The 56,138-nt window shown below is 70.5% G+C and carries 52 protein-coding genes, 1 pseudogene and 1 riboswitch (1 of these 54 running past the window's edge); of the genes and pseudogenes, 15 read left to right on the plus strand and 38 right to left on the minus strand.

What is annotated here, in order from left to right; genetic code table 11:
* Positions 1 to 2,462: ATP/GTP-binding protein (locus ABZS97_RS09695; RefSeq protein ID WP_356135546.1), on the minus strand; the 2,462-nt coding region annotated here is incomplete at its 3' end.
* A gap of 291 nt (positions 2,463 to 2,753) precedes the next feature.
* Between ABZS97_RS09695 and gabT the strand changes: the two genes are divergently transcribed.
* Together gabT and ABZS97_RS09705 are read left to right on the plus strand one after the other, a co-directional pair.
* Positions 2,754 to 4,088, plus strand: a complete 1,335-nt coding sequence (gabT, locus tag ABZS97_RS09700) for a 4-aminobutyrate--2-oxoglutarate transaminase (RefSeq protein ID WP_356135548.1) — start codon at positions 2,754 to 2,756, stop codon at positions 4,086 to 4,088.
* A gap of 169 nt (positions 4,089 to 4,257) precedes the next feature.
* The gene (locus ABZS97_RS09705) at positions 4,258 to 5,142 is read left to right on the plus strand and encodes a phosphatase PAP2 family protein (RefSeq protein WP_356135550.1); all 885 of its coding nucleotides are present in this window, start codon (positions 4,258 to 4,260) and stop codon (positions 5,140 to 5,142) included.
* On the opposite strand, the gene ABZS97_RS09710 is transcribed toward ABZS97_RS09705, so the two are convergent.
* The 8 genes from ABZS97_RS09710 to ABZS97_RS09745 form a co-directional block, all read right to left on the minus strand.
* Positions 5,081 to 6,895: a glycoside hydrolase family 18 protein gene (locus ABZS97_RS09710; protein ID WP_356135552.1), complete on the minus strand. Its 1,815-nt coding sequence runs from the start codon at positions 6,893 to 6,895 to the stop codon at positions 5,081 to 5,083. The genes ABZS97_RS09705 and ABZS97_RS09710 overlap by 62 nt on opposite strands.
* A gap of 86 nt (positions 6,896 to 6,981) precedes the next feature.
* The gene (locus tag ABZS97_RS09715) at positions 6,982 to 7,434 is read right to left on the minus strand and encodes a hypothetical protein (protein ID WP_356135554.1); all 453 of its coding nucleotides are present in this window, start codon (positions 7,432 to 7,434) and stop codon (positions 6,982 to 6,984) included.
* A gap of 181 nt (positions 7,435 to 7,615) precedes the next feature.
* Positions 7,616 to 9,034, minus strand: coding sequence for an FAD-dependent oxidoreductase (locus ABZS97_RS09720; protein WP_356135557.1), 1,419 nt, complete (start codon positions 9,032 to 9,034; stop codon positions 7,616 to 7,618).
* A gap of 21 nt (positions 9,035 to 9,055) precedes the next feature.
* Positions 9,056 to 9,856, minus strand: coding sequence for an ABC transporter permease (locus ABZS97_RS09725; protein ID WP_356135559.1), 801 nt, complete (start codon positions 9,854 to 9,856; stop codon positions 9,056 to 9,058).
* Positions 9,857 to 10,786 (minus strand): ABC transporter permease, encoded by a 930-nt coding sequence (locus ABZS97_RS09730; RefSeq protein ID WP_356135561.1) that lies wholly within the window; start codon positions 10,784 to 10,786, stop codon positions 9,857 to 9,859.
* The gene (locus ABZS97_RS09735; protein ID WP_356135563.1) at positions 10,786 to 11,946 is read right to left on the minus strand and encodes an ABC transporter ATP-binding protein; all 1,161 of its coding nucleotides are present in this window, start codon (positions 11,944 to 11,946) and stop codon (positions 10,786 to 10,788) included. The genes ABZS97_RS09730 and ABZS97_RS09735 overlap by 1 nt, the downstream gene beginning before the upstream one ends.
* Positions 11,943 to 13,190 (minus strand): spermidine/putrescine ABC transporter substrate-binding protein, encoded by a 1,248-nt coding sequence (locus tag ABZS97_RS09740; RefSeq protein WP_356135565.1) that lies wholly within the window; start codon positions 13,188 to 13,190, stop codon positions 11,943 to 11,945. The genes ABZS97_RS09735 and ABZS97_RS09740 overlap by 4 nt, the downstream gene beginning before the upstream one ends.
* A gap of 127 nt (positions 13,191 to 13,317) precedes the next feature.
* Positions 13,318 to 14,844 (minus strand): gamma-aminobutyraldehyde dehydrogenase, encoded by a 1,527-nt coding sequence (locus ABZS97_RS09745; RefSeq protein ID WP_356135566.1) that lies wholly within the window; start codon positions 14,842 to 14,844, stop codon positions 13,318 to 13,320.
* A 227-nt stretch (positions 14,845 to 15,071) separates the two neighbouring features.
* On the opposite strand from ABZS97_RS09745, the gene ABZS97_RS09750 reads away from it, so the two are divergent.
* Positions 15,072 to 15,632, plus strand: coding sequence for an NADAR family protein (locus ABZS97_RS09750; protein ID WP_356135568.1), 561 nt, complete (start codon positions 15,072 to 15,074; stop codon positions 15,630 to 15,632).
* A gap of 28 nt (positions 15,633 to 15,660) precedes the next feature.
* On the opposite strand, the gene ABZS97_RS09755 is transcribed toward ABZS97_RS09750, so the two are convergent.
* Positions 15,661 to 16,677, minus strand: a complete 1,017-nt coding sequence (locus ABZS97_RS09755) for a DUF4190 domain-containing protein (protein WP_356135570.1) — start codon at positions 16,675 to 16,677, stop codon at positions 15,661 to 15,663.
* Between the two features lie 76 nt (positions 16,678 to 16,753).
* Between ABZS97_RS09755 and ABZS97_RS09760 the strand changes: the two are divergent.
* Together ABZS97_RS09760 and ABZS97_RS09765 are read left to right on the plus strand one after the other, a co-directional pair.
* Positions 16,754 to 17,897: pseudogene (locus ABZS97_RS09760) on the plus strand (adenosine deaminase); the annotation flags it as partial.
* 25 nt (positions 17,898 to 17,922) lie between these two features.
* A complete protein-coding gene (locus ABZS97_RS09765; RefSeq protein ID WP_356135572.1) occupies positions 17,923 to 18,612 on the plus strand; it encodes a glycerophosphodiester phosphodiesterase in 690 nt (229 codons plus the stop codon).
* Positions 18,613 to 18,628: 16 nt separating this feature from the next.
* Here the strand turns inward: ABZS97_RS09765 and ABZS97_RS09770 are convergent, their stop codons facing one another.
* Positions 18,629 to 20,314, minus strand: coding sequence for a sigma-70 family RNA polymerase sigma factor (locus tag ABZS97_RS09770; protein WP_356135673.1), 1,686 nt, complete (start codon positions 20,312 to 20,314; stop codon positions 18,629 to 18,631).
* A gap of 374 nt (positions 20,315 to 20,688) precedes the next feature.
* Between ABZS97_RS09770 and ABZS97_RS09775 the strand changes: the two genes are divergently transcribed.
* Positions 20,689 to 21,852 carry a serine hydrolase domain-containing protein gene (locus ABZS97_RS09775; protein WP_356135574.1) on the plus strand — a complete coding sequence of 388 codons (1,164 nt, stop codon included), beginning with the start codon at positions 20,689 to 20,691 and terminating at the stop codon, positions 21,850 to 21,852.
* Here the strand turns inward: ABZS97_RS09775 and ABZS97_RS09780 are convergent.
* The 3 genes from ABZS97_RS09780 to ABZS97_RS09790 all read right to left on the minus strand — a co-directional run bounded on the left by ABZS97_RS09780 (position 21,845) and on the right by ABZS97_RS09790 (position 24,609).
* Complete coding sequence (locus ABZS97_RS09780) at positions 21,845 to 22,381, minus strand: hypothetical protein (protein WP_356135576.1); 537 nt, start codon at positions 22,379 to 22,381, stop codon at positions 21,845 to 21,847. The two genes, ABZS97_RS09775 and ABZS97_RS09780, sit on opposite strands and share 8 nt — an antisense overlap.
* A 61-nt stretch (positions 22,382 to 22,442) precedes the next feature.
* Entirely contained in the window at positions 22,443 to 23,630 is a 1,188-nt protein-coding gene (locus ABZS97_RS09785; RefSeq protein WP_356135579.1) for a spermidine/putrescine ABC transporter substrate-binding protein, read from the minus strand.
* An 82-nt stretch (positions 23,631 to 23,712) separates the two neighbouring features.
* Complete coding sequence (locus ABZS97_RS09790; protein ID WP_356135581.1) at positions 23,713 to 24,609, minus strand: helix-turn-helix transcriptional regulator; 897 nt, start codon at positions 24,607 to 24,609, stop codon at positions 23,713 to 23,715.
* A 145-nt stretch (positions 24,610 to 24,754) separates the two neighbouring features.
* On the opposite strand from ABZS97_RS09790, the gene ABZS97_RS09795 reads away from it, so the two are divergent.
* Positions 24,755 to 25,762, plus strand: coding sequence for an aldo/keto reductase (locus tag ABZS97_RS09795; RefSeq protein WP_356135583.1), 1,008 nt, complete (start codon positions 24,755 to 24,757; stop codon positions 25,760 to 25,762).
* A gap of 72 nt (positions 25,763 to 25,834) precedes the next feature.
* Here ABZS97_RS09795 and ABZS97_RS09800 read toward each other — a convergent pair whose 3' ends face one another.
* Positions 25,835 to 27,274, minus strand: a complete 1,440-nt coding sequence (locus tag ABZS97_RS09800) for a gamma-aminobutyraldehyde dehydrogenase (RefSeq protein ID WP_356135585.1) — start codon at positions 27,272 to 27,274, stop codon at positions 25,835 to 25,837.
* Positions 27,275 to 27,456: 182 nt separating this feature from the next.
* Between ABZS97_RS09800 and ABZS97_RS09805 the strand changes: the two genes are divergently transcribed.
* From ABZS97_RS09805 to ABZS97_RS09835, 7 genes are all read left to right on the plus strand, one after another.
* Complete coding sequence (locus ABZS97_RS09805) at positions 27,457 to 27,981, plus strand: Lrp/AsnC family transcriptional regulator (protein ID WP_356135587.1); 525 nt, start codon at positions 27,457 to 27,459, stop codon at positions 27,979 to 27,981.
* A complete protein-coding gene (locus ABZS97_RS09810; RefSeq protein WP_356135589.1) occupies positions 27,966 to 29,348 on the plus strand; it encodes an aspartate aminotransferase family protein in 1,383 nt (460 codons plus the stop codon). The genes ABZS97_RS09805 and ABZS97_RS09810 overlap by 16 nt, the downstream gene beginning before the upstream one ends.
* 208 nt (positions 29,349 to 29,556) lie before the next feature.
* A complete protein-coding gene (locus tag ABZS97_RS09815) occupies positions 29,557 to 30,294 on the plus strand; it encodes an ATP-binding cassette domain-containing protein (protein ID WP_356135591.1) in 738 nt (245 codons plus the stop codon).
* On the plus strand, positions 30,276 to 31,526 hold the full coding sequence (locus ABZS97_RS09820; RefSeq protein WP_356135593.1) for a hypothetical protein: 1,251 nt from the start codon (positions 30,276 to 30,278) through the stop codon (positions 31,524 to 31,526). Before ABZS97_RS09815 ends, ABZS97_RS09820 begins: the two co-directional genes overlap by 19 nt.
* Positions 31,527 to 31,625: 99 nt before the next feature.
* Positions 31,626 to 32,033 (plus strand): VOC family protein, encoded by a 408-nt coding sequence (locus ABZS97_RS09825; RefSeq protein WP_356135595.1) that lies wholly within the window; start codon positions 31,626 to 31,628, stop codon positions 32,031 to 32,033.
* A gap of 23 nt (positions 32,034 to 32,056) precedes the next feature.
* Complete coding sequence (locus ABZS97_RS09830) at positions 32,057 to 33,178, plus strand: Rossmann fold nucleotide-binding protein (protein ID WP_356135597.1); 1,122 nt, start codon at positions 32,057 to 32,059, stop codon at positions 33,176 to 33,178.
* A 176-nt stretch (positions 33,179 to 33,354) separates the two neighbouring features.
* A complete protein-coding gene (locus tag ABZS97_RS09835; protein WP_356135599.1) occupies positions 33,355 to 34,026 on the plus strand; it encodes an LAETG motif-containing sortase-dependent surface protein in 672 nt (223 codons plus the stop codon).
* Between the two features lie 65 nt (positions 34,027 to 34,091).
* On the opposite strand, the gene ABZS97_RS09840 is transcribed toward ABZS97_RS09835, so the two are convergent.
* The 10 genes from ABZS97_RS09840 to rpsB form a co-directional block, all read right to left on the minus strand.
* Positions 34,092 to 34,886 (minus strand): maleylpyruvate isomerase family mycothiol-dependent enzyme, encoded by a 795-nt coding sequence (locus ABZS97_RS09840; RefSeq protein ID WP_356135601.1) that lies wholly within the window; start codon positions 34,884 to 34,886, stop codon positions 34,092 to 34,094.
* 62 nt (positions 34,887 to 34,948) lie between these two features.
* A complete protein-coding gene (locus ABZS97_RS09845; RefSeq protein WP_356135603.1) occupies positions 34,949 to 35,968 on the minus strand; it encodes an ABC transporter ATP-binding protein in 1,020 nt (339 codons plus the stop codon).
* Positions 35,969 to 37,642 (minus strand): iron ABC transporter permease, encoded by a 1,674-nt coding sequence (locus ABZS97_RS09850; RefSeq protein WP_356135604.1) that lies wholly within the window; start codon positions 37,640 to 37,642, stop codon positions 35,969 to 35,971. It lies immediately after the preceding gene.
* Positions 37,618 to 38,715, minus strand: a complete 1,098-nt coding sequence (locus ABZS97_RS09855) for a thiamine ABC transporter substrate-binding protein (protein ID WP_356135605.1) — start codon at positions 38,713 to 38,715, stop codon at positions 37,618 to 37,620. Before ABZS97_RS09855 ends, ABZS97_RS09850 begins: the two co-directional genes overlap by 25 nt.
* A gap of 79 nt (positions 38,716 to 38,794) precedes the next feature.
* Positions 38,795 to 38,900: riboswitch (TPP riboswitch) on the minus strand.
* A 24-nt stretch (positions 38,901 to 38,924) separates the two neighbouring features.
* Complete coding sequence (rlmN, locus tag ABZS97_RS09860) at positions 38,925 to 40,031, minus strand: 23S rRNA (adenine(2503)-C(2))-methyltransferase RlmN (protein WP_356135606.1); 1,107 nt, start codon at positions 40,029 to 40,031, stop codon at positions 38,925 to 38,927.
* A gap of 244 nt (positions 40,032 to 40,275) precedes the next feature.
* Entirely contained in the window at positions 40,276 to 41,421 is a 1,146-nt protein-coding gene (locus ABZS97_RS09865; RefSeq protein ID WP_356135608.1) for a phosphatidate cytidylyltransferase, read from the minus strand.
* Entirely contained in the window at positions 41,421 to 41,978 is a 558-nt protein-coding gene (gene frr, locus ABZS97_RS09870) for a ribosome recycling factor (RefSeq protein ID WP_356135610.1), read from the minus strand. Before frr ends, ABZS97_RS09865 begins: the two co-directional genes overlap by 1 nt.
* A gap of 162 nt (positions 41,979 to 42,140) precedes the next feature.
* Positions 42,141 to 42,911: a UMP kinase gene (gene pyrH, locus ABZS97_RS09875; protein ID WP_356135612.1), complete on the minus strand. Its 771-nt coding sequence runs from the start codon at positions 42,909 to 42,911 to the stop codon at positions 42,141 to 42,143.
* A gap of 196 nt (positions 42,912 to 43,107) precedes the next feature.
* Entirely contained in the window at positions 43,108 to 43,944 is an 837-nt protein-coding gene (gene tsf / locus ABZS97_RS09880; protein WP_356135614.1) for a translation elongation factor Ts, read from the minus strand.
* 96 nt (positions 43,945 to 44,040) lie between these two features.
* The gene (gene rpsB, locus ABZS97_RS09885; RefSeq protein WP_356135617.1) at positions 44,041 to 44,970 is read right to left on the minus strand and encodes a 30S ribosomal protein S2; all 930 of its coding nucleotides are present in this window, start codon (positions 44,968 to 44,970) and stop codon (positions 44,041 to 44,043) included.
* 280 nt (positions 44,971 to 45,250) lie between these two features.
* Here rpsB and ABZS97_RS09890 point away from each other — a divergent pair, with 280 nt between their 5' ends.
* The gene (locus tag ABZS97_RS09890) at positions 45,251 to 45,838 is read left to right on the plus strand and encodes a M23 family metallopeptidase (RefSeq protein WP_356135619.1); all 588 of its coding nucleotides are present in this window, start codon (positions 45,251 to 45,253) and stop codon (positions 45,836 to 45,838) included.
* An 8-nt stretch (positions 45,839 to 45,846) separates the two neighbouring features.
* Here ABZS97_RS09890 and ABZS97_RS09895 read toward each other — a convergent pair whose 3' ends face one another.
* The 13 genes from ABZS97_RS09895 to trmD all read right to left on the minus strand — a co-directional run.
* Positions 45,847 to 46,404, minus strand: coding sequence for a helix-turn-helix domain-containing protein (locus ABZS97_RS09895; RefSeq protein WP_356135675.1), 558 nt, complete (start codon positions 46,402 to 46,404; stop codon positions 45,847 to 45,849).
* A 142-nt stretch (positions 46,405 to 46,546) separates the two neighbouring features.
* Positions 46,547 to 47,389, minus strand: a complete 843-nt coding sequence (whiG, locus tag ABZS97_RS09900) for an RNA polymerase sigma factor WhiG (RefSeq protein ID WP_356135621.1) — start codon at positions 47,387 to 47,389, stop codon at positions 46,547 to 46,549.
* 272 nt (positions 47,390 to 47,661) lie between these two features.
* A complete protein-coding gene (gene dprA / locus ABZS97_RS09905; protein ID WP_356135623.1) occupies positions 47,662 to 48,807 on the minus strand; it encodes a DNA-processing protein DprA in 1,146 nt (381 codons plus the stop codon).
* Complete coding sequence (locus ABZS97_RS09910; protein WP_356135625.1) at positions 48,804 to 50,429, minus strand: YifB family Mg chelatase-like AAA ATPase; 1,626 nt, start codon at positions 50,427 to 50,429, stop codon at positions 48,804 to 48,806. Before ABZS97_RS09910 ends, dprA begins: the two co-directional genes overlap by 4 nt.
* Positions 50,429 to 50,809, minus strand: coding sequence for a YraN family protein (locus ABZS97_RS09915; protein WP_356135627.1), 381 nt, complete (start codon positions 50,807 to 50,809; stop codon positions 50,429 to 50,431). Before ABZS97_RS09915 ends, ABZS97_RS09910 begins: the two co-directional genes overlap by 1 nt.
* A 150-nt stretch (positions 50,810 to 50,959) precedes the next feature.
* Complete coding sequence (locus ABZS97_RS09920) at positions 50,960 to 51,268, minus strand: DUF2469 domain-containing protein (protein ID WP_005311352.1); 309 nt, start codon at positions 51,266 to 51,268, stop codon at positions 50,960 to 50,962.
* A gap of 55 nt (positions 51,269 to 51,323) precedes the next feature.
* Positions 51,324 to 51,857 carry an NUDIX hydrolase gene (locus tag ABZS97_RS09925; RefSeq protein WP_356135629.1) on the minus strand — a complete coding sequence of 178 codons (534 nt, stop codon included), beginning with the start codon at positions 51,855 to 51,857 and terminating at the stop codon, positions 51,324 to 51,326.
* Positions 51,847 to 52,587 (minus strand): signal peptidase I, encoded by a 741-nt coding sequence (gene lepB, locus ABZS97_RS09930; RefSeq protein ID WP_356135631.1) that lies wholly within the window; start codon positions 52,585 to 52,587, stop codon positions 51,847 to 51,849. The genes ABZS97_RS09925 and lepB (ABZS97_RS09930) overlap by 11 nt, the downstream gene beginning before the upstream one ends.
* A 109-nt stretch (positions 52,588 to 52,696) precedes the next feature.
* Positions 52,697 to 53,611, minus strand: a complete 915-nt coding sequence (gene lepB / locus ABZS97_RS09935) for a signal peptidase I (protein ID WP_356135633.1) — start codon at positions 53,609 to 53,611, stop codon at positions 52,697 to 52,699.
* Entirely contained in the window at positions 53,496 to 54,581 is a 1,086-nt protein-coding gene (gene lepB / locus ABZS97_RS09940; RefSeq protein ID WP_356135635.1) for a signal peptidase I, read from the minus strand. The genes lepB (ABZS97_RS09935) and lepB (ABZS97_RS09940) overlap by 116 nt, the downstream gene beginning before the upstream one ends.
* Positions 54,574 to 55,290 (minus strand): signal peptidase I, encoded by a 717-nt coding sequence (lepB, locus tag ABZS97_RS09945; protein WP_356135637.1) that lies wholly within the window; start codon positions 55,288 to 55,290, stop codon positions 54,574 to 54,576. The genes lepB (ABZS97_RS09940) and lepB (ABZS97_RS09945) overlap by 8 nt, the downstream gene beginning before the upstream one ends.
* An 81-nt stretch (positions 55,291 to 55,371) precedes the next feature.
* Positions 55,372 to 55,722, minus strand: a complete 351-nt coding sequence (gene rplS / locus ABZS97_RS09950) for a 50S ribosomal protein L19 (RefSeq protein ID WP_171143238.1) — start codon at positions 55,720 to 55,722, stop codon at positions 55,372 to 55,374.
* Positions 55,723 to 55,857: 135 nt separating this feature from the next.
* On the minus strand, positions 55,858 to 56,138 hold the 3' portion of the coding sequence (trmD, locus tag ABZS97_RS09955) for a tRNA (guanosine(37)-N1)-methyltransferase TrmD (RefSeq protein WP_356135640.1). 553 nt of this gene lie beyond the right edge of the window; 281 of the gene's 834 nt are visible here — the last part of the coding sequence; the start codon falls outside the window, past its right edge; its stop codon occupies positions 55,858 to 55,860.

Here is a 56,138-nt window from a genome sequence, read left to right on the forward strand (position 1 = left end):
GTGCCGCCTTGGTGACGGTGAGCGGGATGTTGCCGGTGTTGCTGATGTCGAACGTCTTGGTGAGGGACTTCCCGCACGCTCGTCAGTGACAGCACCGCGTGCCCCGGCGGCACCCCCTGCGCCAGTTCGGAGGCGGACCAGCGCTCCCGCTCGACCTGTCGCACGGTGACGGCGTCCGTGGTCACGGCCTTCCCGGTCACCAGCTTGCGCAGGGCGTGGATGGCCCGGGTCATCGGCTGGTCGGCGAAGACGGTGTGCTTGGCGACGTCACGGGTCTCCACCCACTCCGTGCCCCACGCATGGGCGAACCGGCTGCCGTCCCAGGTGGTGACGCCGGAGAAGGCCATACGGCAGCCGACGGCCCCGTACAGCGGCCCGTGCAGCGCCTCGGGTACGTCGCCGATCGTGCGCAGCGCGAGCACCACGCCCGCGTTCTGGGACCGCAGCCGCTGAATCCGCCGTACGGAATCCGCGGTCAGCGCACCCGTGGCGTCATCGAGCACCAGACACGCGAAGTGAGACCGTTCGCCGCCGCTCTCACCCCCGCGCACCACCGCCGCGAACTGCGCCAGCACCAGCCTCGTGATCAGCCGCGAGGCCTCCTCGTGCCCGTGCTCGGGCACGTCGATGCGGACCCGCAGCGGATGGTGGGCGACGGCCCGCACGGAGAAGGGCCGCGCGCCGCCCGCACCGAAGAACTCGGCGAAGGCGGGCCGGTCCAGCAGCGCGAGCCGGTCGGCGAGCGCCGGACCGGGGTCCGCCGTGCTTCCGGCCTGCCGGGCCCGCGCTTCGAGCTCGCGGCGCATGGCGGCGTGCGCGTCGCCGGACAGTGCCTCCCGCAGGGAGGCCAGGGCGGAGGGCACGCCCTCCAGGAGTTCGCGCAGCTCGGGAAGGGAAGGGAAGACGCCGTGCACGGCCCGGTAGGGGCCGAGGAGTTGGGCGAGCGCGGTGGCGGCCCGCTGGCTGCCGACACCGTCCAGGTCTCCGACCAGGGCTTCGGCGAGGAAGGCGGCCGCTTCGTCGGGGTTCTCGGAGTCGGCGTACGGGTCGAGGTCGTGGACCGAGGCGGGGTCCCCGATCCGCACCACGACGTCGAACGCCGAGTCGGGCCCGAGGGGCGTACCGGCGGCCGCGACCACCACCACGGCGCACCGCCCGGTGAGCGCCTGCAGACCGAGCGATTCCACGACGGGCCGGACCAGGTGACGCGTCTTGCCGCAGCCGGACGGCCCCACGGCGAGCAGCGAGGTGCCGAGGGCGTCCGTGTCGAGGGCGGCGCCCACACCGCTGTAGGCGAGCGGGGTACGTTCCGCCGCCGTCCACCGGCCGATGCGCACCTGCCCCTCCCACGCGTCGTGCCGCATGGTGCGGGCGGGCAGATCCCGGGCGCCGGACGGGTGGGTCCAGGCCGCGGCGCCGTTGCGCAGCACGGTGTCGGTGAAGAGCGCGAGGCGGCTCGTGTCGCGCGTCGCGAGGTTCCAGGCGTGCCGTACCCGGGCGCAGTCCACGTCGTTCATACGGCCGGTGAGCAGCTCGGCGGTGAGCAGCTCGGCCGCCTGGTGCTGCCCGGCGGCGCGGAGCTCGGGCCACTGGGCGGGCGGCAGGGTCGCGACGGACGGTTCACGCGGGCCGTCGTTCACCCTGCCGCGGGCGGCGAGCCACTCCTTGCCGAGCGCCCACCAACCGCCGATGCGGGCGAAGGGCCACAGGACCAGCAGCGTGATGAGCGTGTACAGCAAGTCCGTCAGCAGCTGCGACTCGAAGATCTCGTAGCCGCCGGTGATCAGGACGAGGAGGGAGAACAGCGGCGCGACGACCGGCAGGGCGTCCCAGCCGACGCCGGGGAAGGCGTTCGGGAAGACGAAGCTCAGCGTGATCAGTGCGCCCGCGACCGCGAGCAGGGCACGGCCGGGCTGTCCCCGGCGGGTGACGAAGTGGCGTACGACGTCGGGCCAGCTGCCGAGGCGCCCCACGCCGTAGACGAGCAGGCCGAAGAACACGCCGTCGTAGACGACCCCCGCCTCCCGCCCCTCCATGCCCTTGGGGGAGGTGGTGCCGGCCCACCACCAGTCGTCCGGCGTGAACAGCTTCAGGACGGCCCACTGGTACGGCAGCCCGCCGTGCCGCCATACGGACCAGAGGAGAAGCGCCACCACCAGCGGCACCACGAGACCGATGATCGTGACCGGGGAGAGCCGCTCCGCCGCCTTGGCCGGGCGCGGTGTGCGGTAGCCGTACCGCCAGATCCCGGGCCCGGCGGCCGGCCGCGGCTCGTTCAGCCACTCCACGACGCTCGGCCGGTGCGCGGACGCCTGCTCGGGAACGGGCGGCGGCCCGGCGGGCACGGACGGCGGTCCGGCCGGCATCGCGGGCATGCCCGGAACCGGCGGCGGGGGCCCCGCGGGCCGCGGCACAGGATTCGCATGCGTACCCCGCGCGTCCTGCGTCCCGTCGCTGTTCATCGCCCTTGCCCCCTGACCAGCTGCTGCGTACACCGTCCGCGAGTCAATCTAACGCCCCCGCAAGGGGAGTTCACCGCTTACGCGGCCGGGTCCGCCTCGCCGGGCCGGCAGGCCTCTATGTCCACGGCGGACAACCCGAATCGCCGACAACGCCCACATGGAGCATGCCGACCCTCCGCTCCCCGCCCTAGCCTGCGAGAAAAGAAGGCAAGCGTCCGAAAACACCCCCGCCCGGAACACCCGCCCGCCGGGAGCCGTCCGGTTCGCAGGATCATCATCAGGGAGCCCCTCATGACCGCACTTCCGCAGGAGCGCCGCGTCGTCACCGCCATCCCCGGCCCGAAGTCGCAGGAACTGCAGGCCCGCCGCCTCGCCGCGGTCGCGGCCGGTGTGGGGTCCGTGCTGCCGGTCTTCACCGCGCGCGCGGGCGGCGGGATCATCGAGGACGTCGACGGCAACCGCCTGATCGACTTCGGCTCCGGCATCGCCGTGACGTCCGTCGGCGCCTCCGCCGAGGCCGTCGTACGCCGCGCCTCGGCGCAGCTCCAGGACTTCACGCACACCTGTTTCATGGTCACGCCGTACGAGGGCTACGTCGCCGTCGCCGAGGCGCTCGCCGAGCTGACGCCGGGCGACCACGCCAAGAAGTCGGCGCTGTTCAACAGCGGCGCCGAGGCCGTCGAGAACGCCGTCAAGATCGCCCGCGCGTACACCAAGCGCCAGGCCGTCGTCGTCTTCGACCACGGCTACCACGGCCGTACGAACCTCACGATGGCGCTGACCGCCAAGAACATGCCGTACAAGAACGGCTTCGGCCCGTTCGCGCCCGAGGTCTACCGCGTGCCGGTGGCGTACGGCTACCGCTGGCTGACCGGCCCCGAGAACGCCGGCGCGGAGGCCTCCGCCCAGGCGATCGACATGATCAACAAGCAGATCGGCGCCGAGAACGTCGCCGCGATCATCATCGAGCCGGTGCTCGGCGAGGGCGGCTTCATCGAGCCCGCGAAGGGCTTCCTGCCGGCGATCAGCAAGTTCGCGTCCGACAACGGCATCGTCTTCGTCGCCGACGAGATCCAGTCCGGGTTCTGCCGCACCGGCCAGTGGTTCGCCTGTGAGGACGAGGGCATCGTCCCGGACCTGATCACCACCGCCAAGGGCATCGCGGGCGGCCTCCCGCTCGCCGCCGTCACCGGCCGCGCCGAGATCATGGACGCCGCGCACGCGGGCGGCCTGGGCGGCACCTACGGCGGCAACCCGGTGGCCTGCGCGGGTGCGCTCGGCTCGATCGAGACGATGAAGGAGCTCGATCTCAACGCCAGGGCGAAGGCGATCGAGGCGACGATGAAGACCCGCCTGACCGCCATGCAGGACAAGTTCGACATCATCGGCGACGTCCGCGGCCGTGGCGCCATGATCGCCATCGAGCTGGTCAAGGACCGCGACACCAAGGAGCCGAACGCCGAGGCGACCGCCGCGCTCGCCAAGGCCTGCCACCAGGAGGGCCTGCTGGTGCTGACCTGTGGCACGTACGGAAACGTCCTCCGCTTCCTGCCGCCGCTGGTCATCGGCGAGGACCTCCTGAACGAAGGCCTCGACATCATCGAGCAGGCCTTCGCCCGCATCTGACGCCCCACCCGCCCCACGGCCGGATTCCGCTTCACTCGTGTGGGTGAACGCGGGCCCTTCCGGCGCCTCGGCGGCAAGGGTCAGAGCGTGTGAAGAAGGTGTGCGAGGTGCATGACGGGACGCGATTCCGCCTGTCGGACCCGCACCCCCTGCCGTAGGTTCTATGCAGATGAGAGATACACCCCGCCCACAGGGGACTGTGGGCGACACCGGGTCGGGGCCTCCCCAGCTTCGCCCTGGTCGTGCCCTCGCGCACACACTCGGAGCCTCTGGCTCCGGATCTCCTCACCGATCGGACAGTCGCCCGCCCCAAACCCCCCGGGGCGTGCGACAACCCGATCCGGACGGCCGCCTCGGAACTACCCCCCCTGTTCCGGGGCGGCCGTCCTCTTTCGGACTCCTCGGGCTTCTCGGATTCTTCGCTCTTCCGGCCGTCCTCTTCGCCCTGATCACCTGGCAGGTCGTCGTGGGCGGCCCTCTTGCGCGCGCGGACGAACGCCTCAGCGCCGCCGTCGTGCAGCCCGAGCGGATCTACGGATTCCTCTCCGACTTCGGCAACAGCACGGTCGCCGTTCCCGTCCTCGCCGCCGTCCTGGTGTACGTCGCATGGCGCGCCCGGGCCGCCCGGCTGCCGCGCTGGTGGCTGGAACCGGCCGCCGGGGCCGTACTCATGGCCGCCGTACCGGCGCTGGTCGTCCCCCTGAAGGAACTGACCGCCCGGCCGGGCCCACCGACCATGGGCCCGGACTCGGGAACCGCCTTCTACCCCTCGGGCCACACGGCGACCGCCGTCATCGCCTACGGCACCGCGACCCTGCTCCTCCTCCCCTGGCTGCACGGCCGCCGCAGCCGCCGCGCCCTGCTCGCCGCCTGCGCCGCCCTCAACCTCGCGGTCCCCTTCGGCCTGATCCGCCGCGGCTACCACTGGCCCCTGGACGTGGCGGGGAGCTGGTGTCTGTGCACGATGCTGCTCGCCGCGCTGTGGCTCTTCCTCAGCCGAAGTAGCCGTCGAAGTTCTTCGAGAACTCCCCGTTCGCGAAGCGGTCCCAGTTGACCGACCAGGTCATCAGGCCGCGCAGGGCGGGCCAGGTGCCGTGGGTGGCGTACGAGCCGCAGTTGGTCTTCCTGGTCAGGCAGTCCAGGGCCTTGTTCACCTCTGCCGGCGACACGTATCCGTTGCCCGCGTTGGTCGTCGCCGGCATGCCGATCGCGATCTGATCGGGGCGCAGCGGCGGGAAGACGTTGTTCGCGTCGCCCGCGACCGGGAAGCCGGTCAGGAGCATGTCGGTCATCGCGATGTGGAAGTCGGCGCCGCCCATGGAGTGGTACTGGTTGTCGAGGCCCATGATCGACCCGGAGTTGTAGTCCTGGACGTGCAGCAGCGTCAGGTCGTCGCGCAGGGCGTAGATCACCGGGAGGTACGCTCCCGCGCGCGGGTCCTGGCCGCCCCACTTGCCGGTGCCGTAGTACTGGTACCCGAGTTGGACGAAGAAGGTCTCCGGCGCCATCGTCAGCACGAACTTCGTGCCGTACTTCGCCTTCAGGGTCTTCAGGGCCGAGATCAGGTTGACGATCACGGGCGTGGTCGGGCTCCTGAAGTTGGTGTCGCTCGCGTCGAGGGAGAGTGAGTGGCCCTCGAAGTCGATGTCCAGGCCGTCGAGGCCGTAGGTGTCGATGATCTTCGAGACCGAGGACACGAAGGTGTCGCGGGCCGCCGTCGTCGTCAGCTGGACCTGGCCGTTCTGGCCGCCGATGGATATCAGGACCTTCTTGCCCGCCGCCTGCTTCGCCTTGATGGCCGCCTTGAAGTCGGCGTCGCTCTCGACGCTCGGGCACTCGGTGACCGGGCAGCGCGTGAAGCGGATGTCGCCGGAGGTGGTGGAGGTGGGTTCGCCGAAGGCGAGGTCGATGACGTCCCAGCTGTCGGGGACGTCGGCCATCCGCGTGTAGCCGGCGCCGTTGGCGAAGCTCGCGTGGAGGTAGCCGACCAGGGCGTGGGCGGGCAGGTCGGTGGAGCCGCTCGATCCGGCCGATGTCGTCGCGGTCACCGCCGCCGATCTGGCCGACTCCCCCGCGGCGTTCACCGCGGCGACCTGGAAGCTGTACGCGGTGGAGGGCGCGAGGCCGCTCACGGTGGCCGAAGTGCCGGTCGCCGTCTGGACTTTCGCCCCGTCGCGGTAGATCGCGTAACCGGTCGCGCCGGAGACCGCGGACCAGGAGAGGGGGACGCTGCTGGACGTGACGGTGCCGGCCTTGAGGCCGGTGGGCGCGGCGGGCGGCTGACCGGCGTCGACGCCGGGGCCGGTCAGGGAGACGTCGTCGGCGTAGTAGGCCCCGGTGCCGTACCAGCCATGGGTGTAGATCGTGACCTTGGTGGTGGACGCTCCGGTGCGGAAGGTGCTGGTGAGGTGCTGCCAGTCGGGGGCGGACTGGGTCCAGGTGGAGACGTCGGTGGTGCCGGTGCCGCTCGCGCCGAGGTAGACGTAGCTGCCGCGGACGTATCCGGCGAGGGTGTACTGCGAGTCGGGTTTGACGGTAACTGTCTGCGCGCACTGGGCGTTGTCGCTGCCGGCCGGGGTCGCCTTCAGCGCGGAACTTCCGCTGCGCACAGGTGAGTTGACGCTCGCACCGCTGCCCGCGGTACAGGTCCAGCCGTCCAGGCCGGACTCGAAGCCGCCGTTTCGGGCGAGGTCCGCGTCGGCCGCACGGGCGGCCGACGAGAGCGCGGTCATGCCGGGTACGGCCAGGAGGACGGCCGTGCCCACAGCGAGAAGTCGGCGACGCGCGAGTGGTCTGGTGCGATCCACAACTGCCTCCAGGCATGGGGGGATTCAGGAGGGTGGAGCGCGCCCAATTTGGTCCAGACCAATTCACTTGTCAAGACCTCTGACGGTCAGCGGTCCTCCTCCATGGCGAGACCCGCGGCCGCCTCGTGCATCGCCAGTTCCAGCAACGCCGGGTCGGTGAGGGTGCCCGAACCGTCCGGCGGGACGAGCCAGCGGACACTGCCGCTCGACCGTCCGGGGTACGGCACCACGATCCACGTGCCGCGCCCCGCCGTGCGCACCCCCGTGCCCAGCCACCGGGCCGCCGTGCCCGCGGGCACGAAGAAGCCCATCCGGGCGTCGCCGAAGTCGACGAGCACCGGGCCGGGTTGGTCGATCACGCGGGTCAATACGTCGAGCGTGGGATAGCCGAGAGCACCCGGCAGGATGAGCACGTCCCAGAGTTTTCCCGCCGGAAGCAGCGCGACCCCGAGGGGGTTGCGCTCCCATTCCCACCGGCAGGCCTCGGGATCCGGAGCCACGGATGCCAGCCACTCGACCGCGGTCTTGGCCCCTGTCATGACGGAACCTCCCTCTTTCTCGTGTGGACGCCAGTCGCGTCACAGGAGAGAGGGAGGTCCCCGGCCGAGCATTACGCGGGTTTCCTCTACCAGTTGGTAGTGAACCGCGTCACTGCGGTTGAGCAGGGCGTACGCCGTTGGATCAAGGGCGCTTCGATGCGCCCCCGTGCCCCGCCGGACGTCAACTGTCGAAGCCCAGCCCCAGCTTGTCCATCGTCTTCAGCCACAGGTTGCGGCGCCCGCCGTGCGCGTCCGCGCGGGCCAGCGACCACTTGGTGAGGGCGATGCCCGTCCAGGCGAAGGGCTCGGGCGGGAAGGGCAGCGGCTTCTTGCGGACCATTTCGAGGGAGGTGCGCTCCGTGGTCTCGCCCGACAGCAGGTCCAGCATCACGTCCGCGCCGAAGCGGGTCGCGCCCACGCCGAGGCCCGTGTACCCGGCCGCGTACGCGACCTTCCCCTGGTGCGCGGTGCCGAAGAAGGCAGAGAAGCGCGAGCAGGTGTCGATGGCGCCGCCCCACGCGTGCGTGAACCGCACGCCCTCCAGCTGCGGGAAGCAGGTGAAGAAGTGCCCGGCGAGCTTCGCGTACGTCTCCGGGCGGTCGTCGTACTCGGCGCGCACCCGGCCGCCGTACGGGTAGATCGCGTCGTACCCGCCCCACAGGATGCGGTTGTCGGCGGAGAGCCGGAAGTAGTGGAACTGGTTGGCGCTGTCGCCGAGTCCCTGGCGGTTCTTCCAGCCGATGGAGGCGAGTTGGTCGGCGGTCAGCGGTTCGGTCATCAGCGCGTAGTCGTAGACCGGCACGGTGTACGACCGCACGCGCTTGACCAGGTTCGGGAAGATGTTGGTGCCGAGCGCGACCTTGCGGGCGCGGACCGAGCCGTACGGCGTGCGGACGGCCATCCCGGCGCCGTACGCCTTCAGGTCGAGCGCGGGCGTGTTCTCGTACACCCGCACCCCCAGCTGCACGCAGGCGCGCTTGAGGCCCCAGGCGAGCTTGGCGGGGTGCAGCATGGCGACGCCGCGACGGTCGTGCAGGCCGGCCAGGAAGGTCGGCGAGTCGACCTGCTCGCGGACCGCGTCGGCGTCCAGGAACTCGACGCCCTCCGCGAGGCCCGCGCGCTCCAGTTCCTCGTACCACTCACGCAGTTCGGCCGCCTGGTGCGGCTCGGTGGCGACGTCGATCTCGCCGGTGCGCTCGAAGTCGCAGTCGATGGAGTAGCGGGCGACCGCCGCCTCGATCTCGTCGAGGTTGCGGGCGCCCAGCTCCTCCAGCTTCCCGATCTCGTCCGGCCAGCGGGTGAGCCCGTTGGCCAGACCATGGGTGAGCGATGCGGCGCAGAAGCCGCCGTTGCGGCCGGAGGCGGCCCAGCCCACCTCGCGGCCCTCCACCAGCACCACGTCCCGCTGCGGGTCGCGCTCCTTGGCGATCAGCGCGGTCCACAGTCCGCTGTAGCCACCGCCGACGACGAGCAGGTCGCAGGTCTCGGCGCCGGTGAGGGCGGGCTCGGGGCGGGGCTTTCCGGGGTCGTCCAGCCAGTACGACACCGGCTGGGCTTCGGAAAGAGACTTCGTCCAACTGCTCATGGCGCCTGGGGCCATGATTTCAACTCCCTACGAGCGTTATGCCTTTTGCCTGTTCCGACGGTTTCCTACGACCATGGCGAACAGGACGAACAGTACGGCGATGAGGAACATGGCCGTACCGATGACATTGATCTGAACGGGTGTTCCGCGCTGCGCCGAACCCCAGACGAACATGGGGAAGGTGACGGTCGAGCCCGCGTTGAAATTGGTGATGATGAAATCGTCGAAGGAGAGCGCGAAGGCGAGCAGTGCGCCCGCGGCGATTCCGGGGGCCGCGATGGGCAGCGTGACGCGCACGAAGGTCTGCACCGGCCCTGCGTACAGGTCCTGCGCCGCCTGCTCAAGACGCGGGTCCATCGACATCACACGTGCCTTCACGGCGGTGACGACGAAGCTGAGGCAGAACATGATGTGGGCGATGAGGATCGTCCAGAAGCCCAGCTGGGCGCCCATGTTGAGGAACAGGGTGAGCAGCGAGGCGGCCATGACGACCTCGGGCATCGCCATCGGCAGGAAGATCAGCGAGTTCACCGCGCCGCGTGCGCGGAAGCGGTAGCGGACCAGCGCGAAGGCGATCATCGTGCCGAGGACCGTGGCGCCGAGCGTCGCCCAGACGGCGATCTGCAGGCTCAGCGAGAGCGAGCCGCACATGTCGGCGACGCCGCACGGGTCGCGCCAGGCGTCCGTGGAGAAGTTCTGCCACTCGTAGTTGAAGCGCCCCTTCGGCTTGTTGAAGGAGAACACCGTGACGACGACATTGGGCAGCAGCAGATATCCGAGCGTCAGCAGTCCCGCGATGACGACGAAATGACGCTTGAGCCAGTTGACGACGGCCATTTAAACCAGATCCTCCGTCCCGGACTTACGGATGTAGAACGTGACCATGAAGAGGATTCCGGCCATGAGGATGAACGAGAGCGCCGCGGCTGTCGGATAGTCGAGAATCCGCAGGAACTGCGTCTGGATGACGTTGCCGACCATGCGGGTGTCCGTGGAGCCGAGCAGGTCGGCGTTCACGTAGTCACCGCTGGCCGGGATGAAGGTCAGCAGTGTTCCGGAGACGACGCCCGGCATCGACAGCGGGAAGGTCACCTTGCGGAAGGTGGTGAACGGCCGCGCGTACAGGTCGCCCGCCGCCTCGTGCAGCCGCCCGTCGATCCGCTCCAGCGAGGTGTAGAGCGGCAGGATCATGAACGGCAGGAAGTTGTACGTCAATCCGCAGACCACCGCGAGGGGTGTCGCGAGGACGCGGTCGCCGGCCGTGATGCCGAGCCAGCTGGTGACGTCCAGGACGTGCAGCGAGTTGAGGGCGCCGACCACCGGGCCGCCGTCCGCGAGGATCGTCTTCCAGGCGAGGGTGCGGATCAGGAAGCTGGTGAAGAACGGCGCGATCACCAGGATCATGATCAGGTTGCGCCAGCGGCCCGCGCGGAAGGCGATCAGATAGGCCAGCGGGTAGCCGAGCAGCAGGCACAGGATCGTCGCCGAGCCCGCGTAGAGGATGGAGCGCAGGAACTGCGGGTAGTAGTCGACCAGCGCGTCCCAGTACGTCTGGAAGTGCCAGGTGACCTTGAAGCCGTCCTCCAGGGAGCCCGTCTGCACGGACGTGGAGGCCTGGTAGACCATCGGCAGCGCGAAGAAGACGATCAGCCACAGCATGCCGGGCAGCAGCAGCCAGTACGGCGTCAGGCGGCCCCGTTTGCGCGGCGGCTTCTTCTCGGGCGCGCTGGGCGCGAGAGGCGGTGGCGCCTCGGTGAGCGTCGACATCAGGCGGCCTCTTCCTCGACCGACTCGACACCCGCGTCTATGTCCTGCGCCGCGTCCAGGCCGAAGGTGTGCGCCGGGTTCCAGTGCAGGACGACGTCGGTGCCGGGCACCAGCCGGGGGTCGCGGTCCACGTTCTGGGCGTAGACCTCGAACTCCGGGCAGACCGCGCTGTCGATGACGTACTGCGTGGAGACGCCGATGAAGCTGGAGTCGGCGATCTTTCCGGTGATGCGGTTGCGGCCCGCCGGGATCTCCCCTGCGTCGTCGGCGTGCGTCAGCGAGATCTTCTCGGGGCGCACGCCGACCAGCACCTTGCCGCCGGTCGCCGTGGGCGCCGAACATCGCGCCTCGGGCAGCATCAGCTTGCCGCCGCCGGCCCTGAGGACGATCTCGTCGCCGCTCTTGGAGTCGACCTCGGCCTCGATGAGGTTGGAGGTGCCGAGGAAGTTGGCGACGAACGTGGTGTTCGGGTTCTCGTAGAGGTCGGCGGGCGAGCCGAGTTGCTCGACGCGGCCTCCGTTCATCACGGCGACCGTGTCGGCCATGGTCATGGCCTCCTCCTGGTCGTGCGTGACATGGATGAAGGTGATGCCGACCTCGGTCTGGATGCGCTTGAGCTCCAGCTGCATCTGGCGGCGCAGCTTGAGGTCGAGGGCGCCGAGGGGTTCGTCGAGCAGGAGCACCTTGGGCGTGTTGATCAGCGCGCGGGCCACGGCGACACGCTGCTGCTGGCCGCCGGAGAGCTGGTGCGGCTTCTTGCGGGCCTGCTCGCCGAGCTGGACGAGCTCCAGCATGTCCTCGACCTGCTTCTTCACCGACTTGATGCCGCGCCGGCGCAGACCGAAGGCGACGTTCTCGAAGATGTCGAGGTGCGGGAAGAGGGCGTACGACTGGAAGACGGTGTTCACCGGCCGCTTGTACGGCGGCAGGTTCGTCACGTCCTGGTCGCCGAGCGAGACGGTGCCCCCGGAGGGCTCCTCCAGGCCGGCGATCATGCGCAGGGTGGTGGTCTTGCCGCAGCCCGAGGCGCCCAGCAGGGCGAAGAAGGAACCCTGCGGCACGGTCAGGTCGAGCGGATGCACGGCGGTGAAGGAGCCGTACGTCTTGCTGATCCCGGAGAGGCGGACGTCGCCGCTGTTGTCATTCGTCATCGTGGTCACGCCCCTGTGAGCTTCGCGAACTTCTCTTCGTAGGCCGTCTCTTCCTTCTGGCTCAGTGAGCGGAAGGCGTGCGACTTGGCGGCCATGGCCTTGTCAGGAATGATCAGCGGGTTGTTCGCCGCGTCCTTGTCGATCCTCGCGAGATAGGGCTTCACCCCGTCGACGGGACAGACGTAGTTGATGTAGGCGGCGAGTTTCGCGGCCGGCTCGGGCTCGTAGTAGTAGTCCATGAGCCGCTCGGCGTTCGTCTTGTGACGTGCCTTGTTGGGGATCAGCATGTTGTCCGTGGACGTCAGGTAGCCGCTGTCCGGGATGATGAAGTCGACGTCCGGGCTGTCCGCCTTGAGCTGGACGACGTCACCGGCCCAGGCGACACAGGCCGCGAGGTCGCCCTTGGTGAGGTCGGACGTGTAGTCGTTGCCGGTGAAGCGGCGGATCTGGCCCTTGTCGACGGCCTTCTGGAGGCGGGCGATCGCCGCGTCGTAGTCGTCGTCGGTGAACTTCGACGGGTCCTTGCCCATGTCCAGCAGCGTCATGCCCATGCTGTCGCGCATCTCCGAGAGGAAGCCGATGCGCCCCTTGAGCTTGGGGTTGTCGAGCATGTCGGAGATCGACTTCACCTCGATGCCGTCGAGCGCCTTCTTGTTGTAGGCGATGACGGTCGAGATGCCCTGCCAGGGGTACGAGTAGGCGCGGCCCGGGTCCCAGTCGGGGTTGCGGAACTGCTGCGAGAGGTTGGTGTAGGCGTGCGGCAGGTTGGCCGCGTCCAGTTTCTGGACCCACCCGAAGCGGATCATCCGCGCCGCCAGCCAGTCGGTGACGACGATGATGTCGCGTCCGGTGTCCTGGCCCGCCGCGAGCTGCGGCTTGATCTTGCCGAAGAACTCGACGTTGTCGTTGATGTCCTCGGTGTACTTGACCTTGATGCCGGTGCGTTCGGTGAACGTGTCGAGCGTGGGGTGGTGCTTCTCGCTGTCGTCCACGTCCATGTACTCGGTCCAGTTGGAGAAGTTGATCGTCTTCTCCTTGGCCGAGTGGTCCTCGGCGGAGACGCCGCCCTGGGTCTTGCCGGCGGCGGGGATCCCGCAGCCGCTCAGCGCCCCGAGACCGCCGACGGCGAGCGCGCCGCCGGCGGAGGCGCGCAGCAGTGAACGGCGGCTGAGAGAGGCCCTGCCGTTCCTGTAACTGCGCCGCATGGCGGCCAGTTGGACCGGGGAGAGTCGGTCGGGCTCGTACTGCTCCATGCTCGTGGTGCCTTTCCGGAGTGTCGCGGCCTGGTCTCGGCCTGGTCTGCCCCCTGCGGTAGCCGGCCGGTCGCCGGCGAACGGTCGGTCGATCCCGGCCGACCGTCGCCCGCGACCGGTCGGCCGGCTACGGCCGGTCCCCGAAGATCGTGCGGTGCCAGCCCTTCCTGACCTCCGCCGTGTTGTCGAACATGACGTGCTTGATCTGGGTGTACTCCTCGAACGAGTACGCCGACATGTCCTTGCCGCTACCGGACGCCTTGTATCCGCCGTGCGGCATCTCGCTGATGATCGGAATGTGGTCGTTGACCCACACGCAGCCCGCCTTGATCTCGCGGGTGGCGCGGCCCGCCCGGTACACGTCGCGGCTCCACGCGGAGGCGGCCAGCCCGTACGGCGTGTCGTTGGCGAGCCGGATGCCCTCGTCGTCGGTGTCGAAGGGGAGCACCACCAGGACGGGACCGAAGATCTCGGACTGCACGATCTCGCTGTCCTGGGCGGCGCCCACGACCAGGGTGGGCCGGTAGTACGCGCCGCTCTTGAGCTCTCCCTGGGGGGCCTCGCCGCCGGTGACGACCTCGGCGTAGGCGCGGGCGCGGTCGACGAATCCGGCGACGCGGTCGCGCTGGGCGTGCGAGATCAGCGGGCCGAGGTCGGTGCCGGGCGCGAAGGGGTCGCCCACGCGGACGCTCGCCATGAGGGCGGCCGTCTTCGCGACGAACTCCTCGTAGAGGGGCCTTTGCACGTACGCGCGCGTGGCGGCCGTGCAGTCCTGGCCGGTGTTGATGAGCGAGCCCGCGACCGCGCCGTGCACGGCGGCGTCCACGTCGGCGTCGTCGAAGACGACGAAGGGGGCCTTGCCGCCCAGCTCCAGGTGGAGCCGCTTGACGGTCGAGGTGGCGAGCTCGGCGACCCGCTTGCCGACGGCGGTGGACCCGGTGAAGGAGGTCATGGCGACGTCGGGGTGGCCGACCAGGTGCTCGCCCGCGTCCTTCCCTGTGCCCGTGATGATGTTGACGACCCCGTCGGGGATCCCGGCCGCGGTAGCCGCCTCGGCGAACAGCAGCGAGGTGAGCGGGGTCAGCTCGGCGGGCTTCAGCACGATCGTGTTGCCCGCGGCGATGGCCGGGAGGATCTTCCAGGCCGCCATCTGGAGGGGGTAGTTCCAGGGCGCGATGGAGCCGACGACTCCGATGGGCTCACGGCGTACGTACGAGGTGTGGTCGCCGGAGTACTCGCCCGCGGACTGCCCCTGGAGGTGCCGGGCCGCGCCCGCGAAGAACGAGGTGTTGTCGATCGTGCCGGGCACGTCGAACTCACGGGTGAGTTTGAGGGGTTTGCCGCACTGCAGGGACTCGGCCTGCGCGAATTCCTCGGCGCGGTCGGCGAGCACGGCGGCGAAGCGGTGCAGCGCGTCGGAGCGCTCGCCGGGGGTGGCACCCGCCCAGCCGGGGAACGCCTGACGAGCCGCGGCGACGGCCGCGTCCACGTCCACGGTGCTCGCCAGTTCGTACGAGTAGACCTCGTCGCCGGTGGCGGGGTCGACCACCGCGTGCGTGCGGCCGGAGGTGCCCTTGGTCAGCCGCCCGGCGATGTACTGGGCGCCGTCCGCGAAACGGTCCTGCGCCTGGAAGCGATGGCCCGCATTGTGCATGTCGCTCTCCTCCGCCACCCTCCCCGTCCAGCGGGGGTCGGCGTAGCTCCAGCTCGATTTGAGTGCCGATCCTGACAGAGCAACGGCACTCCAACAAGTGATTCCGTTGTTGCCTTTTGGTTACGCGACGAATTCTGTCGATCAGTTAAGGAAAGCGTCGACCAGGTGTCGAGTCCACCGGGAAAAGGCAGGACGGAGTGTCAGTGGTGCGTGCCAGACTCGCGTGCATGGGGAAGATCGATTCTTGGGAAGTCCTGACCAGGGAAGTCCGCGCGGGGGCGAGGGTCAAGTACCTGTACTTCTGGGGGCACCGGCCACGTCGCGCCGGGCAGGTCGACGCGAGCTGTCTGAGCCAGTGGTGGCCGTCGCCGTTCACCGTGGAAGGGGTGCGCTATGCGACCGCCGAGCACTGGATGATGGCGGGCAAGGCGCGGCTCTTCGGGGATGCGGAGGCGGAGCGGCAGGCCGTCGAGGCACGCAGTCCCGCGCTCGCCAAGAAGGTGGGGCGGCTGGTGCGCGCCTTCGACGACTCCGTGTGGGATCGGGAGCGCTACGAGATCGTGGTGGAGGGCAGCGTCCACAAGTTCGCCGCGCACCCCGATCTTCGGACGTTTCTGCTGGCCACCGGTGACCGCGTCCTCGTGGAGGCCAGCCCCGTGGACCGCGTCTGGGGCATCGGGCTCGCGGCGGACGACGAGCGGGCCGCGCATCCCGAGAAGTGGCGGGGGCCGAATCTGCTGGGGTTCGCCCTGATGGAGGCGCGGGAGAGACTGCGCGAGCGCGGCTGACGCTCACAGGAGCGACAGTTCCGAGGGCCTACAGGTCCTGGCGGACGTGCTGCGCGGCCGGGGGCAGTGACAGGGACAACGACGTGGAGAAACCGTCGCCGCCGTCGCCGGAGTCGCCGTCCCCGCTGTCGTGGCGCACGACCAGGACGATCACCACCACGGCGATGCCCAGCGCGATGCCGACGGCTCCGCAGATGATCCCGGCGAGCGCCTGGCCCGGGTTCGTCGCTTCGCCCCGGCGCGCCTTGCGCCGGCCGAGCGCGCCGAAGACCACGCCCAGGATGCCGAGCACGATGGCCAGCGGCCACAAGCAGAACACGAGGGCGGCGAGGATCCCGAGCACCAGCCCGGCGGTGCCCATCCCGTTGCTGGGCGCGAGCGGCATCGCGGGCCAGCCGTAGCCATAACCGTACGGCGGCAGGCCGGGGCCCTCGGGACCCACGGGCGGTGGGGGGACCGGTTCGCCGTGGACGGAGGGAGCGGAGAAGACAGAGGGAGAAGAGGGAGAAGGGGCGGAGGGGAACGTGCGAGTGCCGCGCCGCGGAGGCCGGGGCGTTTCCACCGGGGGCGCCCACGGGTTCGGCTCCGCACGCGGGACGTCGACGACCTGGTCCAGGGGGACCCGCGACTCACCTGCGGGACCCTGCCCGGGAGCCGGATCGGAAGGCCGACCCCCGGCGGGCGCCGCGCCGCCTGGGCCGACGGACACACCGGGCGCCCTGTCCACCGGACCGGCCGACACACCGGGCACCGCGTCCGCGGGACCGACGTACGCACCGGGCACGGCGTCGGCCACGGCGTCCTCCGCGCCGGGCCCGGGTGCGCTGCCCTCGCCGGACGAGGACGGCGACGCCCACCCGAGCGCGCCCGCCACCTCCGGCCCTCGCTCATCGCCCCGCCCGGCGGACCCGCCGGAAGCCTCGCCCGCACCAGGCGTCGCGGCCTCCCCGGCGGGAGCCGGTGCGCTGTCCTCGGTGGGAGGAGGGGCCGGGGGCGCCCACGGATTCGCGGCAGCCGCTTCCGGCTCCTGCGCGTCGTCGGGCATGTGCGGTCCCCCACCCCTTTGTCGTACGTTTTGTCGTACGTTCCGTCATGCTACGGCCCGAGCCCCCGGCGCGTGGCGGTCGGCCTACGATGATCCCGAGTCACCGATCAGCCGATCACCCGCGCCCAGCCGACCACGGTCCGCAGGCGCCGTTCCCGGGGAGGAACCCCTTGACCGAGCACGTCGACGTCCGCGATCCGCACGCCTTCATCGCCGGACTGCCCAAGGCCGAACTGCACGTGCACCACGTGGGCTCCGCCTCCCCGCGCATCGTCTCCGAGCTGGCCGCCCGCCACCCCGACTCCAAGGTGCCCACCGACCCCGAGGCCCTGGCCGACTTCTTCACGTTCACCGACTTCGCCCACTTCATCAACGTGTACCTGTCCGTCGTCGACCTCATCCGCACCCCGGAGGACGTACGGCTGCTCACGTACGAGGTGGCCCGCGACATGGCGCGCCAGCAGGTGCGCTACGCCGAGCTGACCCTCACCCCGTTCTCCTCGGTCCGGCGCGGCATCGACGAGCGCGCGTTCATGGAGGCGATCGAGGACGCCCGCAAGGCGGCGGAGGCGGAGCTCGGCGTGGTCCTGCGCTGGTGCTTCGACATCCCCGGAGAGGCGGGGCTGGAAGCGGCGGAGGTGACGACGCGGCTGGCCACGGACGACCGGCTGCGTCCCGAGGGCCTGGTCTCGTTCGGGCTCGGCGGGCCGGAGATCGGCGTACCGCGGCCGCAGTTCAAGCCGTACTTCGACCGCGCCATCGCAGCCGGCCTGCGCTCCGTGCCGCACGCCGGTGAGACGACGGGCCCGGAGACGGTCTGGGACTCCCTGCGGGACCTGCGCGCCGAGCGCATCGGGCACGGCACCAGCTCCGCGCAGGACCCGAAGCTCCTCGCGCACCTCGCCGAGCACCGCATCGCCCTGGAGGTCTGCCCGACCTCCAACATCGCCACGCGCGCGGTCCGCACCCTCGACGAACACCCCGTCAAGGAGATGGTGGCCGCGGGCGTGCTCGTCACCGTCAACTCCGACGACCCGCCGATGTTCGGCACCGACCTCAACAACGAGTACGCGGTCGCCGCCCGGCTCCTCGACCTCGACGAGCGGGGCCTGGCCGCGCTCGCCAAGAACGCCGTCGAGGCGTCCTTCCTGGACGAGCCCGGCAAGAAGAAGCTCGCCGAGGAGATCGACACGTACACCTCGGTGTGGCTCGCACCCTGACTCCCGTCGGCTTCACAATGGGCGCATGCACACCGTGACTGCCGTCGCCCACCGCGGCGACCCCTACCGCGTCCGTGAGAACACCCTCGACTCGCTGCGTTCCGCGCTGCGACTGGGCGCGGACGCGGTGGAGGTGGACGTCCGCCTCACCCGCGACGGGGTGCCCGTACTGCTGCACGACGGGACGCTGAAGCGGCTGTGGGAGCAGGACCGGCCGGTGCGCTCGCTCTCCTTCGACGAGGTGCGCGGACTCACGGCCGGCGGGGTGCCCACGCTCGTGGACGCGCTGGCGGCGATCGGTGACGCCCGGCTCATGATCGACCTGCCGGGCGGGCCGGACGGGCGGGCCGTGCGCCGGATCGTCGACGTCGTGCGCGAGTGCGGTGCCGAGGAGCGGGTGTACTACTGCGCGGGCGCCGAGACCATGCTCGCGGTGCGCGCGGCCGACCCCGCCGCGGAGATCGCGCTGACCTGGACGACCCTCGCGCCGCCGCGGCCCGCGCTGCTCGCGGCGGTCCGGCCCCGCTGGCTCAACTACCGCTTCGCGCTGGTCGATCGCGACCTCACCGCCCGCGTCCACCGGGACGGCCATCTGCTGTCGGTGTGGACCCCGGACACCCGGCGCTCCATGCGGCGGCTCCTCGACATGGGCGTGGACTCGATCACGACCAACCGCATCGACGCGTTGTGCGCCCTGCGCAAGGGGACGACGTGACGGCGGCGGAGAAACGCTAGACGCGGGAGTGCTGCGCGACCGTCGCCGGATCGGCCGGGCTCGTGCGGGTCACGTACTGCGGTACCGGGGCCGTGTCCTTGCCGGTGTCGCGGACGAGGCCGTAGCGGATCGCGCCCTGGGCCGGGCCGGTGGTGACGTCCGCCTCGACCGCGTCCCGGCTCGACGGGAAGACGCTGAGGCCGTAGTCGGCGCCGCGCTCGTTCACGGTGAGGGTGACCGCGCCGTCGAGGTAGAAGTACTCGTTCTGCCACATCTGCTGGGTGCCGGCCGGCGGTACGGCGTAGCCGATGTCGGGCCCGCCCATGCCGGACGTGTAGCCGTCGCCGCTGTCCGGGAAGGTGTCGTCCATCCGGCGGCCGCCGCCCGACGCCACATGGAAGAGCTTGCCCTGCAGTCCGGTCCAGCTCGGCATGGCCAGCGCTCCGGCCCGGTACTTCGGGGAGATCTGCCAGCGGACCAGGACATAGCCCTGGCCCTTGAGCACCACGTTGTCCCCGCGGTGGTTCATCACGGCGTGCGCGCCGCCGCTGCTGGTGAGCCCGGACTCGGGCCGGTGCGGCAGCGCGGCGGGCCGCGCGCGGGGGTCCGGGGCCGGGTCGACGGCGTCGACGACGGTGCCGTACGGCTGGACGCGGGTGCCGGCGGACGCGGAAGGCGAAGGAGTGGCGGACGGGGAGGTCGAGTGCGACGGGCTCGCCGGGGCGGCCGTGTTCCGGGCCGGCGGACGGGCCGTGCTCGCGGCCGTCGGTGCGAGGGCCCGCGGCGGCGGGGCGTCCGGCACCTGCGTCACGACGTACACCCCGCCGGCCGCGAGGGTCGCGCCCGCCGTCACCGCGACGGCGGGCTTGCTCAGCACGCCGAGCACCTTCGCCGACCAGCCGACCGGCACCGCCGCGGCGACGGCCGCCGCCGTCTTGCCGCCGAGCGCCAGGGACAGCGTGAAGCCGACGGGTATCGGAACGAGGGCGATGCCGACGAGGAGCCGTTCGGCGGGTACGACGGTCTCGGCGGGCCCCGAGCAGTGGGCGCAGCCCCTGATGTGCCGGGCGAGCCGCTTGCGCCACACCGAGTCGGGCCGTCCGTCCCAGCGGGCGGTCACCCCGCGCATGTCCGGGCAGGAGGAGTCGAGGGCGCGCACGATGCCGCGCGCGGCCTCCAGACGGGCCTTCATGCGCTGGACGCGGACAGCGGCGTGCTGGCGGCTGATCCCGACGGCCGCGGCCAGTTCGCGCCGGGTGAGCTCGCCCGCGACCTCCAGCCACCACAGCGAGAGCAGTTGGCGGTCCTCGTCGTCGAGCCAGCGCACGGCTTCCGCGACCTCGCGTCGCTGCCCCTCCAACTGGAGCCGCAGCACGGTCAGTTCGGCGAAGTCGGCGGCCTGGTCGCCCGCGCCGTCGTCCAGCGTCTCGGACGTGCGGCGGCGCGCCCGGTCGCGTATCTGGCGCATGGCGATGGCGACCAGCCAGGACCGGAAGCTGTCCGGGTCGCGCAGCGAGCCGAGGTTGTCGACGGCGCGCAGCATGGTCTCCTGCACGACGTCGTCGACGTCCGCGTGACCGTTCAGGGCACGGCCGACGATGTTGTAGACGAGGGGGAGCCAGCCCGCGACCAGCTCGTCCAGTGCCCGCCGGTCACCGTGCTGCGCCGCCGCGATGGTGGAGCGCCACTGCCGCCCGTCCACGTACGTACCTCGCACCTTTCGATGTCACCGACCTGCCGCCGGTCTTCCCCGCACCCTCTCAGCCGCGGCTTCGCCTGCCCGCTCCCTATGTCGGAGATCACACCGGCCGGGTAAGGCCGCAGGGGCCTGCGCCCCGCCTCCGCATATGGAGACGGAAGGACGCCTTCCGCGATAACACTTTTCCGGCGCCGAAACTTTCGCCGCGCCCGCCCTAGGGGTGAACCCGCACAACACCCTTGTGCACAGCGGGTGTTGCTCCGGGCGGATACCAGGGGCGGTGCCCTCCTCGGCGACGATCCGCGAGGCGGCGGGCGGCCACAGGATGATCACCAGACGCCTGCAGACCCCTTCCAACACCACTCAGGAGCAGCCGCATGCCTGTTCGCAGCCGAACCCTCACCGCCGTGGCCGCCGCCCTCGTCCTGGGCCTGACGGCCGGACCGCTGGCCGCCCCCGCCTTTGCCTCGTCCCCCGCCGCGGTCGCGGCCGCGCACTCCGCGGCTGCCGGCCCGGACGCCGCGGCCCTGCGCGCCGCGCTCGCCGGGCTGCCGGACTCCGACGCGACGGCCGCGCTCGTACGGGTCGGTGGCAGCGACGGCACGTGGCGAGGGAGCGCCGGGGTGCACGATCTGGAAAGCCGCCGCAAGGCGGACCCGAACGCGCGCTTCCGTGCCGGTTCGACCACGAAGGTGGTCACGGCGGCGGTGGTGCTGGACCTCGCGGCCGAGGACAGGATCGACCTCGGCGCCCCCGTGCAGAAGTACCTCCCCGGGCTGCTGTCGCCCGCCTTCAAGCCGATCACCGTACGGCAGTTGCTGAACCACACGAGCGGGATCCAGGCGGGCGACGGCTTCGGCGACTCCTTCGAGGACGTGTACGCGCACCGCTTCGACACGCTCACCCCGAAGCAGGTCGTCGCGTCGGCGGTGGCCAAGGGCCCGGAGTTCGACCCGGGCGAGCAGCAGGACTACCTGAACATCAACTACACGATCCTCGGCATGCTGATCGAGAAGGTCACGGGCCACTCGTACGCCTCCGAGGCCGCCCGGCGCGTGCTCCGGCCCGCCGGGATGCACCACACGTACTTCCCGGGGACCGACCCCCGTATCCACGGCCCGCACAACCACGGCTACCAGGCCGTGAAGCAGGCGGACGGCACGACGGAGTTCGTCGACGTCACCGACTGGAACCAGGCGGACCGCTGGGCGGCCGGCGACATGATCTCCACGACCGCGGACCTGGAGCGACTGATCACCCACCTCTTCCGGGGCGAGATCGTCCCCAAGCCGCAGCTGGAGGAGATGTTCACCGTCCCCTCGGGCATCGAGGGCGCCGACATGAGCGCCGGGCTCCAGCGCTTCGAGTACGGCGGCAAGGTGTACTGGCTCAAGTCGGGCGCCCGCTACGGCTACAGCGCGGTCGTGGTGGCCACCCGCGACCTCTCCCGCACCCTCGTCTACTCGGTCAACTCCACCGACGCGAAGGGCGAGTCGATGAACCCGGTGGCCCAGCGGATCGCGCTGGCGGCCCTCAAGTAGCCACGGCGAGCGGCGGCGGAGCCGAGGTGAGCGCCTCCAGCCGCTTGATCCTCGTGCGGACGACGTACAGCGGGATCACCCCGAGGACCCCGAAGGACATGTCGATGACCGACCACCAGAAGGGGATGCCGCGGAGCGGTCCGCAGATCAGGGCGAGCGGGACGATGCCGGCGCAGGCGATCATCGCGAACTCGACGACCCAGATGTTGCGGACCGGGTCGCGGTAGGGCCCGTAGAAGGCGACGGCGATCACGAGGTGCGCGAACGCCAGCCAGTCCGTGCCGTACAGCAGGAAGGGGTACTGCTCGTCGGCGACGTCGACCCCGTGCCGTACGCGCTCGATCCAGTCCATGAGGGCGGGCAGGTGCTCCGGCACGGACAGGGACCTCAACAGGTCCTCGGCCCAGTGCAGTTCGTGCACCAGAGGGAAGGCCGTCGCCCCGCTCAGCACCAGGCAGACCACGAAGAGGACCAACCACACACGGATGCCCTTGAGAAGGGCGGCTCTGTCACCACCACTGTCGCTCATGGCAGGAGCGTACGCCCTGGTTGAACGTGTTCAAAACCTGCCCCCGTACCCACTGAAGGCGCTACAGCCCCGCGATCGCGTTCCACCGCTTGGCGAACTCCGTGCGTTCCGTGGACGCGATGTCGCGGGCGATCGCGAGGCGCTCCCGCATGGCGGAGTCGGGGAAGATCAGCGGGTCCTCGGCGAGGGCGGCGGTGTCCTTGTCCTTGGAGGAGGCGAGGACGTCCTGGGCGGCGGGGACGGGGCAGACGTAGTTGACCCAGGCGGCCAGCTCCGCGGCGACCTCCGGCTGGTAGTAGTGGTCGACGAGCTCCTCCGCGTTGGCCTTGTGGCGAGCCAGGTCGGGGATCATCAGCGACTCCGCCCACAGCTCCGCGCCCTCCTCGGGGACGACGAAGCGGATGTCGGGGTCGTCGGCCTGGAGCTGGATCACGTCGCCGGAGTACGCCTGGCACGCGAGTACGTCACCGCTCGACAGGTCCTTGATGTAGTCGTTGCCGGTGAAGCGCCGGATGTGACCGCTGTGCACACGCTTCTCGACCTGGTCGCAGACGGTGTGGAAGTCGTCCGCCTTCCACTTGGTGATGTCGACGCCGTTGCCCTGCATGAGCAGCGCGAACGCCTCGTCCAGGCCGGAGAGCAGGGTGACCCGGCCCTTCAGGTCGTCCGCCCACAGGTCGGAGACATGCTTGATCTCGCGGCCGACCCGCCGTCGGTTGTACGCGATGCCGGTGATCCCCGACTGCCACGGCACGGTCGACTTGCGCCCGGGGTCGAAGGCGGGCGAACGCAGCAGCGGGTCGAGGTACTTGGTGACGTTGGGCTGGCGGCTGCGGTCCATCTCCTGGACCCAGCCGAGCCGGACGAACCGGGCGCACATCCAGTCGCTGATGACGATCAGGTCGCGGCCCGTCCGCTGGTGGTTCATGAGGGACGGGCTGATCTTGCCGAAGAACTCGTCGTTGTCGTTGATCTCCTCGACGTAGTCGACGGAGATCCCGGTGCGCTTCTCGAAGGCGTCCAGGGTGGGCCGCCGCGTCGTGTCCTCGTCGTCGGTGTCGATGTACAGCGGCCAGTTCGCCCAGGTCAGCCGCTTGTCGGCGGCGGAGAGGTCGGCTCCGGCCCGGTCGCCCGGTGACACATAGGCGGCGGGGACGCCGCAGCCCGCGAGCGCGCCGAGGGCGGCACCACCGCCGAGCGCGCGCAGCAGGGACCTACGGGACGGCGAGGACTTCGACGTGTGGGACACCCGGGCAGCATGCCGCCCCGCCCATCGCGCGGACAATGGACGCTGCGTCGAGCGGTGGCGCACCGACCCGACACCCTGTCGATCAGCCCGTACGCCGCTCCCCCGCGCTCCCGGCGTCCACGGCCGTCGCGTTCCAGCTGGCGAGCAGCCCGAGCGCGTCCTGCGCTCCCGTGCCGGGCGCCGGGAGGTAGCTGACCAGGACCTGGCCGGGCTCGGTGGTGTGCAGGATCTCGAAGTCGAGGTCGAGCGCGCCGACCAGCGGGTGGCGCAGCCCGTACCGCCCGGGCCCCTTGTCCCGCACGTCCTGGCGCGCCCACAGCACCCGGAACTCCTCGCTCTTCACCGCGAGCGTGCCGATCAGCCCGGTCAGTACGGGATCGTCCTGGTGCCGTCCCGCGCCCACCCGCAGAAACGCGACCGTGGACTCCGCCTTGGCCTGCCAACTGTCCGCGAAAAGCTCGCGGTAGGCGGGGTCGAGGAAGACGAGGTGCGCGAACGTCCGCTCGTCCGGCGGCAGTTGGCCGAAGTCACCGAAGACGGCAGCCGCGAGGGGGTTCCAGGCCGGCACCTGGGTGGCGTGCCCGCACAGGTAAGCGGGCCCCGGCTGCGCGTCGATCAGCCGGCGCAGCGCGGGCCGTACGGCGGCCCCCTGCGCCGCGCGGGCCCCGCGGGGGCGGGCCGGCAGCGCCCGGTCGGGGCGGGCGAGGTTGCGCAGGTGCTCCTGCTCGGCCTCGTCGAGGCGCAGCGCCCGTCCCACCGCTTCGAGCACGCCGTCCGACACATGCGGGTTGCGGCCCTGCTCCAGACGTACGTAGTACTCGACGCTGACCCCCGCGAGCTGCGCCAGCTCCTCACGGCGCAGCCCCGGCACCCTGCGCTGCCCGTACGAGACCAGCCCCACGTCGTCCGGCCGCAGCCGGGCCCGCCGGGACCGCAGGAACTGACTGAGTTCGGCGCGCCGCTCCCCTACCGCTGTCATGTGTCCGAGTATCCCCGGCGGGCGGCGCGCCAGGGTGGTCAAGTCTTTCCCCCCGTTCAGACGTGCCTGTCGGGGCGTTGGCTTCGAGCGCAGAGTCGTGGTCATCGGCGATGCTCGCCAACGACTCATGGACGGATGTACGACGATGACTCTTCCCCGGCGCTCCCTCGGCTCGACCGGCCTGTCCCTCTCCACGATCGGCCTCGGCGGCTGGGCCTTCGGCGGTGACGGCTGGCGCTTCACGTGGGGTACGCAGGACGACGCGCAGTCGATCGCGACCGTGCACCACGCGGTCGGGCTGGGCGTCAACTGGATCGACACGGCGGCCGTGTACGGCCTCGGGCACTCCGAGGAGGTGATCGGCAAGGCGCTGGCCGGGCTGCCCGAGGCGGACCGGCCGTACGTCTTCACCAAGGCGGGCCTGGTCTGGGACCCGGAGAACCCGGCGGCCGCGCCCAGCCGGATCATGCGGCCCGACAGCGTGCGGCGCGAGGTCGAGGACTCGCTGCGCCGGCTCGGCGTGGAGCGGATCGACCTGTACCAGGTGCACTGGCCGGACACGGGCGCTTCGCTGGACTGGGACGGCGAGGGTGCCCGGGCCGGTGGCGGCCAGGTCACCCCGCTGGAGGAGTACTGGCAGGTCATGGCCGATCTGAGGACCGAGGGCAAGGTGCGGGCGATCGGGCTCTCGAACCACGGTCCCGAGCAGTTGGAGATCGCCCGGCGGATCGCGCCCGTCGACGCGATCCAGCCGCCGCTGTCCGTCCTCAACCGCGCCGCCGAGCCGGAGATCGACTGGGCCGCGGACCACGGCACCGGCGTGATCGTCTACTCCCCGCAGCACTCCGGTCTGCTGACGGGTTCCTTCACCCGGGAGCGCGTCGCGGCCCTCGACCCCTCCGACTGGCGCCGCACGCACCCCGACTTCACCCGCGACCTCGACGGCAACCTGGACACGGTCGAACGGCTGCGTACGGTCGCCGAGGCGCACGGCACGACCGTCGGCGCCGTCGCGATCGCCTGGGCCGTGGGCCGGCCGGGTGTCACGGGCGCGATCGTGGGGGCCCGCCGACCGGATCAGACGGCGGACTGGCAGCGGGCGGCCGCGCTGGAGCTGACGGCGGCGCAGGTGTCGTACATCGCGGAGGGCTGACCACCCCGAAGGGGGAAACACCGCGGCCCCGTACGGGATCAACTCCCGTACGGGGCCGCGCAGTTCGTGTGATCAGCCGTCCAGCGACGTCATCACGTGCTTGATCCGCGTGTAGTCCTCGAAGCCGTAGCCCGAGAGGTCCTTGCCGTAGCCGGACTTCTTGAAGCCGCCGTGCGGCATCTCGGCGACCAGCGGGATGTGGGTGTTGATCCATACGCAGCCGAAGTCGAGGGACTTCGACAGCCGCATCGCGCGCCCGTGGTCCTTGGTCCACACCGAGGAGGCGAGGGCGTAGTCGACGCCGTTCGCCCAGGCGATGGCCTGCGCCTCGTCCGAGAAGGACTGGACGGTGATGACCGGGCCGAAGACCTCGTTCTGGATGATCTCGTCGTCCTGCTTCAGGCCGGAGACGACGGTCGGGGCGTAGAAGTAGCCCTTCTCGCCGACCCGGTGGCCCCCCGACTCGACCTTGGCGTGCGCCGGCAGGCGCTCGATGAACCCGGTGACCTGCTTGAGCTGGTTCGGGTTGTTCAGCGGGCCGTAGAGCACGTCCTCGTCGTCCGGCTGCCCGGTCTTCGTGTCCGCGGCGGCCTTGGCGAGCGCGGCCACGAACTCGTCGTGGATGGACTCCTGGACGAGCACGCGCGTGGCCGCCGTACAGTCCTGGCCGGCGTTGAAGAAGCCCGCGACCGAGATGTCCTCGACGGCCTTGGCGATGTCGGTGTCCTCGAAGACGACGACCGGCGCCTTGCCGCCCAGCTCCAGGTGGACCCGCTTGAGGTCCTTGGACGCCGACTCGGCGACCGACATGCCCGCGCGCACCGAACCCGTGATGGAGGCCATCGCCGGGGTCGGGTGCTCGACCATCGCGCGGCCGGTGTCACGGTCGCCGCAGATGACGTTGAAGACGCCCTTGGGGAGGATGCCGCCGATGATGTCGGCCATCAGGGCCGTGGAGGCGGGGGTGGTGTCCGACGGCTTCAGGACGACCGTGTTGCCCGCGGCGAGCGCCGGGGCGAACTTCCATACGGCCATCATCATCGGGTAGTTCCACGGCGCGACCTGGGCGCAGACGCCAATCGGCTCGCGGCGGACGATGGAGGTCATGCCCTCCATGTACTCGCCGGCCGAGCGGCCTTCGAGCATGCGGGCGGCGCCCGCGAAGAAGCGGATCTGGTCCACCATCGGCGGGATTTCCTCGGACCGGGTCAGCCCGATCGGCTTGCCCGTGTTCTCCACCTCGGCCGCGATGAGCTCCTCGGCCCGCTCCTCGAACGCGTCCGCGATCTTGAGGAGGGCCTTCTGGCGCTCGGCGGGGGTCTGGTCGCGCCAGGCCGGGAAGGCCGCGGCGGCGGCCGCCATGGCGGCGTCCACGTCCGCCTGCCCGGACAGGGGCGCGGTCGCGTACGCCTCGCCGATCGCGGGATTGACCACCTCGGTGGTCCGTCCGTCGGCGGCGTCACGGAATTCGCCGTCGATGTAGTTGCGCAGACGACGCAGCTCGGTGCTCACTGCCGGGCCTCCAAAGTTCGGGAGTTCAGGAGTTCAGGTGTCCAAACGCTGAGACACCCACCCTAATCGGTGCCTCCACGTTTTCAACACCCCCGGCGCCATCAGAACTGCGAAATCCGCAAACGGGAGTCACGTAAACAACGAATTTCATCGATCTGCCCTTGCGGAACTGTCGAGACGTCGTGCACAGTGAGGCCGTGGCCAGTCGAAGCGCAGACCCCAGGGACGCACGGGACACCCGTGAGTCCAGGAACGGCACTCCCCAGCTGGATGCCGTCTCCCTCGCCATCATCGAGCAGTTGCAGCAGGACGGACGCCGTCCGTACGCCGCCATCGGCAAGGCCGTCGGTCTCTCCGAGGCCGCCGTGCGCCAGCGCGTGCAGAAGCTGCTCGACCAGGGCGTGATGCAGATCGTCGCCGTCACGGACCCGCTCACCGTGGGTTTCCGCAGGCAGGCGATGGTGGGCGTCAACGTCGAGGGCGACCTCGACCCGGTGGCGGACGCGCTGACGGCCATGTCGGAAGTCGAGTACGTGGTGATGACCGCGGGCTCGTTCGACATCCTCGCCGAGATCGTCTGCGAGGACGACGACCACCTGCTGGACGTCATCAACAAACGCATCCGGGCCCTGCCCGGCGTGCGCTCCACCGAGAGCTTCGTCTATCTGAAGCTCAAGAAGCAGACCTACATGTGGGGAACCCGATAGCCGTGAGCACCAAGGACCTCAGCCGAACCGCGTACGACCACCTGTGGATGCACTTCACCCGCATGTCCTCGTACGAGAACGCGCCCGTCCCCACGATCGTTCGTGGCGAGGGCACTTACATCTACGACGACAAGGGCAAGCGCTACCTCGACGGTCTCGCGGGTCTGTTCGTGGTCCAGGCGGGCCACGGCCGCACCGAGCTGGCCGAGACCGCCTTCAAGCAGGCGCAGGAGCTGGCCTTCTTCCCCGTGTGGTCGTACGCCCACCCGAAGGCCGTGGAGCTGGCCGAGCGTCTCGCGCACCACGCGCCGGGCGACCTCAACAAGGTCTTCTTCACCACGGGTGGCGGCGAGGCCGTCGAGACCGCGTGGAAGCTGGCGAAGCAGTACCACAAGCTCACCGGCAACCACACGAAGTACAAGGTCATCTCGCGTGCGGTCGCTTACCACGGCACCCCGCAGGGCGCCCTGTCGATCACCGGCCTGCCCGCCCTGAAGGCCCCCTTCGAGCCGCTCGTCCCGGGCGCGCACAAGGTGCCGAACACCAACATCTACCGCGCCTCGATCCACGCCGACGACCCGGAGGCCTTCGGCCGCTGGGCCGCCGACCAGATCGAGCAGGAGATCCTCTTCGAGGGCCCGGAGACCGTCGCCGCGGTCTTCCTGGAGCCGGTGCAGAACGCCGGCGGCTGCTTCCCGCCGCCGCCCGGCTACTTCCAGCGGGTGCGCGAGATCTGCGACCAGTACGACGTGCTGCTCGTCTCCGACGAGGTCATCTGCGCCTTCGGCCGCCTCGGCACGATGTTCGCCTGCGACAAGTTCGGCTACATCCCGGACATCATCACCTGCGCCAAGGGCATGACCTCGGGCTACTCCCCGATCGGCGCGGCCATCGTCTCGGACCGGATCGCCGAGCCGTTCTACAAGGGCGACAACACCTTCCTGCACGGCTACACCTTCGGCGGCCACCCGGTCTCCGCCGCCGTGGCCATCACCAACCTCGACATCTTCGAGCGCGAGAACCTCAACCAGCACGTCCTGGACAACGAGGCCAACTTCCTGCAGACCCTGCAGAAGCTGCACGACCTGCCGATCGTCGGCGACGTCCGCGGCAACGGCTTCTTCTACGGCATCGAGCTGGTCAAGGACAAGGCCACCAAGGAGACCTTCACGGACGAGGAGTCGGAGCGCGTGCTCTACGGCTTCGTCTCCAAGAAGCTCTTCGAGTACGGCCTCTACTGCCGCGCCGACGACCGCGGTGACCCGGTCATCCAGCTGTCGCCGCCGCTGATCTCCGACCAGTCCACCTTCGACGAGATCGAGGGGATCATCCGTCAGGTGCTGACGGAGGCGTGGACGAAGCTCTGATCCTCCCGAAGCTCCGATCTTCCTTCTGGATGATCAACACCGGCCCCGGTACCGCCCGTTCGAGTGAGAATGGCGGCCCCGGGGCCGTGTGCTGTCCGGCCTCCGGGCCCCGACTCCCTAGCGTGCCCAGTGACCGATCGGCCCTGCCTTCGTTCCCCCGACCGGGGGACTCGGCTCGGTAAATCAGATCTGACTTGAGGTGTACGCGATGGTGGCCCCGCCGGACAACGACGTGCTCTGGGCACGCGCCCTGCACGTCAAGCACAACGGCTCGCCCGCACTCAGCGGCGTCTCGCTCGGCGTCCGCGAGGGCGAGATCCTCGCCGTCGGCGGCCCGCGCGGCAGCGGCAAGACGACCCTCCTGCGGTGCCTGTCCGGACAGCTCCTGCCACAGCAGGGCGAGGTCTGGTTCAACAGCACACCCGTGCACACCATGGGCCCGCTCACCCGCGAACGGCTGCGCCGCGACCGCTTCGGCTGGATCGATCCGGCGCCGGTCCTGGTCCCCGAGCTGAACGCCTGGGAGAACGCGGCCCTGCCCCTGATGCTGCGCGGCAACGGACGCAAGGGCGCCAAGACCGCAGCCCTGGAGTGGCTGGAGCGCCTCGACATCGGTGACTGCGCCCGCAAGCGTCCGCACGCCCTGCTCCAGGCGGAGCGCCAGCGCGTGGCCATCGCCCGCGCCCTCGTCGCGGCCCCCACCGTGCTCTTCGCCGACGAGCCCACCGCCCCGCTGCACCGCGCCGACCGCGCCCAGGTACTGCGCACCCTCACCACGGCCGCCCGCTCGCACGGCATCACCGTGGTGCTGGCCACGCACGACGCGGACACGGCGGCCCTCGCCGACCGCACGGTGTCGCTGCTCGACGGACGGCGCGTGAAGACCGTCCACCTGCCCCCGGTCACCGAGTCGGAAGGCCGGGCCGCGTGCTCGCTCTCCGTCTAGCCCGCGGCGCCCACCCCCTCGTCCAGCTGCGCCGGCTCCTGGTCGCCGCCGCCGCGGCGGGCACCGGCTTCCTGCTGCTGTGCACGCTGGGGTACGCGATGGCGCACCCGGACGACTCCGGCGGCTCGGCACTCCGGCTCGCCTGGTGCGTCGCGCCCGCCGCCGCCACCGTGTACTTCGCGGTCGCCGTCGCCCGGACGGACCCGGGGACCCGGCCGCGCCCCGGGCTCGCGGCGGTGGGGCTCGGCCCCGCACGGCTGATGGCCGTCTCCGCCACGACGACCGCCCTGTCCTGCACGCTCGGCTCGATGCTCGCGCTGCTCTTCTTCCTGCATCTGCGCGGCGACCTGACGGGAATGCCCTTCGACGGCGCCGCGGCCGACTTCCTCGCCGCGAACGAGTCGCTCCCCCTGCCGGCCGCCCTGACCCTGCTGACCCTCGTGCCGCTCGCCGCGTCGGTGTCCGCCGCGCTGGTGCTGCGGCCGCGGGGCGGCAAGCCGGGGCGCGGCGGACGGCACGGCGCGCGGGGGGCGTCCCGTACGGGCGCCGAGGCCGGCAGCGAGTCCGGCCCGTACGCCGACCAGCCGGGCCGCCCGCTGGACCCTCAGCAGCCCGCGCCGCCCCTCCCCGCCCCCGGCGGGCTCCCCTGGGGCACCGCCGTCCTCGCGGCCGGTCTCGCCGTGGAGACGTACGCGAGCCGCTCCGGGCAGGCCGCCGGGCCCGCCCTGCCGGGCGGTTTCGCGGGCGGACCCGCCGGGGTGCTCGCCGGCTGGGCCCTCACCGCGCTCGGTCTGGCCCTCGCCGGCCCCGCGATCACCCATGTGTGCGGACGGCTGCTGCAGTCCGTACGCCCCGGAGCGCTACGGCTGCTCGCCGGGCGCATCCTCCAGGAGGAGGCCCGGCGCATCGGACGTCCGCTGGGCGTGGTGTGCGCGGTGGCCTCCGGGGCGTACGCCGTCGCGACGCTGTACACGGGCGCACGCCCCTCCTTCGGGCCGCTCACCACCCTGGGCGGGCTGCTCGTCGCCGGATGCGCCGTCGCGACGCTGCTGACGGCGGCGGTCGAGGCGCGGCAGGCACGCGCGGACACCACGGCCGCGCTGCTGCGGCTGGGTGCCCCGGCGACGGTGCTGCGCAGCGCGGCACTGCTGCGCGCGGGCGCGCTGGCCGCCGTGTTCCTCCCGCTGACCTGGATGGTCGCCGAACTCGCGGCGATTCCGCTGGCCGGCTGAGCATGCGTACGGAGAAAGTCCGCGCGGGGCGATGAGTTTCGCGTGGGCCGGCCGTCTACCCCTCCGTACGGCACACCACCTCGCAGGGAGAGACCTCGCATGTACCAGCAGATGATCTTCGTGAACCTGGCTGTGAACGACGTCGCCGCCTCGAAGAAGTTCTTCACGGAACTCGGCTACTCGATCAACCCGCAGTTCTCCACGGACGACTGCGCCTGTGTCGTGATCAGCGACACCATCGTCGCGATGATGCTGAGCAAGCAGCGCTACGCGGACTTCACGAAGAAGGAGATCGCGGACCCGACCACGACCAGCGAGGCGCTGCTGTGTCTGAGCGCCGAGAGCCGCGCGAAGGTCGACGAGCTCGTCGACAAGGCGCTCGCGGCGGGCGGCACGGGCACTGGGGGAAACATGGACGAGGGCTTCATGTACGGCCGTTCCTTCGACGACCTCGACGGTCACTCCTGGGAGGTCGTGTGGATGGACCCGGCGGCGGTCCAGGGCTGAGAGCGCCTGCCTAGCATGGGCGGGTGCAGACGAGCCCGGCCCATGCGGCCCACCACGACGACCGCGAGATCGAGACGCTCGAGGAGTTCGACGCGACCGTCTCGGCCCGCGGCACCCTCGCCGGATACCGCGTACAGGGCGTCGACCTGACGGACCGTACAAGGGAGTTGCTGACGACGGCCACCGCGGAGGCTGTCTTCCTCGGCTGCCCGATGCGGGAGGACGCGGCGGTGAAGGTCCGCGCCGACGGCGCCCTGGTCTTCCCGCCGGTCCCGCATCTGCCCTTCGATCCCTACCGCGGGCACCTGTACACACCCGGCGAGTTGTTCGCCGATCTCGACAAGGGGTACGAGCGGACGCCGGACGCGCTCGCCTACGCCTGGTTCGGGCGCACCGGGGCCGACCGCGACATCTTCGCGTCGATGCTGCGTGCCGTCCACGACGACTCGATCTCCGACGCCCTCGACGAACTCCTGCGCGACACCCGGGTGGTGGGCGTCATGGGCGGTCACGCGATGGCGCGCGGGACGGAGGCGTACGCCGGTGCCGCACGGCTCGGCCGGGAGCTGACCCGTGCCGGGTTCACGGTGGCGACCGGCGGCGGTCCGGGCGCCATGGAGGCGGCGAACCTGGGCGCGTACGCGGCGCCGTACGACGACGCCATGCTGGAGGAGGCCTGCGGGCTCCTCGCGAAGGCGCCGTCGTTCTCCCCCTCGGTCACCGACTGGGCGCGGTGCGCCTTCGAGGTGCGGTCCCGCTGGCCGAAGGGCGGCGCCTCGGTCGGCATTCCGACCTGGTTCTACGGCCACGAGCCGCCGAACGCCTTCGCCTCGCACATCGCCAAGTACTTTGCCAACGCCACCCGCGAGGACGGGCTGCTGGCCCGCTCGAACGCGGGTGTCGTCTTCCTGCCGGGCGCCGCCGGGACCGTCCAGGAGATCTTCGACAACGCGACCCCGAACTACTACGAGTCGAGGGGCGTGCCCACGCCCATGGTCCTCGTGAACCGGGCGCACTGGACCGAGAAGCACCCGACCTGGCCACTGCTCCAATCCCTGGCCAGGGAGCGCCCGATGGAGTCCCGGATCGCCCTGGTGGACCGCATCGATGACGCTCCGGAGGCGCTCAAACACTTGGGCGGTTAATGGCGAGGCAAAGCCAATGCCCGTGCGGCCTCCACGGATTGACATCCCTTAGGCCGCACTTATAAACCTGTGAGACTCGTGGGGGCACTGTTGACCCGGCAGAACCCCCTAACCCCCCGCAGTTGCGCAACCTGTGAAGGGCAACCGTGTCCATATCTCGCCGTACCGCACGTTCTGTGCGCATCCTCGGTGTTGCCTCCGCCACTGCCGCGCTCGCGCTCGGCGTCGCGGGCAACGCAATGGCCTGCAACATCCGTGACTTCTCCGCCGTCGCCGGCTGCGACGACAACGGGAAGGGCACCATCACCGTCACCGACACGGACGCCTCCGGCAAGGAGGCCACCATCTCGGTCTACCTCGAGTCGAACGGCGCCGACGAGAAGCTCGTCGGCGAGAAGACGGTCACCGGCACCCGCGAGGGCGCGACCGTCACGTTCTCCGAGGAATGGGCCCCGAAGGCCCAGTACCGTGTCCACATCAAGGCCGAGAACAACATCGTCAACGAGGACATCACTCCGAACCTGACGACGCCGTCCGAGGCGTGCAAGGGCTCGGGTTCGGAGACGAAGCCCCCGGCGCCTTCCGAGACCCCGAAGCCGTCGGAGACCCCCTCGGCCTCCCAGACGCCCTCGCCCTCGGAGACCCCGTCCGAGTCGAGCAGCACCGCTCCCGCCACGACGACCGGCGACAACTCCCCGTCCCCCGCGGCCGGTGACTCCAACCTCGCCGAGACCGGTGCGAACTCCAACACCGGCATGATCGCCGGTATCGCCGGTGCCCTCGTCGTGGTCGGCGGTGGCGCGGTGTTCCTCGGCATGCGCCGCCGTGGCGCGTCGAAGGCCAACTGACCCACCCGTACGTCGTACCAAGCCGTGGCCCGCCCCCTGCGTGCAGGGGGCGGGCCGCACGCTTGTCAGAACGTCGCGCGTTCCAGCCAGAACTCCAGCAGCTCGCGCTCGCCGAGGATCTCCAACTCCGCGCTGTCCAGCGGGAGTCTGCGGTAGAAGCCGAGCAGTACGGCGGTCAGCGGGCCGCGCAGCGCGACCGCCGCCTTCTCGTGACCGCGGCGCCACTCGACCCCCTTCTCGGTGAGCTCGACGCACCACTCGGCGTTCAACTCCGGTGCGGTGTCGGTGGCGTGGAGGTGGATGCTGCGGCCGGGGCCGGTCAGCTCGCGCGCCGCGTCGTGCGGGTCCGTCCGCTGCACGTACTCGACGATCTGGAGCCACTCGTCGATCGCGTCCGCGGCCACCTCGGGCGCGATGTCGTAGGGCAGCCCGGCGGCCAGTGCGGCGTCGGCACGGTGGATCGCCAGCTCGTGCGTCATCCGGCGGGCCCAGAAGCCGGTGTTGTGGACGCCGGCCCAAGCCCACACCTCCGTGTCGGGCCCGGCCTCGCGCAGCGCGGCGACCAGAACCTCACCGGTCTCGGCGAGCCAGGCGTCCAGCGCGGCGGCATCGCCCTTGGCCTCGGGCCCACCGGCCCGCCGCACCTCCTCGTCGCGGACGGGCTCCTGGGCCCGCGTCCGGACGATGTACTCGACCCAGCGAAGGGCTCCGCCCGTGTGGCGCACAAGCGCCTCCAACGACCAGTCCGGGCAGGTCGGCACGGTCGTGGACAGGTCGGCGCCTGAGGCCACCACGGCCCTCAACTGCCGCACCTGAAGCTCGATCTCGTCGCAGTAGCGGTCATGTCCGAGAAGCGTCATGATCCGCACCTTATGTGCCGACCGACTCCACGGGTACGACAATTTTCGGCTGCGTCGAACGATCAGCCGAGCACGACGATCTCGGCCGCGTCGAACGACACGCCGACCTCGTCCCCCGGCTCCGGCGCGTCCCGCAGTGCGCACGCCGCCTCAAGGCGCGGCGCGTCCTGCGGTTGCAGTTGTACGGCGACGTGGGTGCCCCGGAAGGTGTGTGCGGCCACGGTGCAGCGCAGGCCGTCCGCCGCCGCCACGAGCCGTACGCCGGCGGGCCGTACGAGCAGCGTGCCCGGGCCCTGCGGGGAACCCTCGGGGACCGGGACCTTCCCCCAGGGCGTGTCCGCGGCCTCACCGCTCACTGTCGCCTCGACCACGTTGTCGAAGCCGAGGAAGCGCGCCACGAACTCGTCCGCCGGGTGCTGCCAGACCTCAAGGGGCGTACCCGACTGGGCGATCCGCCCGTCGCGCATCACCACGACGCGGTCGGCGAGCGCGAACGCCTCGCCCTGGTCGTGCGTGACGGCGAGCACTGTGGTGCCCAACTCGCCGAACAACTCCCGTAGTTCGACGACAAGGCGTTCGCGCAGCGAGCGGTCGAGCTGGCCGAGCGGTTCGTCGAGCATCAGCAGGCGGGGGCGCGGCGCCAGCGCGCGGGCCAGCGCGACCCGCTGCTGCTCGCCGCCGGAGAGCGCGGCGACGGCACGCCTGTGCGCACCCGGCAGCCCGACGAGATCCAGCAACTCCCGCACCCGCAGGGCCTGTTCATCCTTCGACGCGCCGTGCATGCGCAGCCCGAAGGCGACGTTGCCGCCGACGTCCCGCTGCGGGAAGAGCTGGTGGTCCTGGAACATCAGGCCGACGCCCCGCTTGTGCGCGGGCACGCCGTTCATCTCCCGGCCGCCCAGCCGCACCCGCCCCGCGTCGAGGGGCTGAAGCCCGGCCACGGCCCGCAGGAGTGTCGACTTGCCGCTGCCGCTCGGCCCGAGCACGCACACGATCTCGTGCTCGGCGACGTCCAGGTCGACGGCGTCGAGCACGGCCCGCCCGCCGAAGCGCACGGTCGCGTCCTGAAGGCTCAGCAGCATCTAGAACTCCCCGGTCGAAGTGGTGCGGACGCGTTCCAGGAGCAGCAGTGCCACCGCGCACACCGCCATCAGGATCGTCGAAAGCGCCATCGCCTGGCCGTAGTTGAGATCACCCGCGCGGCCCAGCAGCCGGGCCACGGCGACCGGCAGCGTCGGATTGTCCGGCCGCGCGATGAAGACGGTCGCCCCGAACTCGCCCAGCGACACGGCGAACGCGAACCCGGCCGCGACCAGCAGCGCCCTGCGCACCATCGGCAGGTCCACCTCGCGCCACACCCGCCACGGCGACGCCCCGAGCACCGCGGCGGCCTCCCGCAGCCGCCCGTCCACGGCCCGCAGGACGGGCAGCATGGTGCGGACGACGAAGGGGACGCCGACCAGCGCCTGCGCGAGCGGCACGAGCAGCCACGAGCTGCGCAGGTTCAACGGCGGCTCGTCCAGCGCGATCAGGAACCCGAAGCCGACCGTCACCGCGGAGACGCCCAACGGCAGCATCAGCAGCGCGTCGAAACCGCGCACGAGGCGCCCTGCCCGCCGGGTGAGGGCGGCAGCCGCCAAGCCCCCGATCAGGACGGCGATGACGGTGGCGGCGAGCGCGTACCGCAGCGAGTTGCCGATCGCCTCGATCGGCGCGACCAGGAAGATCCCGCCGTCGTCACGCGTGAGCGCCTTGTAGTACGTGAACCCCGGTGCGTCCAGCGACCGTTGGACGAGCACGGCGAGCGGCAGCACCAGCAGCACGGCGATGCTCACCAGCACCCCCGCGAGCAGGGCCCACTGCCCGGCCCCGCGCGGCCGCCGGGCGGTCACGGAGGCGTCCACCAGGCGCAGGGCGCTCTCCCGGCGCCGTACGGTCCGGGCGTGCACGGCGAGGATCGCGCCGACGGCCGCGAACTGGATGATCGTCAGCACCGCGGCCGTGGAGAGGTCGAAGATCTCGGAGGTCTGCCGGTAGATCTCGACTTCGAGCGTGGAGAAGGTGGGGCCGCCGAGGATCTGCACCACACCGAAGGAGGTGAAGGTGAAGAGGAAGACCATGAGCGCGGCCGCGGCCACGGCCGGGCCCAGCGCCGGAAGCGTCACCTTCCGCCAGGCCGCGAACCGCGAGGCGCCCAGCATCCGGGCGGCCTCCTCCTGCCGCGGATCGAGCTGCGCCCACAGGCCGCCGACGGTCCGTACGACGACCGCGTAGTTGAAGAACACGTGCGCGAGCAGGATCGCCCACACGGTGGTGTCCAGCCGCAGACCCCACAGCTCGTCGAGCAGTCCGCGGCGGCCGACGAGCGCCAGGAACGCCGTACCGACGACAACGGTCGGCAGCACGAACGGAACGGTGACCACGGCCCGCAGGATCTGCTTGCCCCTGAAATCGAAGCGCGCGAAGACATATGCGCCGGGGAGTGCGATCAGCAGCGTGAGCGCCGTCGACACGAGCGCCTGCCAGGTGGTGAACCACAGGACGTGCCGGATGTCGGACTGCATGAGGACGTCCCCGATCCGCCCCCACCGCCAGACCCCGTCGACCTTGAGGCCGCGTGCGACGATCGCGGCGACGGGATAGGCGAAGAAGACCCCGAAGAACGCGACGGGCACGGCCATCAGACCGAGCCGCGCCGCGCTCCCCCGGAGGTCTTTCCGGGGCCGGGGCGCTACTTCAGTACGAGCGAGGTCCACGACTTGACCCACTGGTCACGGTTGGCGGCGATCCTGGCGGGGGCCATGGTCTCGGGGTCCTTGGCCGCCGGGCCGTACTTCGTGAACTCGGCGGGCACCTGCGCCCCCTCGACCACGGGGTAGACGAACATGTTGAGCGGCATGTCCTCCTGGAACTTCTTGGTGATCAGGAAGTCGATGAGCGCCTTGCCGCCCTTGGCGTTCCCGGCGTTGCTCAGCAGGCCCGCGTACTCGACCTGGCGGAAGCAGGTGCCGGCCGCGACCCCGGTCGGCGCGGTCTTCGGCTTCGGGTCGCCGTAGATCACCTCGGCGGGCGGCGAGGAGGCGTACGAGACGACCAGGGGCCGGTCGGCCTTGGCCTTCTTGCCGCCCGCGGAGCCGGAGAACTCGTCGTTGTACGCCTGCTCCCAGCCGTCGACGACCTTCACGCCGTTCACCCTGAGCTTCTTCCAGTAGCCCTGCCACCCGTCGTCGCCGTACCGCGCGGCACTCCCGAGCAGGAAACCGAGGCCGGGCGAGGAGGTGGAGGCGTTCTCCGTGACGAGCAGGTTCCTGTACGCGGGCTTGATCAGGTCGTCGAGCGAGGCCGGCGGTGTCAGCTTGTGCTCGCTGAACCAGGCCTTGTCGTAGTTGACGCAGATGTCGCCCGAGTCGATGGGCGTGACCCGGTGCCTGTCCTGGTCGACCAGGTACTCGGACTTGATCGTGCCGGCGCCCTTGGCCTCGTAGGACTGGAACAGCCCGTTGTCGAGGGCCCGGGAGAGCAGGGTGTTGTCGACGCCGAAGAAGACGTCGCCCTGGGGGTTGTCCTTGGTGAGGATCGCCTTGTTGACGGCCTGCCCGGCGTCGCCGTCCTTGAGGACCTTGACCTTGTAGCCGGACTCCTTCTCGAACGCCTTCAGTACGGCCTTGGAGTAGACGAAGGAGTCGTGGCTGACGAGCGTCACGGTCTTGGAGGCGGCGCCCCCGCCGCCGGCGGAAGCGGAGTCGGACGAGCCGCAGGCGGACAGCGTGACGATGCCGAGTCCGGCCGCCGCGACCACTGCCGTGATCCTGCTGATGGTGGTGCTCACTGGATTCCTCCTGGAGTGACCAGGAAGAGACGCGGCCCTGCCCGGGAACCTCTGAGAGTTCCCGGGCAGGGCGCAACAGCTTGAGTGATGACCGAACTTCCTACCCAGAATGACCTGGGCAAGGTTCAGAGGGTCTGCGGTCTGTCCCGCACTCTCAGCGCTGTGGCGCTCCCCTGTCGGAATATGAAGATGTACGTACGCGGATCAGACTACCGCTCGCTGGCAGCGAGCTGTCCGCACGCCCCGTCGATCTCCTGGCCGCGGGTGTCCCGGACGGTGACCGGCACGCCGTGCGCCGCGATGGCCTCGACGAACGCCTTCTCGTCCTCGGGCCGCGAGGCCGTCCACTTGGAGCCGGGTGTGGGGTTCAGCGGGATCAGGTTCACATGCACCGGCTTGCCCCGCAGGAGCCGGCCGAGACGGTCACCGCGCCACGCCTGGTCGTTGATGTCGCGGATGAGGGCGTACTCGATGGAGAGCCGGCGTCCCGACTTGGCGGCGTACTCCCATCCGGCGTCCAGCACCTCGCGCACCTTCCACCGCGTGTTCACGGGGACGAGGGTGTCGCGCAGCTCGTCGTCCGGCGCGTGCAGCGAGATCGCGAGGCGGCACTTGAAGTCCTCGTCGGCGAACCGGTGGATGGCCGGCACCAGCCCGACGGTGGAGACGGTGATGCCGCGCTGCGACAGCCCGAGTCCATCGGGCTCGGGGTCGGTGAGGGCACGGATGGACTGGACGACCCGCTTGTAGTTGGCGAGCGGCTCCCCCATGCCCATGAACACGATGTTGCTCAGCCGCGCCGGACCGCCCGGAATCTCGCCGTCCCTGAGGGCGCGCATCCCGTCCACGATCTGGTGGACGATCTCGCCGGTGGACAGGTTGCGGTCGAGACCGGCCTGGCCGGTGGCGCAGAACGGGCAGTTCATGCCGCATCCGGCCTGCGAGCTGATGCACATGGTGACCCGGTCCGGGTACCGCATCAGCACGGACTCGACGAGTGTCCCGTCGAAGAGCTTCCACAGGGTCTTGCGGGTGGTGTCGTCGTCACAGCTGATGTGCCGCACGACCGACATCAGCTCCGGCAGCAGCGCCTCCTGGAGCTTCCCGCGCGAGGCGGCCGGAATGTCCGTCCACTCCGCGGGGTCGTGCGCGTACCGCGCGAAGTAGTGCTGCGACAGCTGCTTGGCGCGAAACGGCTTCTCACCGATCGCGGCAACCGCCTCTTTACGCTCGGCGGGCGTGAGATCGGCAAGGTGCCGCGGCGGCTTCTTGGCTCCGCGGGGGGCGACGAATGTGAGTTCTCCGGGCTTAGGCATGGCTGTACCAGTGTCGCAGATCAATTGGCGTGACCTGCGGCCGTCGCCTCCGGGGCCCTCGAAAGGCCCGGCGACACCCGGTGCGGCAGTCGGCGGGCCAGGGGCAGGACGGCGGCGCCGAGGAGGAAGCCGATTGAAAAGCATCGCTCCCACGCAGATCATCCCCCGTTGAAAAACCCGAGGGACATGGACGAAGGGCCCGCCGTCCGGTGGACAGCGGGCCCCGCACCAGCGGACCCGTGGGTCAGCCGGAGCCGACGAAGAGGACGAGAAGCAGCCAGACCACCGGGGCCGTGGGCAGCAGCGAGTCCAGCCGGTCCATGATGCCGCCGTGGCCCGGGAGCAGCGTGCCCATGTCCTTGATGCCCAGGTCACGCTTGATCATGGACTCGCCGAGGTCACCGAGCGTGGCGCTGACCGCGACCGCGAAGCCGACGATCAGACCCTGCCACCAGGTGCCGTCGTCGATCAGGAAGTGCATGCACAGTGCGCCCGCGACCATCGCGAAGGAGACCGCGCCGAACAGACCCTCGCGGGTCTTGCCGGGGCTGATGCGCGGGGCGAGCTTGTGCTTGCCGAAGCGCCAGCCGATCGCGTACGCGCCGGTGTCGCTGACCACGGTCAGCAGCAGGAACGTCAGGACGCGGCGCGGCCCGTCGTCGGCCGTGAGCATCAGCGCGACGAAGGTGGCCAGGAACGGCACGTAGAAGGCCGCGAAGACCCCCGCCGTGACATCCCTGAGGTAACCCTCGGGCGGTTCCGTCATGCGCCAGACCAGGACGGCCAGTGCGGTGAGTGCCATCGCCACCCACGCGCCCTCGGTGCCCCGGACGTATCCGGCGACGACCATCGCCGCGCCACCGACCGCCAGCGGGACGAGGGGCGCCTTGATGCCCTTGCGCTCCTCCAGCCGCGAGGTGAGCTCCCACAGGCCCACGACCACGGCGACCGCTATCACGCCGATGAAGACGGCCTTGACGACGAACAGGGATGCGACGATCACCGCGCCGAGCCCGACGCCCACTCCTATGGCCGCGCCCAGGTCGCGTCCCGCACTCTTCTTCTGAGGTGCGGGGACGGGCTGGGGGGCGGCGCTGGGCATGGGCTCCTGCGGGCTCTGCGGATTGTGCGACGGGGTCCCGAAGGGCACCGGCGCTGTGAACGGGCTGTCGTCGCGGAACGGGGGGCCACTCAGCCGAGCGGCCCCCCGGTCGCCATCCTGGTCTCCGCCATGTGCGGGTACGTCGGGCACGATGGGCATGGGGCGAGTCTGCTGGGCTTCATGCCCATCGTAGGTGGGACCCGCCGGGGCAGCCCCCTGGACAGGCCCCTGGTCGGACGGCCCCCAGTACCCGGCTTTTGGCGGTGCTCCCCAGGAAGAGTCGTTCATCAGACCTCGAGAAGCTCAGCTTCCTTGTGCTTGAGGAGCTCGTCCACCTGGGCGACGTACTTCGCCGTGGTGTCGTCGAGCTCCTTCTCGGCGCGGCGGCCCTCGTCCTCGCCGACCTCGCCGTCCTTGATCATCTTGTCGATGGTGTCCTTGGCCTTGCGGCGCACGGAGCGGATCGAGACCTTGGCGTCCTCACCCTTGGTCTTGGCGACCTTGATGTAGTCCCTGCGGCGCTCCTCGGTCAGCTCCGGGAAGACCACTCGGATGAGGCTGCCGTCATTGCTGGGGTTGACGCCCAGGTCGGAGTCGCGGATCGCCTGCTCGATGTTGCGCAGCGCGGTCTTGTCGAACGGGGTCACCACGGCCATGCGCGGCTCCGGCACCGCGAACGAGGCCAGCTGGTTGATCGGTGTCAGCGCGCCGTAGTAGTCGGCCACGATCTTGTTGAACATCGCCGGGTGCGCACGGCCTGTGCGGATAGCGGCGAAGTCGTCCTTGGCGACCACGACCGCCTTCTCCATCTTCTCCTCGGCCTCGAGGAGGGTCTCTTCGATCACCACTTGCTCCTGCGTGTCTTGAGTAGGCCCGGCTTCCGGTGGGTGGCGGCCGGCTGCGTCGCGTCTTGTTCCTGCACGGTTCCCGACCGGCAGGACATTGTCCATCCCCCGGTCAGGGTCCGTCCCCCGACAGGGCGGAGCCCCGGTCGGGATGGGGCTCGGTCAGGCTCGGCTGCTCTGGTCACCCACAAGAGTGCCGATCTTCTCACCCTTGACGGCGCGCGCGATATTGCCCTCCGCCAGAAGCTCGAAGACCAGGATGGGCAGCTTGTTGTCCCGGCACAGGGTGATGGCCGTCATGTCGGCGACCTTGAGGTCGCGCGTGATGACCTCGCCGTAGCCGAGCGAGTCGAACTTCACCGCTTCAGGGTTGGTCTTCGGGTCGGAGTCGTAGACCCCGTCCACGCCGTTCTTGCCCATCAGCAGGGCCTCGGCGTCGATCTCCAGGGCCCGCTGGGCGGCGGTGGTGTCGGTGGAGAAGTACGGCATGCCCATGCCGGCGCCGAAGATGACCACACGGCCCTTCTCCAGGTGGCGCACGGCACGCAGCGGGATGTACGGCTCGGCGACCTGGCCCATGGTGATGGCGGTCTGGACGCGGCTGTCGATGCCTTCCTTCTCCAGGAAGTCCTGGAGGGCGAGGCAGTTCATGACCGTGCCGAGCATGCCCATGTAGTCGGAGCGGGCCCGGTCCATGCCGCGCTGCTGCAGTTCGGCGCCGCGGAAGAAGTTGCCGCCGCCGATGACGACCGCGATCTGGGCACCGCCGCGCACGACGGCCGCGATCTCGCGGGCGATCTTGTGCACCACGTCTGGGTCGACGCCCAGTCCCCCGCCACCGGCGAACGCCTCACCGGAAAGCTTCAGCAGAAAGCGTCCCGCGCCTTTGCCGTCGTCGCTCTTCTCGCCGTTGTCGGCCTGGGTGGTGGTCATGGAGATCTCGCCTCTTTTACGTGTCGCACATACGAAGAAGGCCATTGCCGATGGGGTGCTGACTCCCATGCGCGGCAATGGCCTCCTCGTCAGATCTGCTGTCGTCCGCCACACGCGCGTGCGGGGCCGCATACGCGATTGGCGCGGACGACTGCTGTCGACCCTAGCGGGGTCGCGCGTCGATCGCGGTACGGACTCAGATGCCGACCTTGATGCGCGTGAAACGCTTCAGGGTGACACCGGCCTCGTCCAGGACCTTCTGGACGGACTTCTTCTGGTCCAGCGCGTAGGGCTGGCCCAGGAGAGTCGCCTCCTTGAAGAAGCCGTTGACACGACCCTCGACGATCTTCGGAAGGGCGGCCTCGGGCTTGCCCTCGGCGCGGGTGGTCTCCTCGGCGACGCGGCGCTCGGTCTCGACGACCTCGGCCGGGACGTCCTCCTTGGAGAGGTACTTCGGCGCGAAGGCCGCGATGTGCTGCGCGACACCCTTGGCGAGGTCGGCGTCGGCCTTGTCCAGCTCGACCAGGACACCGATCTGCGGGGGCAGGTCGGGCATGGTGCGGTGCATGTACGCGGCGACGTAGGTGCCGGAGTACGCGGCGAAGCGGTCCAGGACGATCTTCTCGCCCAGGGTGGCGTTGGCCTCGTCGACGAACGCCTGGACCGTCTTGCCGGCCTCGATCTCGGACGCGAGCAGCGCCTCGATGTCGGCGGGGGCGGTGGCGGCGGCGTGCTGGGCGATCTGGTTGGCGACGGCCTGGAACTTCTCGCCCTTGGCGACGAAGTCCGTCTCGCACTTCAGCTCGACCAGGACACCGGAGGTGTTGTCGTCGGCGATGATCGAGACCACGGCGCCGTTCTCGGCGGAGCGGCCCTCGCGCTTGGCGACGCCCTTCTGGCCCTTGATGCGCAGGGCCTCGACGGCCTTGTCGACGTTGCCCTCGGCCTCGTCCAGCGCCTTCTTGCAGTCCATCATGCCTGCGCCGGTGAGCTCACGGAGCTTCTTGACGTCGGCGGCGGTGTAGTTCGCCATGATTCCTGGAATCTCTCTCGAAGTCTGAAGATCTACGGGCCGAACGGCGGGGGCTTGGTGGGCCCCCGCCGTTCGAATACCCGAAGGGGTGAGGGGTCAGGCCTGCTCGGCGTCCGCGGCGGGAGCCTCGGCGGCCGGAGCCTCGACCTCGGCGGCAGGGGCCTCGGCAGCGGGGGCCTCGGCCGGAGCCTCGACCTCGGCAGCGGCCTCAGCCGGCTTCTCGGCCTCGGCGGCAGGCGCCTCGTCGGCCTTCTTCTCGCCCTCGAGCAGGTCGCGCTCCCACGCGGCCAGCGGCTCGCCCGCGGCCTTGTCACCCTCGGCGGCCTTGCCGGCGCCGGAACGGGAGATGAGGCCCTCGGCGACGGCGTCGGCGATCACGCGGGTGAGCAGGGTGACGGAGCGGATCGCGTCGTCGTTGCCCGGGATCTTGTAGTCGACCTCGTCGGGGTCGCAGTTGGTGTCGAGGATGGCGACGACCGGGATGTTGAGCTTCCGGGCCTCACCGACCGCGATGTGCTCCTTCTTGGTGTCCACGATCCAGACGGCGCTGGGAACCTTGGACATCTCGCGGATACCACCGAGGGTCTTCTCCAGCTTGGCCTTCTCGCGCGAGAGCACGAGAAGCTCCTTCTTGGTGAGACCGGACGCGGCGACGTCCTCGAAGTCGATCTGCTCAAGCTCCTTGAGGCGCTGCAGACGCTTGTAGACGGTCGAGAAGTTGGTGAGCATGCCGCCCAGCCAGCGCTGGTTGACGTAGGGCATGCCGACGCGGGTGGCCTGCTCCGCGATGGCCTCCTGCGCCTGCTTCTTCGTGCCGACGAACATGACCGTGCCGCCGTGGGCGACGGTCTCCTTGACGAACTCGTAGGCGCGGTCGATGTACGACAGCGACTGGAGCAGGTCGATGATGTAGATGCCGTTGCGCTCGGTGAAGATGAAGCGCTTCATCTTCGGGTTCCAGCGACGGGTCTGGTGACCGAAGTGGACGCCGCTTTCCAGCAGCTCCCGCATCGTGACGACGGCCATAGCCGTTCTCCTTGATTTTCTCGGTTGTGCCGCGTGTGCCGGACGGCACTCGCGCCTGACGCCCGCGTGCGCCTTGCCCTGAGGACCGAGGAGCGCTGACATCGGCTTTCGTCTTGCGACTCATGGCCTGATGTCGGGGCGTGCGAAGTCGACCCGGTGACCCGGATCGCCACATGAAGTGTACGGGACCCGCGAGGTGCCGGGTGACGCCGCTGTCCACAACCGGTCGGTACTCCACAGGTCCCGGTCCTCCCGGCCCGATCCGCGGCACGGTTGCGGCATGCGAGCGAAACGATGTGTGCGTACGTGGCCGGGGGTGCTGCTGTTGTTGACGGCGGCCGTTCTCGGGGTGCCGTCCCCGTCCGCTCTCGCGTGGCCGAGCGGTACGGCACCGCCCGGACCACCGGAGCAGGACGCCCCGGTACCGTCCGTCGCCCGCGCCTGGCCGGTGGGCTCCCGCCCTCTGGTCGTACGCGGCTGGGAGCCTCCGGCGACGCCCTACGGCCCGGGCCACCGGGGTGTGGACCTGGCGGCGCTCGCGGGCACCTCGGTGCGGGCGGTGGCCCCGGGCCGGGTGTCCTTCGCCGGGCGGGTGGCGGGCCGGGGCGTGGTCTCGGTGGAGCTCTCGGGGACGGGCGAACCCCCGCTGCGGACGACGTACAGCCCGGTCCGCGCGACGGTGGAAAAGGGCGACGAGGTCGCGGCGGGCGACACCCTCGGCGCCCTGGAGCCCCCGTCCGCCCACTGCCCGGCATCGTGCCTGCACTGGGGCCTGCTGAGAGCGGGGACCTACCTGGATCCCTTGTCGCTGCTGCCGCCCTGGCTGCTCAACAGGGGGCCTTCGCGTTTGCTGCCGGTGCCCGGGTGACCAGGGGGCTAGCCCCGAACCCCCCGCAGTGCCATGGCGACCGCCGCGTCGGTGACGGCCCCCGGATCCTCGGCCGCGCCGAGCTCGATCCGCCGCACCGCGGCATCCACGATGCCCTGCAACAACATCGCCGCAAGCCGCGGCTCCACATGGCCCATGGCCCCGAGCGCCTCGCCGATCATCGCGACAAGCCCCCCGTGCGCGGCACGGATCTTCTCGCGTGCACCGGCGTCGAGCTCGCTCGCGGAGATGGCGACCACGGCCCGGTGCCGCCGGTCCCCGACGAGGGCGAGCTGCCGTCGGACGTACTGCTCCACCTTGCCCTCGGGACTGTCGGCCGCGGCCATCGCCGCCTCGACCTCCGCCGCCCAGAGGGGGAAGTCGACCTCGCACAACTCCTCGACGACGGCCGCACGGGAGCGGAAGTACTCGTAGACGGAGGAACGCGCGAGCCCCGTCCGCTCGGCGAGCGCCGGGAACGTCAGCGCCTCCGTCCCGCCCTCGGACAACAGGGACCGTGCCGCGTCCAGCAGGGCGGCTCGCTGCATCGACCGGTGCTCGGCCACGGAGGCCGCTCGAATCCTTGGCACGTCAACCACTTTACGGACGGACCGCCCCCGGCGGCAGTCACTCCGCCCACCCGCCCGAACAAGACCCCGGCCGGAATCGGGCCGGGCAGGGACGATTCAGCACCCTGCACCACCGGGCTCAGCGCCCGAAGCTCGCCAGCTTCGCCCGCAGCTGGAGCACGGACTTGGTGTGGATCTGACTCACCCTGCTCTCGGTCACACCCAGCACATTGCCGATCTCCGCGAGAGTGAGCCCTTCGTAGTAGTAGAGCGTGACGACGGTCTTCTCGCGTTCCGGCAGGGTGTTGATCGCCCGCGCCAGGAACCTCCGCAGCTCCCTGTCCTCGGCGACCTCCACGGGGTTGTCGGCCGCGGTGTCCTCCAGGGTGTCCATGAGGCTCAGCCGGTCACCACCCTCGCCGCCGACGTGCAGCAGTTCCTCCAGGGCGACCACGTTGGCCAGCGACAACTGGCTGAAGACCGCGTGGAGTTCCTCCACCCCGATGCCCATCTCGGAGGCCACCTCGCCCTCCGAGGGCGTACGCCGCAGCTTCGCCTCCAGCGTGGCGTAGGCCCGCTCGACGTTGCGCGCCTTCTGCCGCACCGATCTCGGAATCCAGTCCAGCGCCCGCAGTTCGTCGATCATCGCGCCCCGGATCCGGGTGATCGCGTAGGTCTCGAACTTGATCTCCCGCTCGATGTCGAACTTCTCGATGGCGTCGATCAGCCCGAACACCCCGGACGACACGAAGTCCGCCTGCTCGACATTGGCCGGCAGACCGACGCTCACCCGGCCCGCGACGTACTTGACCAGCGGCGAGTAGTGCAGGATCAGCTGCTCCCGCAGCCGCTCGTCGCCCGTCGCCTTGTACGAGCGCCACAGCTCGTCGAGGGTCGAGGGAGCGGGCGGGCGCACGCTACCGCCGTCGCGGGCAGCTGGGGGAATCGCCGCCCGGTCGGACCCGGAGGTGTGCTGGGGCATTCGTCGCCTTGTGCCGTTCTGCCGTGAACTGGGGGTGCCTGGGTGAGCTGTCGGTCTGATGTCGAGTTGCCTGTCTACGTCGGAATCCACGTGAGCGTAGCGTGACTGGAGTGTCGCAGTGCGCGAAGGGCGGGGGATCACCCCTGCGCAGATACGTTCCGCTGGACGCTCCCCGGGGTCAGAACCGTCGCCCTGTGTGATCACCGGGAAGCACCAACTGCGGGAATTGCCAAGGGTGTCGGCGGTTCGCCCGGACGGCCGAACACTCTCGGTCAGCACTCCTTCCGATCACCGCGGACGGAGATCATTGCCTGGCGTGTCAACTTCCAGCCGTCGCCGTGTCGTTCGACGTAACCAAGTGATCGGAGCTCGTACAGTCTCCCGACCACGTCGTCCTTCGCCGTTCCGGCCTCACGGGCGATCTCGTCCGCGCTCGCGGCCGCCCGGCCCGGCAGTGCGGCCAGCACTCGCCGCGCCCCCGGCTCCAACAGGTCGCGCGGCAGCACGGGCCCGCGCCGGTCCGGGGCGAGCTCTCCCATGTCGCCCACCAGTTCGGCGACTTCCTCGGCGTCGGAGACCAGCACCGCTTCGCCGCGCAGGAGTTCGTGCACCCCGGCCGACAGCCCACTGGTGACCGGTCCGGGAACCCCCATCGTGAACCGCCCCAGCCGCTGCGCCGCCCGCGCGGTGACCAGCGCCCCGCTGCGGTACGCCGCCTCGACGACCACGGTCCCCCGGGTGAGCGCCGCGATCACCCTGTTGCGGAGGATGAACCTGCTCGGTGTCGGGTGGTCGCCGGGCGGCAACTCCCCCACGACCAGCCCCTGTTCCGCGATCCTGGTGATCAACTGGGTATGGCCGCGCGGATAGGGCCGGTCGACGCCGCAGGCCAGCACGGCGACGGTCGCGCCGCCCGCCCCGAGGGCGCCCCGGTGCGCGGCGCCGTCCACGCCGTACGCGCCGCCCGACACCACCACCCAGCCCCGCTCCGCGAGCCCGGAGCCGAGCATGGCCGCCACATGTGCCCCGTACTCGGTACAGGCCCGCGCCCCGACGACCGCCACCGACCGCAGCGCCCATATCCGCAGGCTGGGCCGCCCCCGCACCCACAACCCGGTGGGCCGGGAGTCCCCCAGGTCGTCGAGTTGCGCGGGCCACTCCGGGTCACCGGGGCAGACGAACCGCGCCCCGGCCGCCCGCGCCTCGGCCAGATCCCGCTCCGGCCGCACCCGGCCGACCCGCCCCCGCAGCCCCTCCCAGCGCTTCGCCGAAGCCCCCGGCAGCGGCTCGCCTCCCCCCACCAGCCGCCGCGCCACCTCCACGGCCCCGAACTCCCGCAGCCACCGTCCGCCGAGTTCGTCCCCGGGTTCGATGATGCGGGCGAGGGCCACCCGGGCATGCCGTTCGTCGTCCGTCATGGGCGCGAACCGATCAGCATCGGCACGCCTCGGGGTACGCCGGTGCGCAGTTGCAGGGCGAGGGCGACGTCCCCGGCGTCGGGGCGGTCGTGCCCGCTCAGGTCGGCGACGCTCCAGGCGACGCGGAGCACCCGGTCGAGGCCGCGTGCCGTCAGCGCGCCGCGCTCCAGGCCCCGTTCCGCCTCGTCCATCGCGCCCGGCCGCGCCTGCCAGCGGCTGCGCAGTTCCCGCCCCGGCACCTCGCTGTTGGTGCGCCACGGGGTCCCGGCGAGGCGTGCGGCCGCGCGCTCCCGGGCCGCGCGCACCCGGTCGGCCACCGTCCGCGTCGATTCGCCCTGGGCGCCGCGCTCGGTCAGCTCGGCTCGGGTGACCGGCTCCACGTCGACCCTCAGGTCCATCCGATCGAGCAGGGGCCCGGAGAGTTTGGCCTGGTAGCGGCGGACGCTGGAGGGCGGGCACTCGCAGAGGTCGTTCGCGACGCTGAAGCGCCCGCAGGGGCAGGGATTGGCCGCCAGGACCATCAGGAACTTCGCCGGGAACCGCACGACACCGGCGCTGCGCGCGATGACGACGTACCCGGCCTCCAGAGGCTGGCGCAGGGCGTCCAGCGTGAAGCCGCTGAACTCCGGTGCCTCGTCCAGAAAGAGCACCCCTCGATGTGCCAGCGACACCGCTCCGGGCCGCGCGAGCCCTTTGCCGCCGCCGACGAGCGCCTGCATCGTCGCCGAGTGGTGGGGCGCGCAGTAGGGCGGGTCGTTCACCAGCGGTTTGCCCGCCGGCAGCAGGCCCGCGACCGAGTGGACGGCCGTCACCTCCAGGGACTCGGTCCGGGTCAGCGGGGGCAGGATCGCCGGCATGCGCTCGGCCAGCATCGTCTTGCCCGCGCCCGGTGGGCCCTGGAGAAAGACGTGGTGGCCGCCGGCGGCCGCGACCTCCATCGCGGTGCGCGCCGAGAGCTGACCGACCACATCGGCGAGGTCGTGCCCCCGGTCGTGCTCGGCCACGGCCATGCCGCACAGGCCGGTCGCCTCGCCCGTGCCGGGCAGGCGCAGCCCGGCCAGGAGCGGGTCGGGCCGGCCGACCTCGTCCGGCGGCTCCTCGGGCACCGGTTCGTCCGTGAGCACCGCGATCAGCTGGCGCAGGCTGCGGACCCCGAGCACGGAGACGCCCGGCACCAGGGAGGCCTCGGCCGCCGCGCACTCCGGGACCACGACCTGTTCGTAGCCCGCGTCGGCCGCGGCCAGGACGGCCGGCAGCACGCCCCGCACCGGCCGCACCCTTCCGTCCAGGCCCAGCTCGCCGATCATCACGATGTCGGCGAGGACGCGGGGATCGATGCGCTCGGCGGCTCCGAGCACGGCGCACGCCACCGCGAGGTCGAAGCCCGATCCGCCCTTGGGGACGGACGCCGGGCTCAGTCCGACCGTGAGTTTCTTCTGGGGCCACTCGGCTCCGGAGTTCACCACCGCGGCCCGCACCCGGTCGCGGCTCTCCGTCAGGCTCTTGTCGGGGAGCCCCACCAGCGTGAAGGCGGCGACTCCGGGCTCCAGGTCGGCCTGGACCTCGACGACTACGCCCTCGACGCCGACGAGCGCCACGGAACACGTACGCGCGAAGCCCATCAGGCCACCCCCCGCACATGCTCGACGACGGGTGCTCCGCGGTCGGGGAGCAGGACGCCCACGAGGTCGATACGGACCCCGCCTGGCGGTGCGCCTCCGTGTTCCTGGAGCCAGCGTTGGGCCAGATCGCGCAGGCGCCCGGCCTTGGCGGGTGTGACGGCGGCCATCGGATGTTCGAAGGCCCCGGACCTGCGGGTCTTGACCTCGCACATCACCAGTGCGTCGCCGTCCCGGGCCACGATGTCGATCTCACCGGTCCTGCCACAGCGCCAGTTGCGCTGGACGACCGTCATCCCGGCCTCGACCAGCCGCCTGGCGGCCAGGTCCTCGCCGTACTTTCCCAGTGCGCCGCGTGCGTTGCCCGTCGTGCGTGTGCTCATGTCGGCACCACCTCCGGCACCCACACTGGGCCCACCACGGCCCGCTATTGGATCTTGGTGGACGGCCGGACGATTGTGGATAACTCCGTCACCCACAAGAGCGTCCGGCCGACCCCTCGGCTGCTCGGCCCAGACACGCGGCTCCGCTGCTCAGCTGCCCGGCAGCTCCAGATCACTCTTGTTCAGCTCTTCGATGTTCACGTCCTTGAACGTGAGGACCCGCACCTGCTTCACGAAACGAGCAGGTCGGTACATGTCCCACACCCAGGCGTCCGCCATGGACACCTCGAAGAAAACCTCGCCCTGGACCGAGTGCACCTGCATCTCGTAGTCGTTGGTGAGGTAGAAGCGCCGTTCGGTCTCGATCACATATTTGAACAGACCGACGACATCGCGGTACTCCCGATAGAGCTTCAGCTCCATCTCGGTCTCGTACTTCTCGAGGTCCTCGGCGCTCATGGCATGTTCCCCTTCAGCCGTGCGTCCCCCTATTGTGCGCCAGCCCCGCGAGCCCCTAGACGATTTCGGTGTCGAGGACCTCGGGCCTGGCCGGGGGACCTTCGTCGAGCAGTCTGCGCAGCAGCTCGGCGAGTCTGGTCGGATACACCGTCTCATGCGCTTCGGCCAGTTCCCGGCACGTCCACCAGCGCGCTCCGGCGACACTGCGCCGTTCCAGCTCCGTCTGCCCGGCGGCCACGGTCGCCGTCTGGGTCGTACGGGCCAGGTAGTACCACTCGTCCTGGTCCCACCGGCGCCCCGCGAAGGGGAAGGAACACATCCGTCGCCACAGCACCGGGCCGAGTTCGACGTCGGTGATGCCGGTCTCCTCCGCGAGTTCCCTCAGGGCGGCCTCCTCACGCGTCTCCTCGCCCTCCAGGCCGCCGCCGGGCGTGAACCACCAGTTGTCCGAGGGATCGTCCGGCTCGTGCCCGTGCAGCAGCAGGATGCGCTCGCGCGGGTCCAGGAGGACGACCCGGGCGACCTTGCGCGGACCGCCCTCGCCGGATGATTCCGCGGCCGCGTCGCCGTACGACGTCTCAGCGGGCACCGGCAGGCTCCGGCTCCACCCGGCGGCGCCTGCCGGCACGCTTGGCGATCGGACCGTACGCCGCGCCGCCCATGACGAGGACCGCGCCCACCACGATCGCGGTGAGGACCAGCCGCAGCGGTCCCGGTGACGAGATCGTGCCGAGGGTCTCGAAGCCCGTGGGGCTCTTCAGCATGCCGTCCATGGGCCATGCCACGGCGTCCACGCGCGCCTTCACCGCGCCGCGCGGCACCGAACCGCTGCCCGCCTCGGTGAGGTGGGCCGTGGAGTCCAGCGAGCCGCTGCGCTCGTCACCGAGCAGGAACAGCCGGCCCTCGGGGACCTTGATCGTCGGTATCGTGCTCGACTCGGCGGCCTGCCCCTTGGCGAGGTACGGCTCGTCGATCTTCTTGCCGTTGACGGTCAGCTTGCCGTCCGTGCAGCAGGCGACCGTGTCGCCGCCGATCGCGACGACCCGCTTGACGAGGAGCATGTCTCCCCAGGACTTCTGCTTGAAGACCACGACGTCACCGCGCTCGACGTCACCGCCGTCGATCCGCTCGGCGAGGATCCGGTCGCCGGCCACGATGGTCGGCGACATGGAGTCGGTCGGCACGGTGTACGGCTGGTAGACGACCGCGCCCCAGGCGAAGCCTCCGAGGAAGAGCGCACAGCCGAGGGCCACGGCCAGCCCCGACAGCACGCTGCCGAGCCGACCGCGGCCCTCGTCCGTGTGACGTGTCCTGCTCATCCCAGTGCTCCCCAAGCTCGGAGAATCGATCCCGCGGCCCGATGACGGGCCGCGGAAGATCGGTGATCTGGGACGGCACCCTACCCGGCGGTACCTCCGCCAGAAAGCCTCAGTCCCCGACAGTGGAGCGACGCCGGCGCCACAGCACCAGTGGCACCGCGCCCACGAGTCCGAGGGCGCCCGGAGCGGCGGCGCTGAGGTTCTGGTCGAAGGTGTCCGGGACCGGCAGCGTGTCCCAGCGGGTGGGCGGCCAGGCGATCACGATGGCGCGGCCCACGACGTTGCCCACCGGAACGAAGCCCTTGTTCTTGTCCTGCTGGTGGTAACGGGAGTCCTGCGAGTTCTGCCGGTGGTCACCCATGACCCAGATTTTGCCCTTGGGCACCTTCACCTTGAACTGGCCGCCGTCGTCGACGCTGCACGGGGTGTTCCCGGCGTACACGAAGTCCGTGTCGTTGAGCGCCTTGCCGTTGACCTTGAGCGGGCCCGTGCCCTTGCACTCGATGGTGTCGCCGCCGACCCCGATGACCCGCTTGATGAGGTCCTTCTCATTGGCGGACGGCATCAGACCGATCCAGCCCAGGACCCGCTGCACGGCGTTCGGTTCGGGGGTGGGCTCGCCGTCCAGCCAGTGGTCGGGGTCGTGGAAGACGACGACCTCGCCGCGCTCGGGCTCGGAGCCGAACCACGGGGTGAGCTTGTCGACGAGGACGCGGTCACCCTTTTCGAGGGTGTGCTGCATCGAGTCCGAAGGGATCGAGAACGCCTGCACCAGGAACGTCTTGATCAGCAGCGCGAGAACCAGCGCGATGCCGACGAGGAGCGGGAGTTCCTTCCAGAAGGAGCGTGGCTTCCTGGGCGGTTGTTCCTGCTCGCCCTGCTCCTTCGTACCGCCGTCGTCCCCGGAGTCACTCCCGGAGGTGGCGACGTCTTCCGTGGCCGGGGTGGCCGTCTCGTCGGTTCGCTCCGGCCGCTCTTCGGGTCCATCGTGTCCGGATCGTGCGCCGACCGCCAAATCCCCCACATCCACTCCTCACTCCGTGCCGCCGCCTGCGCCGTATCCGACGCAGGCCCACCACTCCCATAACGAGCGGGAGTTCCGCAGGGCTCGGGAGCGGGATCAATCCATTCAGATCCGCGGAGGCCACCCTATGCGACGGGCCGAGAGCGGTGGTCGACCCGCCCGCCACCGACGCGTATGTGTCCGGTTCCTCGAGTCGGCTCCAGTGCCCGAGCGGCCAGGCGATGACCATCGCCCGCCCGACGACCGACTTCTCGGAGACGGTGCCGCTGTACTTCTCGGTGCGGTGGAAGCGCGAGTCGGCCGAGTTGTCCCGGTGGTCGCCCATGACGAACAGGCGACCCTCGGGAACCTTCACCTCGAACGCGAACGCGGAGGGCTTGTTGTCCGCGGCGTGGATGTAAGGCTCGTTCAGGGGAGTGCCGTTGACCGTCACGCGTCCCTGTGTGTCGCAGCACTTCACGGTGTCGCCGCCGACGGCCACGACCCGCTTGATCAGGTCCCGTTCGTTGTCGGAAGGCAGCAGGCCGATGAAGGTCAGCCCCTCCTTGACCTGCTTGACGACGATGGGGTCGTCCTTCTTGGACGTCGACTGCTCGTCCTTGAGCCAGTTCCCGGGGTCCTTGAAGACGACGACGTCGCCGCGCTGCGGCTTGGAGCCGAACCATGGCGTGAACTTGTCGACGAGGACACGGTCACCGATCTGGATCGTGTTCTCCATGGAGCCCGACGGGATCACGAAGGCCTGGACGAGGAAGGTCTTCAGAACGAGGGCTATGAGGACCGCGACGCCGACGAGAAGAGGTATCTCCTTGACCGCCGAACGCCGTCTGCGCCGCTTGACCTTCTGCTGCAGTCTGCGCCGCTCGGCACGGCCCGGCCGGGACGCCCCGCCGGCGCGCCGGGACCCGGTGGGCAGCAGGTTGTCGGCGGCCGTGCTGGGGGCGCCGCGCGGTTTGCCGCGGTTACCCATGGGCACCGTCCGCGGCGGGCACGCGCGCGTAGGCGCCGGGGCGCTCCAGGCGGGTCCAGTGGTCCGCGGGCCAGGCGACCCAGTCGGCCCGGCCGATGACGTCTGCGACGGGGATCATGCCGCCGCCCGGGGAGCCCAGGTGGTCGCGGGAGTCACGGGAGTCGCTGCGGTGGTCTCCGAGGACGAACAGGGTGCCCTCGGGCACGACGACGTCGAAGGAGGCGTCGGACGGGCTGTCCCCCGGGTAGAGAAACGTCGACTCGTCGACCGACCGGCCGTTCACCTTGAGCCTCCCCTCCTTGTCGCAGCAGACCACATGGTCTCCCCCTACACCGACGACGCGCTTGATGTAGTCGGCGTTCCCGAAGTAGCCAGTGCCGTCGAACACAACGACATCGCCCCGCTGCGGCTCGGAACCGAAACGGTACGCCAACTTATTTACGAGAACGCGGTCCCCGATCCTCAATCCCTGCTCCATGGAGCTGCTGGGGATCTGGAACGGCTGCATCACGAAGGTGCTGAGGATCAGCAGAAACAGCAGGCAGACCAGCCCGGTCAGGGTGATCCGGCCACCAGGGAGCCATTCGGCGACCCGGGAGAGCAACGCGAAGCGCGACCGGTCCTCCGGCCCTTCGGTGTCCGAGGTCTCCTCGGAGTCGGAAGGACGGGAGGAGCGGTCGCGCTCCAGGTGCTGTGCTTCGGTGTCCATCGGGGCCCGATGTTATCCGGCCCCGCTGTGACACCTTTTTGCCGGTTCGCTCGCCTGCGGCTCGCGACCGGCGACGCGAACTCAGCGCTCGCGCTTCTCCTTGATCTTCGCGGCCTTGCCGCGCAGCTCGCGCAGGTAGTACAGCTTGGCGCGACGCACGTCACCCTTGGTGACGAGCTCGATCTTCTCGACGATCGGGGTGTGCACCGGGAAGGTGCGCTCGACGCCGACCGAGAAGGAGACCTTGCGGACCGTGAAGGTCTCGCGGACACCGGCGCCCTGGCGACGGATGACTACGCCCTTGAACTGCTGCACACGGGAGCGGTTGCCCTCGATGACGCGGACGTGGACGTTGACGGTGTCACCCGGGCGGAAGGCCGGGATGTCGCTGCGCAGCGACGCGTTGTCGACGGAGTCGAGCAGGTGAGACATTTCGTCTGCTTTCTTCGCTGATGCCACAGGTCATCCGCGGAAGTAGTTTTTCCAGGAGATGTGCTGTCCGTCGTCGGGGCGGGCGTCGTGTCCCCCTGTGGCAGGGGCGCGCGCCGGACGACGTACAACAGCGACCTAGTCTCCCACGACCTCTGGCCTGCGCCAAAATCGACCGTGGGCAGCGCCTTCGGGGTCCGGTGCCCAGCCCAGGATGGAGAGCATTTCGCGGTCCTTCTTGTCGAAGGCCGAGGGCTCGCAGCGCTCGATGAGGTCGGGGCGGTTGGCCGCCGTACGGCGCAGGGCCTCGTCGCGGCGCCAGCGGGCGATCTTGGAGTGGTGGCCGCTGAGCAGCACCTCGGGGATCTCGCGGCCGCGCCATGCCGGGGGCTTGGTGTAGACGGGCCCCTCCAGGAGGT

It is taken from the genome of Streptomyces sp. NPDC005485, from assembly GCF_040606085.1.
Lineage (GTDB): Bacteria > Actinomycetota > Actinomycetes > Streptomycetales > Streptomycetaceae > Streptomyces.

What these genes read in the sequence shown, in the direction of transcription:
- gabT (WP_356135548.1), top strand. Translation starts at nt 2,754, where the DNA reads ATGACCGCACTTCCGCAGGAGCGCCGCGTCGTCACCGCCATCCCCGGC.
- ABZS97_RS09705 (WP_356135550.1), top strand. Translation starts at nt 4,258, where the DNA reads ATGAGAGATACACCCCGCCCACAGGGGACTGTGGGCGACACCGGGTCG.
- ABZS97_RS09715 (WP_356135554.1), bottom strand. Translation starts at nt 7,434, where the DNA reads ATGACAGGGGCCAAGACCGCGGTCGAGTGGCTGGCATCCGTGGCTCCG.
- ABZS97_RS09720 (WP_356135557.1), bottom strand. Translation starts at nt 9,034, where the DNA reads ATGGCCCCAGGCGCCATGAGCAGTTGGACGAAGTCTCTTTCCGAAGCC.
- ABZS97_RS09725 (WP_356135559.1), bottom strand. Translation starts at nt 9,856, where the DNA reads ATGGCCGTCGTCAACTGGCTCAAGCGTCATTTCGTCGTCATCGCGGGA.
- ABZS97_RS09730 (WP_356135561.1), bottom strand. Translation starts at nt 10,786, where the DNA reads ATGTCGACGCTCACCGAGGCGCCACCGCCTCTCGCGCCCAGCGCGCCC.
- ABZS97_RS09740 (WP_356135565.1), bottom strand. Translation starts at nt 13,190, where the DNA reads ATGGAGCAGTACGAGCCCGACCGACTCTCCCCGGTCCAACTGGCCGCC.
- ABZS97_RS09745 (WP_356135566.1), bottom strand. Translation starts at nt 14,844, where the DNA reads ATGCACAATGCGGGCCATCGCTTCCAGGCGCAGGACCGTTTCGCGGAC.
- ABZS97_RS09750 (WP_356135568.1), top strand. Translation starts at nt 15,072, where the DNA reads ATGGGGAAGATCGATTCTTGGGAAGTCCTGACCAGGGAAGTCCGCGCG.
- ABZS97_RS09755 (WP_356135570.1), bottom strand. Translation starts at nt 16,677, where the DNA reads ATGCCCGACGACGCGCAGGAGCCGGAAGCGGCTGCCGCGAATCCGTGG.
- ABZS97_RS09765 (WP_356135572.1), top strand. Translation starts at nt 17,923, where the DNA reads ATGCACACCGTGACTGCCGTCGCCCACCGCGGCGACCCCTACCGCGTC.
- ABZS97_RS09775 (WP_356135574.1), top strand. Translation starts at nt 20,689, where the DNA reads ATGCCTGTTCGCAGCCGAACCCTCACCGCCGTGGCCGCCGCCCTCGTC.
- ABZS97_RS09780 (WP_356135576.1), bottom strand. Translation starts at nt 22,381, where the DNA reads ATGAGCGACAGTGGTGGTGACAGAGCCGCCCTTCTCAAGGGCATCCGT.
- ABZS97_RS09790 (WP_356135581.1), bottom strand. Translation starts at nt 24,609, where the DNA reads ATGACAGCGGTAGGGGAGCGGCGCGCCGAACTCAGTCAGTTCCTGCGG.
- ABZS97_RS09795 (WP_356135583.1), top strand. Translation starts at nt 24,755, where the DNA reads ATGACTCTTCCCCGGCGCTCCCTCGGCTCGACCGGCCTGTCCCTCTCC.
- ABZS97_RS09815 (WP_356135591.1), top strand. Translation starts at nt 29,557, where the DNA reads ATGGTGGCCCCGCCGGACAACGACGTGCTCTGGGCACGCGCCCTGCAC.
- ABZS97_RS09825 (WP_356135595.1), top strand. Translation starts at nt 31,626, where the DNA reads ATGTACCAGCAGATGATCTTCGTGAACCTGGCTGTGAACGACGTCGCC.
- ABZS97_RS09840 (WP_356135601.1), bottom strand. Translation starts at nt 34,886, where the DNA reads ATGACGCTTCTCGGACATGACCGCTACTGCGACGAGATCGAGCTTCAG.
- ABZS97_RS09845 (WP_356135603.1), bottom strand. Translation starts at nt 35,968, where the DNA reads ATGCTGCTGAGCCTTCAGGACGCGACCGTGCGCTTCGGCGGGCGGGCC.
- rlmN (WP_356135606.1), bottom strand. Translation starts at nt 40,031, where the DNA reads ATGCCTAAGCCCGGAGAACTCACATTCGTCGCCCCCCGCGGAGCCAAG.
- ABZS97_RS09865 (WP_356135608.1), bottom strand. Translation starts at nt 41,421, where the DNA reads ATGAACGACTCTTCCTGGGGAGCACCGCCAAAAGCCGGGTACTGGGGG.
- pyrH (WP_356135612.1), bottom strand. Translation starts at nt 42,911, where the DNA reads ATGACCACCACCCAGGCCGACAACGGCGAGAAGAGCGACGACGGCAAA.
- tsf (WP_356135614.1), bottom strand. Translation starts at nt 43,944, where the DNA reads ATGGCGAACTACACCGCCGCCGACGTCAAGAAGCTCCGTGAGCTCACC.
- rpsB (WP_356135617.1), bottom strand. Translation starts at nt 44,970, where the DNA reads ATGGCCGTCGTCACGATGCGGGAGCTGCTGGAAAGCGGCGTCCACTTC.
- ABZS97_RS09890 (WP_356135619.1), top strand. Translation starts at nt 45,251, where the DNA reads ATGCGAGCGAAACGATGTGTGCGTACGTGGCCGGGGGTGCTGCTGTTG.
- whiG (WP_356135621.1), bottom strand. Translation starts at nt 47,389, where the DNA reads ATGCCCCAGCACACCTCCGGGTCCGACCGGGCGGCGATTCCCCCAGCT.
- dprA (WP_356135623.1), bottom strand. Translation starts at nt 48,807, where the DNA reads ATGACGGACGACGAACGGCATGCCCGGGTGGCCCTCGCCCGCATCATC.
- ABZS97_RS09910 (WP_356135625.1), bottom strand. Translation starts at nt 50,429, where the DNA reads ATGGGCTTCGCGCGTACGTGTTCCGTGGCGCTCGTCGGCGTCGAGGGC.
- ABZS97_RS09915 (WP_356135627.1), bottom strand. Translation starts at nt 50,809, where the DNA reads ATGAGCACACGCACGACGGGCAACGCACGCGGCGCACTGGGAAAGTAC.
- ABZS97_RS09920 (WP_005311352.1), bottom strand. Translation starts at nt 51,268, where the DNA reads ATGAGCGCCGAGGACCTCGAGAAGTACGAGACCGAGATGGAGCTGAAG.
- lepB (WP_356135631.1), bottom strand. Translation starts at nt 52,587, where the DNA reads ATGAGCAGGACACGTCACACGGACGAGGGCCGCGGTCGGCTCGGCAGC.
- lepB (WP_356135635.1), bottom strand. Translation starts at nt 54,581, where the DNA reads ATGGGTAACCGCGGCAAACCGCGCGGCGCCCCCAGCACGGCCGCCGAC.
- lepB (WP_356135637.1), bottom strand. Translation starts at nt 55,290, where the DNA reads ATGGACACCGAAGCACAGCACCTGGAGCGCGACCGCTCCTCCCGTCCT.
- rplS (WP_171143238.1), bottom strand. Translation starts at nt 55,722, where the DNA reads ATGTCTCACCTGCTCGACTCCGTCGACAACGCGTCGCTGCGCAGCGAC.